Genomic DNA, 57,671 nt, shown 5'->3' with positions numbered 1-57,671 from the left:
CTGGATTTGTCGACCCGTTCGCGACACTTAAACGTTTTTCTGGGCAAATCCTGCCTCTGAAATAAATTTTTGACAATTCAAAAACCAGCCCTATAATCGGTGCGGTTTTGAAAAAGGTCGGGACAGGACAATGCCGTTTTTGATGAAAAAAGCAGCCTTGCAGACGGGTGGAGCGCACCAGAGCGGCCCCGTTGTTTCCGGTTCCCGTCCCACAGATCCCCCGTTTTTTTTGAAAAGAGCCCCTGTTTCAGGGGCTTTTTTTTGTGCCGGAAAAACCTTCATTGATGCCAAAGGGAATGCAGACGATGACCAATCCACTCTATAACAAACACGTCATCTCCATCTCGGATCTGACCCGGTCCGACATGGAACTGGTGGTCGCCACCGCACAGCGGTTGAAGGCCGAACCCGACAGCCGCCTGCTGAAAGACAAGCTGGTCGCCAGTTGCTTCTTCGAAGCCTCCACCCGCACCCGTCTCTCCTTCGAGACCGCGGTCCAGCGCCTGGGCGGCAACATCATCGGCTTCGCCGACGGCGGCAACACCAGCGCCAAGAAGGGCGAGACTCTGGCCGACTCCATCAAGATCATCAGCTCCTACACCGATGCGGTGGTGATGCGCCACCCCAAGGAAGGGGCAGCCCGTCTGGCCTCCGAGTTCTCCCGGGTGCCGGTCATCAACGGCGGTGACGGCTCCAACCAGCATCCCACCCAGACCCTGCTCGACCTCTTCTCCATCCACGAGACCCAAGGCAAGCTGGACGGCCTCAACGTCGCCTTCGTCGGTGACCTGAAGTACGGCCGCACCGTCCACTCCCTGGCCCAGGCCCTGAGCCTGTTCAACTGCCGCTTCTTCTTCATCTCCCCGGAGGCGCTGGCCATGCCGGACTACCTCTGCGAGGAGCTGGAAGAGAAGGGCATCCGCTTCAGCGTGCACGAGACCATGGAAGAGGTGATGCCGGAGCTCGACATCCTCTACATGACCCGCGTCCAGAAGGAGCGCTTCGACGAGACCGAGTACAAGCACATGGCCGCCAAGTTCGTGCTGGAGCTGGCGACCCTGGAAGGGGCCAAGCCCACCATGAAGATCCTCCATCCCCTGCCCCGGGTTGACGAGATCGAGGTCGCCGTCGACAAGACCCCCCACGCCTACTACTTCCAGCAGGCGGAGAACGGGGTCTATGCCCGCCAGGCACTGCTGGCACTGGTACTGAACGAAACCGTCTAAGGGAAAGGGGAACATCATGTCCGAGAAGAACCAACTGCAAGTCGAAGCCATCCGCCACGGCTCCGTCATCGACCACGTCCCCGCCGGCCAGGGCATCAAGATCCTCAAGCTGTTCCAGCTGATCGAGACCCAGGAGCGGATCACCGTCGGCTTCAACCTCAAATCCGGCGCCCTCGGCAAGAAGGATCTCATCAAGATCGAGAACACCCGTCTGACCGAGCAGCAGGCCAACCAGCTCGCCCTGTTCGCCCCCAAGGCGACCGTCAACATCATCGAAGACTTCGTGGTGGTGAAGAAGCACCAACTGGCGCTGCCGGAGTTCATCGAAGGGGTCTTCCACTGCCCCAACTCCAACTGCATCTCCCACAACGAACCGGTGGAGAGCTACTTCCGGGTGCGCGAGGTGAAAGGGGCGGTGCGGATGAAGTGCAAATACTGCGAGAAGTCCTTCACCCAGGACATCGTCAGCGAACGCTACTGATTTCCTGCCGACAAAGGATATCCATGTGGGCCCCATCGGGCCCATTTTTGAACCCTGTCACATCACTTATTCCCCCTTTGGTTATAATTTGCCATCCCGTAATGGATATACCTCGCTCATCCCCTGCTTGAGTGCTCCTCATTAGTGTTTTTCGCTATGAAAAGCCGGAACGACAGACTGGGCGAGACCGCCATCGCTCATCGCCAAAGGAAGTCGCCATGGTCAACACCCTCAGCCGCCCAGCAGAACCAGAGTCCGACCTGGCCCAGCTCGACGCCTGCCGCCAGATCATCGGCCAGCACTGTTACAGCACCCAGGAGGAGATCCGCCGCGAGCTCTCCGCCCGCGGTTTTGCGGACATCAGCCAGTCCACCATCTCCCGCCTGCTGCGCCGTCTCGGGGTCGCCAAGGCCCAGAACGCCAACGGCAAGAAGGTCTACACCCTGGTGGACGAGCAGCTGGAGCCCGCCGGCAGCACCCGCTCCATCCACGACATGGTGCGCGCCGTGGTCCACAACCAGCAGATGGTACTGGTGCATACCACCCCGGGGGCCGCTACCGTGGTGGCTCGCCTGCTGGATCGCAACGCCAATCCCGAGATCCTGGGGGCCGTGGCCGGCAACGACGTGGTACTGATCGCCCCGCGCCACATCAGCCGAACCCGCCAGGCTCACGCCGCCGTGGTGCGCACCCTGGAAAACGCCCGCTGACCCCTGCTGGATGCCAGAAGGCGACCCCGGGGTCGCCTTTTTGTTGCCCGCGCGGCAAGGAGCCAGACCACGGGAGAGCCCGGGCGCCCCGCCTTGCCAGCCATAAAAAACGGGAGCCCCAGGCTCCCGTTGTTGTCCCTATGTCTGTCGGCATTCATGCCAGCACGGCGCCCAGGCTCAGGCAGAGCACGATCAGCACGGTCAGCATGCCGAGCAGCGGGGCCACCCACTTCAGCCAGCGCACATAGGGCACCTTGGCAATGGCCAGCCCCCCATGACCACGGCGGAGGTAGGGGTCACCAGGTTCACCAGACCGGAGGCGGACTGGTAGGCGGTGACCACCAGCTCGCGGCCCACGTTGGCGAAGTCGGCGAGCGGCGCCATGATCGGCATGGTCAGCACCGCCAGACCGGAGGAAGAGGGCACCAGGAAGGAGAGCACCACTTCCAGCACGAACATCACGTTGATGAAGACGATGGTGGAGAGGCCGGTCACTATCCCCTCTGCGCTGTGCAAAATGGTGTGGGTGATCATGCCGTTGTCCATCACCACCACGATACCGCGGGCGATACCGATGATGAGGGCCACGCCGAGCAGATCGCGGGCACCGTCGATGAAGTTGGAGGTCAGCTCTTCTTCGCTCATGCGGGAGATGACGCCGACGATGATGGCGGCAGCCAGGAACACGCCGGAGATCTGCGCCATCCACCAGCCCAGCACGGCCACCCCGTAGATCATCACGGCAAAGGCGGCGACGAAGATACCCAGCACGATCTTGCGGGTGGTGGTGAACTCCAGCATCTGGTCGCTCTTGTTGCCGAGGAAGTGGGCACGGTTCTCTTCCCACTTGTCGGCCACCAGGGACTTGCTGGGATCGCTTCGCACCATCTTGGCGTAACGCATCACATAGGCCACGCAGATCAGCCAGCCGGCCACCAGCATGGCGACCCGCAACCAGATGCCGTCGGTGAAGGAGATGCCGGCCGCGTTGGCGGCGATCACGGTGGCGAACGGGTTGATGGTGGAGCCCAGGGTACCGATACCGGCCCCCAGCAGCACGGTCGCGGCAGCGACCACGGGGTCGAAGCGGGCCGCCATCATCACCGGCACCAGCAGGGTGTAGAACGGCAGAGACTCTTCCGCCATGCCGTAGATGGTGCCCCCTGCGGCGAACAGCGCCATCAGGATGGGGATCATCCACTCTTCACGGCCACGCAGGCGATCGGTGACGCGCTCGATACCCGCATCGATGGCACCTGTCTTGGTCACGATGCCAAGGAAGCCACCGATGATCAGGATGAAGAGGGAGACGTCGATGGCGCCAGCCTCATAGGTGTCGTGGTTGTAGAGACCGTCGATGGGTGCCAGCAGCACGTCGACGATCCCCTGGGGATTGGCATCCACCAGTTTGTAGGTACCGGCCACCGGCACTTCCTTGCCGAGGGCCTCGTTCATGGTCATCTCGTATTTGCCGGCCGGCACTATCCAGCTCAGGGCGGCCACCAGGGCGATCAGCACAAACAGTATCGTGTAGGCTGACGGGAACTTGAATTTGGTCATGGTCCAGCTTCCTTCTGTGGGTGTGGTATCCATGCAGGCTGCGGGTCGTAGGGTTGGAGGTATTATGCCGCTGTCACATGGTTGAAAAGCCGGGGGTCACCCCCCGGCACCACTGACGACGTCAGTCGCCCAGCGTAGCCACCATCACTGCCTTGATGGTGTGCATCCGGTTTTCCGCCTCGTCGAACACGATGCTGTGCTCGGATTCGAACACGTCCTCGGTCACTTCCAGGCCCTTCATGCCATATTTGTCGGCCACTTCCTTGCCCATGGTGGTCTCGTCGTTGTGGAACGCCGGCAGGCAGTGCATGAACTTCACATCCGGGTTCTTGGTCGCGTTGATGACATCCATGTTGACCTGATACGGGGTCATCAGTTTGACCCGTTGATCCCAGGCTTCCTTCGCTTCACCCATGGAGACCCAGACGTCGGTGTAGAGGAAGTCGGCACCCAGCACCCCCTCTTTCACGTCTTCGGTCAGGTGGATGCGCGCACCGGTCTCTTCGGCGATGAGGCGGCAGGTGGCAACCAGCTCCTCTTCCGGCCAGAAGGCTTTCGGCGCCACCAGACGGATGTCCATGCCCATCTTGGCGGCACCCACCATCAGGGAGTTGCCCATGTTGTTGCGGGCGTCACCCAGGTAGGCGAACTTGATCTGATCCAGACGTTTGCCCTTGCCGTGCTCCAGCATGGTCATGAAGTCCGCCAGGATCTGGGTCGGGTGGAATTCGTTGGTCAGGCCGTTCCAGACCGGTACACCGGCGTGGGCCCCCAGCTCTTCCACGATCTCCTGACCGTAGCCACGGTATTCGATACCGTCATACATGCGACCCAGCACCCGGGCGGTGTCCTTCATGGACTCCTTGTGACCGATCTGGGAACCGCTTGGGCCGAGGTAGGATACTTGCGCGCCCTGATCGAAGGCCGCCACTTCAAACGCACAACGGGTGCGGGTGGAGGTCTTCTCGAAAATCAGGGCAATGTTTTTGCCGGTCAGGTGTTTACGCTCATAGCCACCGTATTTGGCTTTCTTCAGGTCGATGGCCAGATCGATCATGTATTGGATTTCGCGCGGGGTGAAGTCAAGCAGTTTCAGGAAGTTACGGTTACGCAGATTAAAAGCCATGATGAGTTCTCTCTATATTTGTTCAGACCAATTTGGCAGTGTTATTGACTACGCAGTTGTTCAGACCAGAGCCTTGGCTCAGGCATTGACGGTATTGGTGGCGACGATGTTGGTGCCGGCTTCCCCCTTGAGGATGGCGAGGCCATCTTCCAGGGAGCCGATGCCGACCATGCCGCCGGTCGCCTTGACGAATTCACAGGAGGCTTCGACCTTGGGTCCCATGGAGCCGGCATCGAACTTGACCCCGGCCAGCTCGTCCGGGCTGGTGACCCGCAGCGGACGCTGGGTCGGTTTACCCCAATCCAGATAGACGGCATCGGCATCGGTCAGGATCAGCAGGGCGTCGGCCTTGATCTGCTTGGCCAGGTAGGCGGCTGACATGTCCTTGTCGATGACGGCTTCGATGCCGGTCAGGCTCTGGCCATCCCAGGTCACCGGGATGCCACCACCGCCGGTACAGATGATGAGGTGACCCTGGGCGATCAAGGTTTCGATGGCGTCGCCTTCGACGATGCGCTGGGGCAGCGGGGACGGCACCACGCGGCGGAAAAACTTGCCGTCTGCCTTGACCACCCAGTGCTTCTCGGCAGCCAGAGTGCGGGCTTCCGCCTCTTCGTAGACGGGGCCGATAAATTTGGTCGGATTGGCAAACGCCGGATCCTGGGGATCAACCTGCACCTGGGTCAGCAGCGCGGTGACGTTGCGGCTCGGCATCAGGTTCTTCAGCTCCTGGATCAGCATGTAGCCGATCATGCCCTGGGACTCGGCACCCAGCACATCCAGGGGATAGGGAGAGACCTTGGTGTAGGCGCTGTTTTGCAGGGCCAGCAGGCCGACTTGCGGGCCGTTGCCGTGCACCAGCACCACGTTGTAATCCTCGGCGATGCGGGCGATGGTCTTGGCGGCGGTGGCGATGTTCTTGCGCTGGATGTCGGCTTCCAGAGGTTCACCGCGGCGGAGCAGGGCATTGCCCCCCAGGGCGACGACGACAGTTGGTTTTTTCATGGGTGTTACTCTCGAATTCTGGTGTGTGTGGCGCCAGCCTCTGCCGGCGCCACGCCGTCTTGTCAGATGCCGTCGCGTTCCATCGGGCAGCTCATGCAGCGGGCACCGCCGCGGCCACGTCCCAGCTCTTCACCCGGGATGGGCAGCACAGTGATGCCGGCCTTGTCGTACTTCTCGTTGGTGTAGGTGTTGCGCTCGTAACCCACCACCACGCCGGGGCGCACGGTCAGCACGTTGTTGGCGTCGTTCCACTGCTCCCGCTCGGCCTCGAAGCTGTCGCCGCCAGTGGTGATGAGCCTGAGCTGATCCACCCCCAGCGCCTTCTCGATGGCGGTCACGAAGTAACCCTCTTCCTTGATGTTCATCCCGGTGGCACCGCCCGGGGTCAGGCTCCAGCAGTTCACATCCTTGCGGATGACTTCCGGATAGACGGAGAAGGTGTCGACATCCATGTGGGTCATGACGGTGTCGAGGTGCATGCAGCTGCGGTGTTTCGGCAGCTCCATGGCGATGACCTGCTTGGCCTGACCGTGCTTGAACAGGCTGCGGGCCAGATGCTCCACCCCTTGCGGCGTGGTGCGCTCGGACATGCCGATGAGCACGGCGCCTCGGCCGATGACCAGGACGTCGCCCCCTTCGATGGTGGAGTTGTCGTAGTCGCGCTCCTCGTCACCGAAGTACTTGATGAACTCCTGACCGGCAAACTGCGGGTGCCAGCGGTAGATGGCCTTCACGTGGTTGGTCTCGCGACGACGGGCGGCCTTGGCCATGGGGTTGATGGAGACGCCGCCATAGACCCAGCAGGAGGTGTCGCGGGTAAAGAGGTGGTTGGGCAGCGGTTCGATGATGAAATCGGTCGGGGCATGCATGCCGACCACCATGTTGACGCCGCTGTAGGGCATCTCGGAGTAGGTGAGGCCGCCGGAGAGGATGCGGGCCAGCTCGCGGTGAGGCATGTCCGCCAGGAAGCAGCGCACGTCGTTGGCCAGGGCAGTGCCGAGGCGATAGTCGGAGACCTGGTGTTGCAGCAGCCAGGCTTTGGCTTCCGGCACGTCCAGGGTTTCCGCCAGCAGATTGGTCAGGAGGAAGACTTCGACATTCTGATCGCGCAGTACCTGAGCGAATTTGTCGTGCTCCTGACCGGCACGTTCCACGGACAGGACGTCGTCAAACAGCAGATCCTGGCAGTTGGAAGGGGTCAGACGCTTCAGACTGAGGTTGGGGCGGTGCAACATGACACGGCGCAACTGGCCAACTTCAGAACCTACATAAAATTTGCTCATGATGATATTCCGTCTAGCTGTGGTCCCTGCGAGTGATTGAATAGATTCCTTCTATTCAGGCTCGTGGCTAAGGCGGGATATTCTTTATGTAGGGTACTCGGCTTATGTTCTATCCTGCCCTTGCCTTTCGACGCAGAGATTAGGTCTGGCAACTCCACCAAACTTGGACATTGATCACATTCACCCGAGACTGCATAAATTCAGAAGTTAATTTATGATGGAGTTTACATATCTGACATTTCCCTCACCCTCCATCCGGCATAAATACGCAATAAGGCCCCAATATATTCCACAAAGAGCGCAATTTCATTCATCCATGATATCCAGAAATGGATAGCCACCAATAAAAAACATCAAATAAATCATTACATTAAAATCAAAATGCTCATTTTTTGAATAAACTTCACCCAACTTTGAATTTATCCTCGCTTATCATCCCGTTTGCTCTCACATAAATAATCACCTGCTCCTTTATCGCTGAATAATCCATCTCTTGTCCCAGATCATGGCGGCCTGCCCGGGCCAGATGGCGAGCCTCATCGCCAAGCCGTGTGCACTATCTCTTTTATATGGATATGCATTTTGCACGCATCCTGATGGCGGCTTTTTCACCGACCGGAGTGCAACCGGGATTCAAAGTTTTTTCATTAGTTGAATTTTTTCAGTCACCTTGCGCCGATTTCGGGTTCGCCTTAACTCAAAAAGTGATGCTTGTCACATTCGTTCCCGTCACCAAGGAGATAACCATGAAGATCCCGTCGCTGTTTCTGTTCGTCGCCCTGGTCCTGCCCATGACACCTACCTTGGTGCATGCCCAGGGAGCCCCCGCCATGCCGCTGGTGGTCTGTCACGTTGACCAGGCACCCCAGATGCTGGTCCCCGCCTACCTATGCCAATGGCACGGTGGCAGCCAGCATCCCTGACCCTCTCGCCCAAGGGGAGGCGATCTCCTCTTGGGTCATCCCCGCTTTCCCTCCTTTATCTCCTGAATGGGATCCGGACCACGCCACCTGCATCATGCCCGTTGCTCTCCTCCACCCTCATCTGCGATCGACACTGACCGACCTCCCCGGATTCTGAACCGCAGTTAAACGCCTTGTGAGATATTCGCCATCAACTGCGTAAGTAAAGTGCCAACAAAATTCTCGCCATAGTCGGAAGATGCGCGTGAAAAAACAGCATGATAGAACATTAAAGTCATGATTTTAAAAAAGATAACTTCATTATCCTTTCGCGGGAAACCAGTTTGGATAAAACGTTTTTCAGCATGTCATTGTCGCCCTGCGCGAAATCCTTATAGTTACTCCTGCACGGACGCAATGAAGTCGGTCAGGAAGACTGGCTGCCAGGGTTGGGCAAATGGACTCACCACAGGATGTGGTAAAGGACACCTCCCAGGACGGAGAAAGTGCGACGGGAACGGATGACTCGTCAGGCCATGATGGCTAAAGGACACCCCAAAGGATTGGGAAGGGGAAACCTAAAGGAAGAGGTATAGTCAGGGATTGCAGGGAGCAACTTCGTTCAAGGATATGAGCGATAAGACTATCGGGGGCGACGCAAGTCGCCCCCATCTTTTTTGGGTATTTTTCACGTCTGCCCGCTGATGGGTCACCCCGGCCACGGTACTGCTGGCCAGGGTACCCGGGACTCGCCCAGCCGGCGCTATTCCAGCCGGAAGTGCCCCACTATCTCCCGCAGCCTGTCATAGGTGCGCTGCATGGCATTCGAGCTGTCCACGGTGCGCTCGCCATTCCCCTTGAGCTGGGTGATCACCTCGGCGATGGCACTCATGTTGCGATTGATCTCCTCGGCGACGGCACTTTGCTCCTCCGCGGCCGTGGCGATATGGCTGATGAGATCGTTGATCTCCACCACTTCTCCCGCCATCAGATCCAGTGACGCATTCACCTTGCTGGTGTTTTCCGCCGCATCCTGGCAGCTCTGTCGGGTGTTGCCCATGGCGGCCACCACGGTCTGGGTACCCCGTTGCAGCCGGGTCAGCATGGTCTGGATCTCGGCAGTGCTCTTCTGGGTGCGTCCCGCCAGAGAGCGCACTTCGTCCGCCACCACCGCAAACCCCCGCCCCTGCTCACCAGCCCGGGCTGCCTCGATGGCAGCGTTGAGGGCCAGCAAGTTGGTCTGCTCTGCGATGCCACCGATGACCCCGAGAATCGAGCCTATCTGCTGCACATCCTGCTGCATGGCTTCGATGGAGTGTGCCGTGGCCTCCACCTCCGTCACCAGCGCAGTGACGCTGGCCATGGCCTGATCCACCACCTGACGCGACTGGTTGGCCAGTTGCTGGCTCTGGCCGGTTAGCTGGGCAGTATTGGCCGCGCTCTCCGATACCGAAACGGCAGTACGGCTCATCTCGTTGATGGCGGTGACTACCTGTTCGGTCTCCCGCACATGCTCGGCCAGCAGGCCCTGGGCCGACCCCGTCTGCCTCGCCAATGCCGATATCCCTTCATTGAGCTGGCCGCTCGCTTGTCTCACCTCCCCCATCATGCCCTGCAACTGCTCGATGAAACGGTTGATGCCCGCCGAGATCTGGCCGAGATCATCCTTGCTGGTCACCGTGAGCCGGCGGGTCAGATCCCCATTGCCCTGGGAGAGCTCCTGCACCAGGTCGCGCAAGGAGAGGATGGGTCTATAGGCCAGGTTGAGGGCCACCATGGAGAGGGCCAGTACCAGCGCCGCCACCCCGAGCAGGGCCAGGGTGATCTTGCCGTTGAGCGCCTGGGTCATGGCCCGGATATAGTCGAGATCCACATAACCGGTCAGGGTCCACTCGCTGCCGCGAATATCCAGCTTGTTGGGGCGGCTCTCGCTCTCTCCCTGGGGCTTGCTGCTGTAGAGCACCTGTCCCTGACTGTCGGTGAGGGAGAAGTAACGCCCTTCCCCGCTTACCTTGGTCAGCAGCGTCTTGAATTCGCTCATGTCGAGGTAGTAGAGGTAGGCGGAGTCTGCACCGCGCGGCACCAGGATGGAGATGACGGGTTTGCCGTCCAGCTGCTCCAGCGGGCTGACGGTGATCTGGTTGTTGGCGGCGGGGATCAGCTTGCGCAGGGCATCAACCCTGGCCTTGTCGTCGATGACCCCGTTCGCGTCGAATGCCATGTCGCCAATGAGCTTGACGATGTTGTGAAAGCCGGTCTCCTGCAGCGCCTTCTTGACGCTGGTCACCCCGAGGTTGAGGTTGGCGGCCAGCAGCACCTTCTGGTTGATGTCACCCGCCAGCTTCTCTCTGACCAGGGTGATCTGCTCGTTGATGTTCTGGGTGGCCTGGGTGCGGATGTAGCCGCTGATGAAATGGTTGACGCTGAACCAGGCGGTACCGATGGTGACCAGAATGGCGAGCAGCAACAGCACGTTGATTTTGACTTTGAATGCCATGGTATGGGTCCCTCCAAAGAGAAAGGGCCGGGATGACCCGGCCCTCCCTGCCAATGCTTACTTCTTCTTGGCGTACTTCATGGAGTCCAGGGCTACCGCCAGGATGATGATGCCGCCCTTGATGATGAACTGCCAGTAAGGGCTGACACCGATGTAGGTCAAACCATAGTTGATCAGCGTGAAGATAAGTACGCCGGTGATCACACCCGCGACAGTTCCCACACCGCCGGCAAACGAAACGCCCCCCACCACGCAGGCCGCGATGGCATCCAGCTCGTACATGAAGCCGAGGTTGTTGGTGGCACTGCCGATCCGCCCCGCTTCCAGCATGCCGCCGAAGGCGTAGAAGACACCGGCCAGGGCATAGATGACCACCAGGTTGACGGCGACGTTGACGCCGGACACCTTGGCCGCTTCCGGGTTGCCACCGATGGCGAAGATGTTCTTGCCAAAGCGGGTCTTGTTCCACAGCACCCAGACGAAGACGCTGGCGATGGCCGCATAGAAGGTCAGGTACGAGAGCTTGAACCCGCCAATCCGGATAAAGCCCTGCGCAAAGTTGGAGAAGCGAGGATCAAACCCGGCTACCGGAGAAGCCCCCACGGAGTCGAAATAGAGGGAGTTGATGCCGTAGACGATGATCATGGTGCCCAGGGTGGTAATGAAGGGCGTCACGTTCAGGTAGGCGACAATCAGGCCGTTGACCAGACCAATCAAGGCCCCCACCACGCACACCAGCAGGATCACCGCCGGAATGGGCACCTCCCCCAGGGTGGGGAAGACCTTGTTGACGTTGGTCAGGGCCTGCAGCATGGTGGCCGCGATCAGCGCCGCCAGGCCTACCTGGCGACCGGCCGACAGGTCAGTACCCTGGGTGATGATGATGCCCGCCACCCCGAGGGCGATGATGACCCGTACCGAGGACTGGGTCAGGATGTTGCTGAGGTTGGTGAGGCTGAGGAAGGAGGGCTCCTTGATCACGATGATCATGAGCAACACCAGCAACACCACATAGATGCCGTTCTCTTTGAGCGCCTGCATCAGATTGAAATTTTTAGCCGACTCCATAATGTCTTCCTGTCTTTATAGGTACAGAGATGCCAGGCGCAGGATCTCGCTCTGGTCAGTTTCTTTGGTGTTGACGATCCCCGCGACCCGGCCATTGCTCATGACCATGATGCGGTCCGTGATGCCGAGCAGTTCCGGCATTTCGGAGGAGATGATGACGATGCCCTTGTCCTTCTTCGCCAGCTCCAGGATGAGCTGGTAGATCTCGAACTTGGCGCCGACGTCGATACCCCGGGTCGGTTCATCCAGCATCAGGATCTCGGGCTGGGTCAGCAGCCAGCGACCGATGATCACCTTCTGCTGGTTGCCACCGGAGAGGGAGCCGATCTGGGTCTGCTGGGTCGGTGTCTTGACCCGCATGGAGTCGATGACCCACTGGGTATCGCTCTTCATCTTGTTGTCGCTGAGCAGCCCCATGGATCCCTTGTAGTTGTCCATGTTGGCGATCAGGGAGTTGAAGGCGATGTCGAGGCGTGAATAGATCCCGGTAGAGCGGCGCTCCTCGGTCACCAGGGCGAAGCCGTTCTGGATCGCCTCGTGGGCGTTGTGGTTCGCCACCTCTTTGCCGTGCAGCTTGATGGTCCCTTCGCTGCGATCGCGGATGCCGAACAGGGTCTCCACGATGTCGGTGCGCTTGGCCCCCACCAGACCGGCGATGCCGAGGATCTCCCCCTTGTGCAGGTTGAAGGTCACGTCCTTGATGGAAGGCTGGTTCTTGGCCGTCAGGTGCTCGACCTCGAGGATCACCTCTTTGGGCTGGTTGGTTTTTTCCGGGAAGCGCTGGGTGAGCTCGCGGCCGACCATCATGCCGATGATCTGATCCATGGTCATGCCCTGGAGGGGCTGGGTCGCCACCCACTGGCCATCCCGCAATATGGTGATCTCGTCACAGAGCTGGAAGATCTCTTCCATCTTGTGGGAGATGTAGACGATGCCGCACCCCTTCTCCTTGAGCTTGTTGATGATCTTGAAGAGGTGGTTGACCTCTTTCTCGGTCAGGGAGGAGGTGGGTTCGTCCATGATGACGATCTTGGCGTCATAGGAGAATGCCTTGGCAATCTCGATCATCTGCATCTGGGAAACCGACAGGGTGCCGACCTTGACCCTGGGGTCGATGTCGATGTCCAGCTCCTCGAAGATATGCTTGGTGTCCTGATACATCTTGCCGTGGTCGACAAACAGTCCCTTGGTGGGATAGCGGCCGAGCCACATGTTGTCCATCACGGTGCGTTGCAGTACCAGGTTCAGCTCCTGGTGCACCATGGAAACGCCATTCTCCAGCGCCTCTTTGGACGAGGTGAAGTTGATCTCCTGTCCCTTGAAGAAGATCTTGCCCTGATCCTTCTCGTAGATGCCGAACAGGCACTTGAGCAGCGTGGACTTCCCTGCGCCATTCTCGCCCATCAACGCATGCACAGAATGAGGACGGACCCGTAAATTGACATTATCGAGTGCCTTGACGCCAGGAAAGCTCTTACTGACGTCAATCATCTCCAACAGCCATTCTGATTGTTGCCGTGTTGTCATATCAGCCATCACATCTGGTTGAAAAGAGGGCAAGGGGATCTCCCTTGCCCTGAGGGGAGGAATTACTCGAATTGGGACAGGTTGTCTTTGTCTACGCCCACGTAGGCAACGCGGACGACCTTGTTGTCGATCTTCCAGTTGGTGCCTTCACCGGCCGGCTTGCCTTCGGCCAGGTTCTTGGTCAGCTCGAAGGTGGCCTTGGCCTGGTTGGCCGCATCGTTCAGCACGGTACCAGCCATGGCACCGCTCTTGACCATGGCCAGGGCTTCCGGCAGGGCGTCAACACCGAACACCGGGATGGCGGTCTTGCCCTGGGCCTTCAGGGATTCCACGGCGCCCATCGCCATGCCGTCGTTGTTGGCGATGACCACTTCGATCTTGTTGGCGTTCGGACCGGAGATCCAGGCGTCCATCTTGTCCTTGGCCATGGCGGTATCCCACATACCGGTATCCATGTGCAGTTGCTCGGTCTTGATGCCGCCATCGTTCAGGGTCTTGACGACGTAGGTGGTGCGTGCTTCCGCATCCGGGTGGCCAGGCTCACCCTTGAGCAGCACGAACTGGATGACGCCATCCTTGTTCAGATCCCACTCGGGGTGCGCTTTCCAGTGCTTGGCGATCAGCTGGCCCTGGATGATGCCGGACTCCTTGGAGTCGGTGCCCACGTAGTAGGCCTTGTCATAGCTGGCCAGGTCGGCCGCGCTCGGTTCCTTGTTGTAGAAGACCACGGGGATCTCGTCCGCACGGGCTTTCTCAATCACGACAGGGGCCGCCGCCGGGTCAACCAGGTTGATGGCCAGGGCCTTCACGCCCTTGGCCAGCAGTACATCGATCTGGTCGTTCTGCTTGGACTGGTCGTTCTGGGAGTCGTTCATCAGCAGTTCCACACCCGGGGTGGCCGCCGCTTCTTTCTCGATGGCCTTGCGCACCACGGCCATGAAGTTGTCGTCGTACTTGTAGACGGTGACCCCGATACGGGTATCGGCCTGGGCTTGGGCTCCCGCCATCAGTCCCATCAGCAAGGTGGCAACTGTCGTGAGTTTTTTCATTGTTATGCTCCGATCTCTATCTGTTTTTTGTAGGGAATGCTGTACACCGTTTGAGCTGGCGCCAGCCTAATGTAATCAGTTTGTTGTGAGGCGGTCTGTGATCCTGGCAACAAAATGAAAACGTTTACACTCTGTTACATAGCCGTAATATTGTTAAAAATTAAATAGTTACGTGAGAAACTGCCTTTGGGTCTCGCCATCTCGCGACGGCGGGTCCGGCTAGCGCAGACGGCAGTGCCACTGATAACGACCCGGCAACAGCCAGAACTCGGGCCGCACGCTCTGGCTCCAGGAGTCGTCGCCTCCCACCCCCATGTGGAAGCCATCGAGGCACAGGTGCGTGCCCCCCAGAGCCACCAGATCGGTCTGGTGACGGGCTTCGGTCAGCTGCTGCTGACTGTAGCGGCTGACACTGAAGTGGAAGCGCCCCTCCACCGCCAGATCCCCCAGTTGCAGTGCGTGGGTATCGCAGCGCAGTCCGTTGTCGGTCGGGAAGACATAAGGGGTGTGCAACGCCTCGATGGGCAATTGCCAGCGACCGAGATCGGCGGCGAGCCGGCGATCCGGGTAATTCTCGTGGGGGCCAAGCCCCAGCCAGCTCACCGGGGCACCTTCGGCCGGTTCATCAGCCAGCCAGAGCCGGGCACCGATGCGCGGCAGGGAGGGCATGTCGGCGGCCACCTCCACCTCGATGGCGAGGTTCATGGCGCCCTCCCCGTCCATCCTGTGATGCCAGCGGGTCAGGATCTTCGGCTCGTCACCCACTAAATAGCCGTGGTGCGCCGTGATAAGACCCAGCTCCGGACTCGCCTCCAGGCCGAGACAGCGGTGCTGCAGATCATTGAGTCCGGCCTCCTGCCAGCGGGCAATCCAGGCGTTGGGATCGGCGTGATCCGCCTCGCTGGTGCCGATATCGTTGTCGAGCGGCGCCCGATAGAAATGATCGGCGATGGCGTCGCGCAGCCGCTCGCGGCCCTGCTTCTGCCAGCTGACGATGCGACCACTGGCCTTGTCGAGCTGCCACAGGGAATCTGCGGCGCCAAGCACCCAGTGATCGCGCTGCTCGGTCAGGCTGACCGCCGGGCAGGCCGACGGCAGCGCCAGGGGCGCGGGCAACAGGCATTGCTGGCGAGCCACCTCGTGACCCGCTCCGGCCCAGGCCGTGGCGGTGGGCTGCACGATGGCGAGATCCAGCCAGGCGAGCGCCCCCGGCGCAAAGGCCGGCAGTTGCTCCAGCAGGGTCAGCGTCACGCTCCCCCGGGGAGCCAGCTCGAGCGGGCATTCACCCTGGCTCACCACCACGCCGTCTTCACACAGACGCCACTGCAGAGTCTCGTTATCCGTCTCGCGGAACAGGTATTCGCTGCGGATCTCCACCGTCAGCGGCTGGCGACCCTGCAGGGTCAGAACAAAGGGCTGCTGGGCACGCCGGGCTTCAAACAGGGAGGGATGGGGGGTGCGATCGGGGAACAGCAGGCCGTTGCAGCAGAACTGGCGATCGTTGGGAGTGTCGCCGAAATCGCCACCATAAGCCCAGAAATGGCGGCCATCGTCGGTCTGCTTGTCCAGCCCCTGATCGACCCAATCCCAGACAAACCCACCCTGCAGCCGCGGATGATCGCGAAATGCCTGCCAGTAATGGGCATAGCCCCCCAGGCTGTTGCCCATGGCGTGGGCGTATTCGCACAGGATCAGCGGCCGGGTCTCTTCCGGCAGGCCGATCCACTTGGCCAGTGCCCACTTGGGCACCGCCGGGAAGGGTTGATCCTGATGGGTACGGGCATACATGGGGCAGATGATGTCGGTGGCCGGGGTGTCGGCCCCGCCCCCTTCGTACTGCACCGGGCGGCTGGGGTCCGCCCCCTTCACCCAGCGATACATGGCGTCGTGGGCCGGGCCATAACCGGATTCGTTCCCCAGAGACCAGATGATGATGCTGGGGTGGTTGAAGTCCCGGGCCACCATGCGGGTAACCCGCTCCAGGAAGGCGTTGCTCCAGGCGGGATCCCGCGCCAGCCGCCCCATGGGGGTCATGCCGTGGGTCTCCAGGTTCGCCTCGTCCACCACATAGAGGCCGAGCCGGTCGCACAGGCGATAAAGCTCGGGGTGATTGGGATAGTGGGAGCAGCGCACCGCGTTGAAGTTGTGCCGCTTCATCAGCAGCAGATCCTGCTCCATGTCGGCCGGGGTCACCACGTGACCCGTGGCGGGATGGTGTTCATGGCGATTGGCACCACGAATCAGCAGGGGTTGGCCGTTGACCCGCAGCAGGCCGCCACGGACCTCCACCGCCCGAAAGCCCACGTCATGGGCCTCGCTCTCGAGAGTGCTTCCCTGCTCGTCCAGCAGGGTCAGGGTCAGGCGATAGAGGTGCGGGGTCTCGGCGCTCCACTTGTGTGGCGCCGTTACCGTCAGCCACAACTCGGCGCGATCGTCATACACCCCTTTCTCGTCGATGGCTTGGGTGCCGATCCGCTGGCGCAGGGTCGCTACCCGCTCGTCGCCATCATAGAGGTTGGCCTCCACCGACAGACCGGCTCCGTTGGCCGCCTGCAATTCAACCTTGAGGCGGGCATCCCGGTAGCAGGCGTCGAGCTCGGGCGTCACCCGGATATCCATCAGATGACGGGCCGGTTTGTGCAGCAGGCTGACGGAGCGGAAGATGCCGCTCATGCGCCACATGTCCTGATCTTCCAGATAGGAGCCGTCAGACCAGCGCAGCACCAGGACGGCGAGGCGGTTGGCCCCGGCCTGAAGGAAGGGGGTCAGATCGAATTCCGCCGGCAGCCGGCTGTCCTGGGAGTAACCGACCCAGCGGCCGTTGCAGAAGAGGTGAAACGCGCTGTCCACCCCGTCGAAGATGATCCGGGTCTGTCCCTCGGCCAGCCAGTCCGCAGCAACGGTGAACTCGCGGGAGTAGCAACCGGTGGGGTTCTCGGCAGGCACCCGGGGCGGGTCGCAGGGAAAGGGGTACTTGATGTTGGTGTAGATGGGCACATCCGTGACGGGCCGCGCCCCCGGGTAGGCCGCAGCCAGTTGCCAGTTGCCCGGCACCTTGATGGGGCAGGCATCCGGCAGATCCTCCACCAGCCACTGCTCCGGCACCCGCTCCGGGGCCTCGAACCAGGAGAACTGCCACTCGCCGTCCAGCAGTAGGCGGGAAGGTGACAACCCCCCCATCCTGGCTTCCCCTTCACTGCGCCAACTGGACAAGGGGGTATGGGCTGGCAACCGGTTCACGGCGGTGATCCCCTGGGTCTGCCAATCCTGACGGGCCACTATCTCCCTGAGCATGCTTCACTTCTCCCTGCATTCACGCTGAAAACCACTGCAGTGTAGGAGAGTTTTGCCCGGTGATCGGCGATCCCGCTCACACAGATGTAAACGATTACACTCATTTTGTTAAGTAAAACGGAGTAAAAATCGGATAAATCCGGGTAAATGACCCCATGGGGGAAAAAGCGGACCTTCGGAAGGGCAGAAGATGCCCGGGAGTGTGAAACCGGGAGGCAATGGCCGAGCCAGCGGAGCAAGCCATGGCAAAGACCCGACATCGCGCCCCCCTCGCCTCATCAGGTGCTGGAGCGCCTCAACCCGGTTCCGGGCACGCACGCAGCCCGGCCTCTCGAAGGAGTGTGCAGAGGCCACGAGAGCCCCTGCCCGGCGCAGAGAAAAGCCATGGCGGGCGTCTTGCAGGATCTGGCCGGAAGTGAGGCTCGGCAGGCCGGGGGAGAGGGGCTCGTGACAGACGAGCGGGAAGAGCTGGCGAGTTCGGCAGGCAGGGAGCGTGAGGGGACGGTTGTCACTCCTCAGGCAACCCGCTGTGGTCTGCGCTAGCCATGCTCTCAGCTATCCATGGTCTGAGCTATCTATCGTCTGAGCTATGGGGGTGCTTTATATGCTGCAGTACGGGTTCGCCAGGTGCAGCGCTTGCGCCGACGGGGGCGCAAGCGCTGCGATCAGGACCTGACGGGAGCGACCGAATGGCGGTTGATCAGGGTGGGGGTATAGATGCGACTCTGCACCGATTCGCTCTCCCCTGCGGCGAGTTGCAGCGCCAGCTTGGCCGCCTGGGCCGCCATCAGCTCGATGGGATAGCGCATGGTGGAGAGCTTGGGTCTCAGGTATCTGGCGTAGATGATGTCATCGAAGCCTACCACCGACACCTCCTCCGGCACCTTGAGGCCGTTGTCCGCCAGCACGGAGATGGCCCCTGCCGCCATGGCGTCGTTGTAGGCCACCACCGCCGTGATGGGCAACCCCTTGGCCAGCAGGTTGAGCATGGCGCGCTCGCCCCCCTCTTCATTGGGCATGCCGCTCTCCACCAGCTCGGGATCGGCGAAGACCTCCGCCTCCGCCAGGGCATCCTGATAGCCCTGGTGGCGCAACAGCGCATCCTCGATGGCGTGATCCGAGCTCAGGAAGGCGATATGGCGGTGGCCGAGATCCAGCAGATGACGGGTGGCGGTCGCCGCACCCTGGCGGTTGTTGAGAGCGATACAGCGCCCCCTCAGACTCGGAATGTCGCGGTTGATCAGCACCATGCCGGGGGCACGCAGGGCGTAGTCGACCAGCTCCTCGTCGCCGAGCGCCTTGCTGTGCACCACCAGTGCCTCGCAGCGTTTGCCGATGAGCAGCTCGATAGCCTCCCGCTCCTGCTGGGCGCGGTGAAAACCATTACCCATCAACAGATGCAAGCCCTGCTCCACCGCCACCGCCGCGACCCCTTTGACCAGGGCGCCGAAGAAAGGATCCGCCACGTCCCCCACCACCACTCCCATGGTGTCACAGGTCTGGCTGACCAGGGCCCGCGCGTTGGCGTTGGGGGTATAGCCCAGCTCGGCCATGGCCTTCAGCACCACCTCGCGGGAGGCGGCACTGGCCTTGGGTGAGTTGTTCATCACCCGTGAAACCGTTGCCACTGACACATTGGCCAAACGGGCGACATCCTTGATGGTGCTCATGCTGTTTTCACTTATTTCACGCTGCAACTGGCCGCATTATACCGTTCAATGTCACTGATAACAGGGGGAAAAATCAGAACTTGCCACATTGGTCGATGAAAACAAGTGTAATCGTTTACACATATTTGTTAAGCAGCTCACAGTTTGCCCGTCAGCCCCTCGGCTAGACTCCTGCTCAGGCTTTCCTGATGCGAGGAGTTGAGGGTGGAACAACGGATGAAAGTACTGGTCACCGGCGGTTGCGGCTACATCGGCAGCCACACCTGTCTGGCCTTGCAGGCCGCAGGCATGGAGCCCGTGGTGGTGGACAACCTCTGCAACAGCAAGGCGGGCGTCCTGACCCGTGTCGCCGCCATCAGCGGGCACGAGCCCCGCTTCTACGAGGGGGACATCCGTGACCCGGCCCTGCTGGATCGCATCTTCAGCGAGCAGCACATCGACGCCGTGATCCACTTCGCCGCCCTCAAGGCGGTCGGCGAGTCGACACGCATCCCGCTGGACTACTACGAGAACAACCTGAGCGGCACCCTGGTATTGCTGCAGGCGATGAAACGGGCCGGGGTACGCAATCTGGTGTTCAGCTCGTCGGCCACCGTCTACGGCGATCCCGCCAGCACCCCGATCCGGGAGGATTTCCCCCGCAGCGCCACCAACCCCTACGGCCGATCCAAGCTGATCATCGAGGAGATCCTCGAGGATCTGCAGCGGGCCGAGCCCCACTGGAGCATGACCCTGCTGCGCTATTTCAATCCCGTCGGCGCCCACGAGTCCGGCACCCTGGGAGAGGATCCCCAGGGCATCCCCAACAATCTGATGCCGTTTTTGACCCAGGTCGCCATCGGCCGGCGCGACTGCCTCTCGGTCTTTGGTAACGATTACCCAACCATCGACGGCACCGGGGTGCGCGACTACATCCATGTGATGGATCTCGCCGAAGGGCACGTCAAGGCTCTGGAACACTGCGCCGGACGGGGCGGTGTCCACGCCTACAACCTGGGCACGGGCCAGGGCCAGAGCGTGTTGCAGATGGTCGCGGCGTTCGAGGCCGCCTGCGGTCGGCCCCTTCCCTACCGGATCGAGCCACGGCGCCCCGGCGACATCGCCGAGTGCTGGGCCGATCCCGCCAAGGCCGAACGCGAGCTGGGCTGGCGTGCCCGGCGGGATCTGGCCGCCATGTGCGCCGACAGCTGGCGCTGGCAATCCGCCAACCCCCAGGGGTATGAGGCGTGATATCCGTTTTGCTCCCTTCTCCCGTCGCGGGAGAGGGGCCACAGATGAGCGGCGCACCCGCCCTCATCACTGCCCGCAATTCCTTTATTGAGCTTGAGGAGTGATGATGTTCAACCCGGTTGATCACCCCCACCGTCGTTTCAACCCGCTGACCGGCCAATACGTGCTGGTCTCCCCTCACAGGGCCAAGCGCCCCTGGCAAGGCCAGGTCGAGAAGGTGAGCCTGGCGCCGAGCCAGGCCCATGATCCCGACTGCTTCCTCTGTGCGGGCAACACCCGGGTGACCGGCGATATCAACCCCGACTATCAGGGCACCTTCGTCTTTACCAACGACTTCGCCGCCCTGATGCAGGACACCCCGGCCGCTGACGCGGCGCCGGATCCCCTGCTGAAGCTGGAAGCCGCCCGGGGCACCAGCCGGGTCATCTGCTTCTCGCCGGATCACGGCAAGACCCTGCCCGAGCTGCCCCTGCCCGCCATCGAAGGGGTGATCACCACCTGGATGGACCAGGTGGCCGAGCTCTCTGACCAGTGGGAATGGGTCCAAGTCTTTGAAAACAAGGGCGCCGTCATGGGCTGCTCCAATCCGCACCCTCACGGCCAGCTCTGGGGCAGCGACTTCCTGCCCAACGAGATTGCCCGGGAAGAGGCGCACCAGCGCACCTGGCTGGCCGAACACGGCCGCCCCCTGCTGCTGGACTATGTGGAGCGGGAGCTGGCGGATCGCTCCCGCATCGTGGTGGAGACGGCCCACTGGCTGGCGGTGGTGCCCTTCTGGGCGGCCTGGCCGTTCGAGACCCTGCTGCTGCCCAAGGCCCATGTTCCCTCCATGCTGGATCTCACCCGGGAACAGCAACAGGATCTGGCCATCGCGCTCAAGGAGCTCACCAGCCGCTACGACAACCTGTTCCAGTGCAGCTTCCCCTACTCCATGGGCTGGCACTTCGCCCCGCCCCGTTCCGACTGCCCCGAGGCGTGGCAACTGCACGCCCACTTCTATCCGCCCCTGCTGCGCTCCGCCACGGTGCGCAAATTCATGGTGGGCTTCGAGATGCTGGCCGAGACCCAGCGCGATCTCACCCCGGAACAGGCGGCGGAACGGCTGCGCGCCCTCAGTCCCATCCACTACAACGACCAGAACCAGGCCAACGAGGAGGCCCTATGACCCCGAGCCAGCGCGTCAGCGCCGTGTTTGCCGAGCAGTTTGAGCAACAACCCGACCTGCTGGTACGGGCTCCAGGCCGCGTCAACCTCATCGGCGAGCACACCGACTACAACGACGGCTTCGTGCTGCCCTGCGCCATCGACTACGAGACCTGCGTCGCCATCGGCCTGCGCGGCGACAACCTGGTCGAAGTGATCGCCGCCGACTACGACAACCAGCGCGACCGGTTCAGTCTCGATCAACCCATCGAGCACCACCCCAGCCAGCGCTGGAGCGACTACATCCGCGGCGTGGTGAAACACCTGCAGGCACGGGGCCACGCCCTGCGCGGCCTCAATCTGGTGGTCTCCGGCAACGTGCCCCAGGGGACGGGTCTCTCCTCCTCCGCTTCCCTGGAGGTGGCCATCGGCCAGGCCTTCAAGGAGGCCCAGGGGCTGGCCATCAGCCAGGCGGAAATCGCCCTCAACGGCCAGCAGGCGGAGAACCAGTTCGTCGGCTGCAACTGCGGCATCATGGATCAGATGATCTCCGCGAGCGGCAGGCAGGATCACGCCCTGCTGCTCGATTGCCGTTCCCTGGAGACCCGGCTCATCCCCATGCCCACCGATCTGGCGGTGCTCATCGTCAACTCCAACGTGCGCCGCGGCCTGGTGGACAGCGAATACAACACCCGTCGCCAGCAGTGCGAAACCGCCGCCCGTCACTACGGGGTCAAGGCCCTGCGGGATCTTGACCTGGCCACCCTGGAAACGGGCAAGGCCGGTCTGGACGAGGCCTGCTATCGCCGTGCCCGCCACGTGGTCGGCGAGAACGCCCGCACTCTGGCGGCGGCCGATGCGCTGGCACAGGGCGATCTGGTGCGCCTCGGCGAGCTGATGGGCCAGTCCCACGCCGCCATGCGCGATGACTTCGAGATCACCGTGCCCCCCATCGACGGCCTGGTGGAGATCATCAAGGCCCGGATCGGCAGCGAAGGCGGTGTGCGCATGACCGGCGGCGGTTTTGGCGGCTGCGTGGTCGCCCTGCTGCGCCCCGAGAAGGTGGCCGAGGTGATCGCCGTGGTGGAGGCGGAATACCCGGCCCGTTTCGGCCTCAAGGCGGACTGCTACGTCTGCCGTGCCAGCGCAGGGGCCGGCAGACTGTAACGCACGCCTGACAACGGGTGACGCCCCCTGCCCGGCACTCGCGACGCCGGCAGGGGGCGACGGGATCACGACGGGGAACCGCAAACCATGATGAGATTCGAGCTGGAAAACGAGGAGGGACTGCGGCTGCGCGGTCTCGCATACGGGGCCACCCTCACCTCCCTCACCCTGCCGGTGGCGGGAGAGCGGCGGGAGGTGCTGCTGGGCTGCGCCGACGAGGCCTACCTCACCCAGCAGGTATGGCTGGGGGCCGTGGCGGGGCGCTTTGCCAACCGCATCGGCGGCGCCCGCCTTGAGCGGGAAGGCCAGTGCTGGACGCTGGACGCCAACCAGGGGGCCAACTGCCTGCACGGCGGGCGCGACGGGTTCCATCGCCGCACCTGGCAGATCAAGGAGCAGGAGGCGGACAGGGTCAAGCTGGCGCTCCTCTCCCGGGCGGGGGATCAGGGCTTTCCCGGCAATCTGAGGGTGAGCCTGGAGTATCGGCTGGAGCAGTGCGATCTGGTGGTCGACTTCTGCGCCAGCACGGACGCCCCCAGTCCGGTCAGCCTCACCAGCCACGCCTACTTCAACCTGGATGGCGGTGGCGACATCCGCCACCACACCATCAGCCTCGACGCCGACCGCTACCTGCCCACGGATGACCAGAGCCTGCCACTGACCATCGCCCCGGTGGAAGGCCCCTTCGATCTGCGCGTCCCCCGCCCCATCGGCCAGGCGTGGCTGGACCACCCCCAGCAGCAGTTGGCCAAGGGGTACGATCACGCATTTCTGCTCAACAACAGCGATTTTGAGCCTGCTGATGAGCCGTTTGGTGGGTCCAACCAGCCATGGGCCGCCCGGGTGATCTCGGGGGATGGCAAGCTGGCCATGGCGGTCTACACCAACCAGCCCTCCCTGCAGTTCTACAGCGGCAACTGGCTGACCGGCACACCGGATCGTCAGGGCCGACCCTACCGGGATTACGACGGTTTCTGCCTGGAGGCCCAGCAATTGCCCGACAGCCCGAACCGGCCCGCCCTCGGCGATCCCTGGTTGCTACCGGGGCAGCGTTATCGCCACCAGACCCGCTATCGCTTTATTCCTGCCCCCTGACAGCCCTGCTCGGGCAGACGAAGGGGCCCGGGCACGCCACCACGTCATGGCGGCCCCGGCCCCGATGGCACCGCCGAATCAGCCGGGGTGAGGCCCGCCGCAGGGCCCGTCGCTCCTCATTGCACACCAGCCCAAGGAACCGCACCGTGATGGATGACAACTACCTCGCCGCCCCCGACCGCTACCAGCGCCAGCGCTATCGACCGGCGGGCCGCCACGGCCTGCGCCTGCCCGGCATCGGTCTGGGCCTTTGGCACAACTTCGGCGCCGGGAGCGATCCCGCCACCGCGAAGGCCATGGTGCATCAAGCGTTCGATCTGGGGATCACCCACTTCGATCTCGCCAACAACTACGGGCCACCGCCGGGATCTGCCGAACTGACCTTCGGCACGCTGCTCAAGAGGAGCCTGGCTCCCTATCGGGACGAGCTCATCATCGCCAGCAAGGCGGGCTACGTGATGTGGGACGGCCCCTACGGCGATGGCGGCAGCGCCAAGTACCTCTTCGCCAGCCTGCACCAGAGCCTGCGCCGTCTGGGCCTCGACTACGTGGACATCTTCTATCACCACAGGCCGGATCCCCGCACCCCGCTCGAGGAGACCTGCCAGGCCCTGGCCCTGATGGTGCGCCAGGGCAAGGCGCTCTACATCGGTCTCTCCAACTACCCGGCCCCGCTCGCGGCCAAGGCTGCCGCCCGGCTGGCGGAGCTCGGCACCCCCTGCCTGGTCAACCAGCTCAAATACTCCCTGTTCCAGCGCGATGTTGAGCCCGACACCCTGCCGGCCTGCCGGGAGCACGGCATGGGGGTGGTCGCCTTCTCGCCCCTGGCGGGGGGGCTGCTGAGCGATCGCTACCTGGCGGGCATTCCCGCGGATTCTCGTGCCGCCAGTGCCAGCCCCTTCCTCACGGCGGACCAGATCACCGAGGAGAAGCTCGCCACCGTCCGCGCCCTGCATGCACTGGCCCTGCAACGGGGTCAGTCCCTGTCGCAACTCGCACTGCAATGGGTGCTGCGCGACCCCGTGGTGAGCTGCGCCCTGATCGGCGCCAGCCATCCCCAACAGATAACGAGCGCCGTCGACGCCCTGGGGCAGCCCCCCCTGGACGATGATCTTCAACAGAAAATCCTGTCCATACTGGCCTGACAGCACAAAGAGATCATAAAACAGAGGTCAACAGGCGTGACTGACCTGTCAGAACGTGACGGGGCAGTCATGGCTTCTGACAGCATGCGGCAAGCCGCGCCCTGCATGGTCCGCCAGCGCCCTTTCCCGGCCGGAACAGGGCGCTGAAATCCCAAATATTCACTGGTTGCCCGCGCGATTTTCCGCCATCATTGGCCGCCCCGACCCGTTCGGGGTTGATTTTATCCAGACCCCATAACCAAGAGATCTGCACCATGACCGAATCCTACGCCCTGTTCGTCGCCTTTGTGCTGGGCATAGTGGAAGGCCTGACCGAGTTCCTCCCCGTCTCCTCCACCGGCCACATGATCATCGTCGGCCACCTCCTCGGGTTTGAAGGACCCAAGGCCGCCACCTTCGAGGTGGTAATCCAGCTCGGCTCCATCCTGGCAGTGGTCGTCATGTTCTGGCGCCGCCTGTTCGGACTCATCGGCATTCACTTCGGTCAGAAACCGACCCCGGGCCACGCGACCCTCTCCCTGGTGCACGTCATCCTCGGCATGCTGCCTGCCGTGGCCGTCGGGCTGGCTATCCACAGCTGGATCAAGGCCAATCTGTTCGGGCCGGAAACCGTGATGTATGCCCTGGTGGCCGGTGGCATCCTGCTCATCATCGCCGAAAAGTTCCGCCCCGCCGTGACCGCGGAGACCCTGGACGACATCAGCTACAAGCAGGCCTTCGGCATCGGCCTGTTCCAGTGCCTAGCACTCTGGCCCGGTTTCTCCCGCTCCGGCGCCACCATCAGCGGCGGCATGCTGATGGGCATCAGCCGCCACGCGGCAGCGGAATTCTCCTTCATCATGGCGGTACCCATGATGATCGCGGCCAGCGGCCTGGATCTCTACAAGAGCCGCGACTTCCTCTCCATGGCGGACTTCCCCATGTTTGCGGTGGGCTTCGTCACCGCCTTCGTGGTGGCCATGGTCGCCATCAAGACCTTCCTGGCGCTGATCCGTCGTCTCGACTTCATCCCGTTCGCCATCTACCGCTTCCTGCTGGCCTTCGTCGTCTACCTGGTCTTCGTGGCCTGATGGGCTTTGCCCCCAAGCAACACAAAAGGGACCCGAGGGTCCCTTTTTTCATGCCATGATACCGCCTCAGTCGCGCGGCAGCCCGCTATCGCCGAGCAGCCGTGATCCCAACTCAATAGAGGTGCTGGCTGATGCCGTTGAGCAGCCGTGACAGCCCCTTGGTGAACTGCACGGGGGCATCTTGCACCGTGTAGCAGAGGCAGCCGTCCGGGGTTCGGGGGCTGTGGGCGTGGCTGGCGTCGCGCCAGATGAAATCCCCCGCCTGATAGCGGGTGTCGCCATCCTCGATGGTGCCCGCCAGCAGCAGGGTCAGCTCATATCCCTTGTGGGTGTGCTCGGGGATCCGACCCCCCGCCTCGATGTGGAGCAGGTTGGCCCGCGCCCCCATCTCGTCCAGGGGCAGGCTGACCTGGCGGATGGCCCCGAGATGACGCCACCTGGGGGCATGATGCCGTGCCAATGCCCGCGGCAGCCGGTAACTGTGACCCGCCACCCTGAGCTCTGGCCTCGGGCTCTCGGGAAGGGCGAGCGCCGCCTCCGTCGCCACCGGCTGTTGCAGTATGCCCGCCAGCATGGCATCGAATCCGGCGGGCAGCGCCTCGTCCGGCGCGTCAGGGGCGAGATGCTGGCACGCCAGCGCCTCTTCAAATTGCTTCACCCGGGCGGCGCACTCGGGGCAGAACTCGCAATGGGCGGAGACACCGACGGCCAGCGGCAGAGGCAGCTCGTCGGCAGCGAAGGCGCGCAGCATGGGTTCAGTCGGATGGGTCTTAATCATGGCCTTGCTCCACTTGTTCCTTCAGTTTCTGTAGTGCCAGCCGCAGCCGGGACTTGATGGTGCCAAGGGGCACGCCGAGCCGGTCGGCCAGCTCCTGCTGGGAGAGCTCCTGCAGGTAGATGCCGCGCACCACCTGCTGCTGCGGCTCCGGCAGCGTGGCGACATAGTGGGCCATCTGGCGGGTCAGCACCGCGTCTTCACCGCCGCTCAGGTGCTCCTCTTCGGCCCGGAATTCCAGCAGCGGCCAGATCTCCTCGGCGCAGAGCTCCTCCTTGCTGACGCGGCGGCGGCGCAGCATGTCAAAGCTCTGGTTGCGCATCACTGTGTAGATCCAGGTGGTGGCGGCGCCCTTGTCGGGGTGATAGAGCCGTGCCTTCTGCCAGACCAGCAGCATGGTCTCCTGCACCAGTTCCATGGCGTTGGCCTCGCTGCCGAGGTGGCGCAGCCCGTAGCTGCGGATGCGCGGCGCGAAGTGGTGGAAAAGAGTGGCGAAGGCAGCCTTGTCGGCACGCTCGGCCACCCGGACCAGCAAAGATGTGAGGTCGCCGTCTGGGTTGTCCATGGGGGGCGATGTCCTGCGTGGAGCCGATTGTGGTTGGCCAGTATATGCCATTGCGCCATCCCTCGCGTGTGGTGTTCACCCCCAATACGGTGGGCGAGGAAAAAGGATCACCGGGAAGGGGAATTCAATGGCTCGCGACCAGCAGACCGCTCAGCAGGGAGAGAGTGGGCTGGTTGTCCTTGGCCGCCACCAGCCACTGTTTTTGCTCCACCGGGATGGGCAGCACCTCCAGCCAGCGCTGGGCGACCCAGCTCGCATCCTCCCAGTCCGGCTCCGGATAGAGGGCCGCATACTCCGGATAGTCGTTGAACACGTCCTGCAACGCCTTGGCCAGGGAGTGCTGATCCGCCTGGAGCCTGCCGCTCTGCCAGGGGGGCAGGGGCTCCACCTCGCCGACCCGCAGACCGTCCTCTTCCTGCCAGAGATCCGTGATACGCACCCGCTCCACCCCGAGCACCGTGATGCCGAGCAAACCATCGGGCAGCAGATCGAAATCGATGATGCGCACCCGGGTGGCGATGGGGTACATGTTGCGCAGCGCGTCGGGCTGGCGGGGGTCCAGCATGCAGAGCGCGAACTCCCGCTCCCGGGACTCGGCGATCATGCGCTGGTATCTGGGCTCGAAGATGCGCAGCGGCATGATGCCGCCCGGCAGCAGGTGAGCGGAGAGTGGAAACAGTACCAGTGTCATGGGAATCATCCTCCAACGGCGTCCTCAAAGGATACGACCGCCACGGGAAGCGGGATCATTCAGATCGAATCGGTATAAATAACCCTGTCATAATCAGGGGAAAATAGCCTGGACAAGCCGTTTCGTTATGCAGTAGAAATGGATAACCACCACTTATCCAAATCAATATCCTGCAATGTGGTGGAAAACGCAGTGAAATATCCGCCACACCTACGGGTGCGGGCCGTTCCTATAGTTTTCTCGGCCCGATGCGGGTAAAATTCACGCCCTTATCCAGTCAGTCACTTTTCGACGCGCAACCTCGGTGGTCAGTTATGAAAGAGCATATTCATCATCTACTTGAACAAACGGTAGCCAATCTCAAGTCCGCAGGCGTCCTGCCCGCCGACCTGGAAGCCCGGGTGCAAGTAGACCGATGCAAGGAGAAGGCTCACGGCGACCTGGCCACCAACCTGGCCATGCTGCTGGCCAAACCGGCCCGCAAGAATCCCCGCGAGCTGGCCGCTGCCATCATCGAGCACCTGCCCGCCTCCGATCTGATCGCCAAGGTCGAGATCGCCGGCCCCGGCTTCATCAACTTCTTCTTCGACCCGAGCTGGCTGGCCGGTCAGGTGGAAGCCATGGTGACCTCCGACAACGCCAACGTGAAGCTGCCGGCGCCGCAGACCGTGGTGGTGGACTACTCCGCCCCCAACGTGGCCAAGGAGATGGCGGTGCACCACATCCGCTCCACCGTGCTCGGTGACGTGGCCGCCCGCGCCCTCGAATTCCTGGGCCACAAGGTGGTGCGTGCCAACCACATCGGCGACTGGGGCACCCAGTTCGGCATGCTGATCGCCTATCTGGAGAAGATGGCCAACGAGCACGCCTCCGACATGGAGCTCAAGGACCTGGAAGCCTTCTACACCCAGGCCAAGCGTCACTATGACGAAGACGAAGCCTTCGCCGAGCGCGCCCGCAACTACGTGGTGAAACTGCAAGGTGGCGATGAGTACTGCCGCACCATGTGGAAGAAGCTGGTCGACATGACCATGGAGCAGAACCAGCGCAACTACGACCGTCTGAACATCTCCCTGTCCAACAAGGACATCATGGGCGAGTCCATGTACAACGACATGCTGCCGCAGATCGTTGCCGACCTGAAAGCCAAGGGGCTGGCAGTCGAGAGCGAAGGGGCCACCGTGGTCTTCCTGGACGAGTTCAAGAACAAGGATGGCGAGCCCATGGGCGTCATCATCCAGAAGAGCGACGGCGGTTTCCTCTACACCACCACCGACATCGCCTGCGCCAAATACCGTTACGAGAACCTGGGCGCCGACCGGGTCATGTACTTCATCGACTCCCGTCAGCACCAGCACCTGATGCAGGCCTGGACCATCACCCGCAAGGCGGGCTATGTGCCGGAGTCCGTGCCCCTCGAGCACCACGCCTTCGGCATGATGCTGGGCAAGGACGGCCGTCCCTACAAGACCCGCTCCGGCGGCACCGTCAAGCTGGTTGACCTGCTGAACGAAGCGGAAGAGCGCGCCAGCGCCCTGCTGGAGAGCCGCAACAGCGACCTCTCTGCCGAAGAGAAGGCCCAGGTGGTGCACGCCATCGCCATGGGCGCGGTCAAGTATGCGGATCTCTCCAAGAACCGCACCACCGACTACATCTTCGACTGGGATCTGATGCTGTCGTTTGAAGGCAACACCGCCCCCTACCTGCAATACGCCTACACCCGTATCCAGTCCATCTTCCGCAAGGCCGGCGTCGATGCCGATACCCTGAGCGGCAAGGTGGTCCTGAGCGAAGACGCCGAAGAGACCCTGGCCCAGAAGCTGATCCAGTTCTCCGACGCGGTCAACGGCGTGGCGGACAAGGGGATGCCGCACCTGCTCTGTACCTATCTGTACGAGCTCTCCGGCAACTTCATGACCTTCTACGAAGCCTGCCCGATCAACAAGGATGGCGTCGACGAAGCCACCCGCAACAGCCGTCTGCTGCTGTGCGCCGCCACCGCCAAGGTGCTCAAGCTGGGCCTGGGCGTGCTGGGCATCCACACCCTGGAGCGCATGTAATAGATGGCGACCCGGGATTACGTCGGCAACAGCCCGAGACGACGGGCGGGTGGCCGTAACATCAAGAAAGCGGCCCCTCGCCGCTTTCCTGTTATCCCGGCACTGCTGGCCGGGGCCCTGGTCGTCGGTTTTGGCGCCTTCCTCTACCTCATCAACGGCAAGGGCGCCGATGCCCCCACCATCGAAGAGCAGGTGAAGGCCAACAAACCCAAGGCACAGGGCAATACCCTGCCCCAGGAGAAGTGGAGCTACATCGAGCGGCTGGAGAACAAGCAGGTGGACATCATAGAGCCGCCGCCCCAGCCTGGCGTGCTGCCGCCCCCGCCCGCCGAGACCATGACCCTGCAACCGGATAAGCTGCCCAAGCCGGTCGCGACCGACATTCCCCAGCCGGGGACCCCCATCGGTCAGGTGAAGCCCTATCAGCCGCAACCGGTGCAGCCGACCAAGCCGGCCACCGGCGCCCCGGTCGCCAGCGCCCGGGAGCAGGTGATCGACCAGAAGGCCGAGCGTGAGCGGATGGAACGGGAGATCCGCGCCGAACTGGAGCGGGAGCGTGCCGAGGCCGCCAGGGCCAAGGCGGCGACCCAGACTGCACAGACCGCAGCCGTCGACGGCGGTCGCTACATGATGCAGTGTGCCGCCCTGCGCTCCCAGGATTCCGCGGAATCCCTCAAGGCGCGCATCGCCTTCACCGCCGGGCTCTCCTCCAGCCTGCAGGTGGTCAACGGGGCCGGTGGCGCCGTCTACAAGGTGATGGTGGGCCCCTTCAACGGCAAGGCCGCGGCCGACGCGGCCAACCGCAAGCTGCAGGGCTCGGGCATCAGCGGCTGCATCCCCAAGAAGGGGTGATCGCCGCGTCCATGCACAGGGCCGGGTGGCAACACCCGGCCCTGTTTCTTTTGGCACCATCCCGCGCCCACCCGATCCCTCCCCCGCGATCCGTGCTCGGCACAGGCTTGAAAAGCCGTTTTGCCATCCCCATCTTTTCCTCCATGCACAGTCAGGCCGTCATTCGGCTCAAGCGAGGTAAGTAAAGTGACTACCATAGTTTCAGTTCGCCGCAACGGTCAGGTCGTCATCGGTGGCGATGGCCAGGTTTCTCTTGGCAACACCGTCATGAAGGGCAACGCCCGCAAGGTTCATCGCCTCTACAACGGCAAGGTACTGGCTGGTTTCGCCGGCGGCACCGCCGACGCCTTCACCCTGCTCGAGCGCTTCGAAGCCAAACTGCAGGCCCATCAGGGCAACCTGGAGCGCGCCGCCGTGGCGCTGGCCAAGGACTGGCGCACCGATCGCGCCCTGCGCCGCCTCGAAGCCCTGCTGGCCGTCGCCGACGAGCACAAATCCTTCATCATCACCGGCAACGGTGACGTGGTGCAGCCGGAGCACGATCTCATCGCCATCGGCAGCGGCGGCAACTTTGCCCAGTCCGCCGCCATCGCCCTGCTGGAGAACACCGAGCTCGACGCCAAGAGCATTGTCGAGAAGTCCCTCAAGATTGCGGGCGACATCTGCGTCTTCACCAACGGCAACCACACCATCGAAGTGCTGGATTATTCAGCTAAATAAGTCGGCGAAATAGGGCCGCCAAATAAGGCCGCCTTGCCAGACGCCCCATTTTCCAAGGGGTGGGCCCTGCCCGCCCCGGATACAGGAACGCCATCATGTCCGAGATGACCCCGAGAGAAATCGTCCACGAGCTGGACAGACACATCATTGGTCAGGCCGACGCCAAGCGCGCGGTCGCCGTCGCCCTGCGCAACCGCTGGCGCCGGATGCAGCTCTCCGAGGAGATGCGCCACGAGGTGACCCCGAAGAACATCCTGATGATCGGCCCGACCGGCGTCGGCAAGACCGAGATCGCCCGTCGCCTGGCCAAGCTGGCCAACGCCCCCTTCATCAAGGTGGAAGCGACCAAGTTCACCGAAGTGGGCTATGTGGGCAAGGAAGTGGACAGCATCATCCGCGATCTGACCGATGTCGCCATCAAGCTGGTGCGCGAGACCGAGATGGAGAAGATGAAATACCGCGCCGAGGAAGCCGCCGAAGAGCGCATCCTCGACGCCCTGCTGCCCAACCCGCGCAACAGCTGGGGTGAGGAAGAGAAAGCCGACAACTCCAACACCCGCCAGATCTTCCGCAAGAAACTGCGGGAAGGTCAGCTGGATGACAAGGAGATCGAGCTGGATCTGGCCGCCTCCCCCATGGGTGTCGAAATCATGACCCCGCCGGGCATGGAAGAGATGGCCAACCAGCTGCAGGGGCTGTTCCAGAACCTGGGCCAGAACCAGAAGAAGAAGCGCAAGATCAAGGTCAAGGAGGCCATGAAGGCGCTGATCGAAGAGGAAGCGGCCCGCCTGGTCAACCCGGAAGAGCTGAAGCAGAAGGCCATCGCCTCCGTCGAGAATAACGGCATCGTCTTCCTCGACGAGATCGACAAGATCTGCAAGCGCGGCGAGAGCTCGGGCCCGGACGTTTCCCGTGAAGGGGTTCAGCGCGACCTGCTGCCGCTGGTCGAGGGCTGCACCGTCAACACCAAGCACGGCATGGTCAAGACCGATCACATCCTGTTTGTCGCCTCCGGTGCCTTCCAGATCGCCAAGCCGTCCGACCTCATCCCCGAGCTGCAGGGCCGTCTGCCGATCCGGGTCGAGCTGACCGCCCTGACCACCGAAGACTTCGAGCGCATCCTGACCGAGCCGAACGCCTCCCTGACCGATCAGTACAAGGCGCTGATGGCCACCGAAGGGGTCAACATCGAGTTCACCCAGGATGGCATCCGCCGTCTGGCCGAAGCGGCCTGGCAGGTCAACGAGCGCACCGAGAACATCGGCGCCCGCCGTCTGCACACCGTGATGGAGCGCCTGATGGAAGACATCTCCTACGACGCCTCCGAGAAATCCGGCGAGACCTTCGTCATCAACACCGACTACGTCAACGCCCACCTCGGCAAGCTGATTGAAGACGAGGATCTGAGCCGCTTCATTCTGTAACAGGTTGATCGATAACGAGGAGCTGAGCGGTTTACTATCCTGCTCAATCCCATAGCAAGACGCCTCCCCTGTGGAGGCGTCTTCGTTTTCAGCGTTCTCCCGACTCGCAGCCGTCCCGGGCCGCGTCATCCTGCACGGCACGCTCCCCCCTTCCCGCCAGCCAGAGCGCACTCATCAGCAGCAAGGCCGTCAGGGCGAAAGTGGCCCGGGTGGCAAACGCCAGCTCGTCCGCCGTCGCGAGGGCGAGATCGGGCCGCCCTACCAGGGCGGCGAACAGGCCCCCCAGCCCCGCCGCCCCCGTCAGCTGGCCCAGGTTGCGCGACAGGGTCAGCAGCCCGGCCACGGCGCCACGGCTCGCCCCCTCCGCCTCCCCCACCACGGCGCTGTTGTTGGCGGTCTGGAACAGGGCATAACCGGCGGTGAGCAGCAGGATGGGCAGCAGGTAGCCGAGGGGCCCGAGCGCCCTGTCCAGCAAGGCCAGCAAGACGGCGGCCACCACCATGAGCCCCAGGCCGAGGCGCACCACAGGGGTCGCCCCCACCCTGTCCACCAGCCAGCCAGCGGGCATGCCGGACAGCGCCGCCAGCAGGGGGCCCATGGAGATCATCAGCCCCACCGTCCCCATGTCGAGGGCAAAGGCGCCGTGAAGGTAGAAAGGACCGATCAGCAGCGTCGCCACCATGACGCTGGCCACCAGCGCACTGGCGATGATCCCGCCTCTTCGCCTGGACGCCCCCAGCAGCGCCAGGGGCAGCAAGGGGCGACGGGCGCCCGAGTCGGCACGCACGAAGAGCACCATGGCGACGAGCGCCCCAATCCCCGGCCAGACCCCGAGCGGGCTGCCCCGGGTCAGTGCCAGCCCGTAGCAGAGCAGCGCCGTCACCAGCAGCAACAGACTGGTGAGCGGGAGGCCTCCCTCGGCAGAGCCCGCCTCATCCCGGGGCAGATCGCGCCAGGCACACCCCAGCGCCAGCAACGTCAGGGGGAGCAGCAGCAGGAAGGGAGCCTGCCAGCCAAATCCGCCGATCAACAGGCCGCCAAAGGAGGGGCCGAGCGCCGTCCCGCAGGCCGACAGGGTGCCGAGCAATCCCATGCTCCAGCCCCGTCGGGCTGGCGGCACCAGCTCTCCTGCCATGGCCAGCGAGAGCACCAGCATGCAGGCCGCACCCGCCCCTTGCAGGGTGCGAGCGGCAATGAGCCAGCCAATGGAAGGGGCCAGGGCGCACAGCAGGGAAGCCAGCGCAAAGACCCCGGTCCCCCAGAGCAGCAGGCGACGCCGCCCCAGACGATCCCCGAGCCTGCCCGCCACCACCGTCAGACTGGTGATCCCAAGCAGGTAGGCCACCAGCACCCATTGCAGGCTGGCGAAGGGCACGCCGAAGTCCCGCCCCAGGGCAGGCAGCACCAGGTTGGCCATGCTGCCCGCCAGCATGGGCAGCAGGGTGGCGAGCCCGAGCCCCGCGAGACCAAGACGGCGCGTCACGGGAGGGGAAACAAGAAGTGGTGTGGACATGGCAGTCTCTCCGGCAAGTGATGATGCACTCAGGCTAGCGGGGGAGATGACAAGGCGGAAGACGCACGGATTGCAGCTTATAGTTGCATCAGACGCCATATGAAGAGACGGCAACTCGGGTATCATGAAGGGGTCGGCCCGTCAGGCGCCGCCTGCGAGGAGACGACCATGACCCCGGATTTCAACCTGCTGATCACCCTGGATGCCCTGCTGGAAGAGGGCAGTGTGGCGGGCGCCGCCAGACGGCTAGGCCTGAGTGCTTCCGCCATGAGCCGGGCCCTGGCAAGGCTGCGGGAGACCACGGGGGATCCGCTGCTGGTGCGGGCGGGACGCGGCCTGATCCCCACCCCCCGGGCGCAGATCCTGCGGGATGAGGTCGCCCGCCTTGTTCAGGAGACCCGGGCCGTGCTGCGCCCCCAGCAGGAAGTAGACCCGGCGAGCCTGGAGCGCACCTTCCGCCTGCGATCCAGCGACGGCTTCGTGGAGGCGGTAGGCCCCGCCCTGCTGGCGCGCCTCGCCGTCGAGGCCCCCGGGGTGCGGCTGCACTTTCTGGCCAAACCCGACAAGGAGAGCGGCCCCCTGCGCCGTGGCGAGCTGGACTTCGAGACCGGGGTCATCGGCACCACCACGGCCCCCGAGCTGCGCACCCAGGCCCTGTTCCAGGACCACTTCGTCGCCGTGGTGCACCCGGACCACCCCCTCTGCGACGGCACCCTGACCGTGGCGCGCTATGCCGCCGCGCGCCACGTGCTGGTCTCCCGCCGGGGCCAGCCTCACAGCCCCATCGACGAAATTCTCGCAGGCCAGGGGAGGCGGCGCACCATCACCACCCTGGTTCCCGGGTTTGCAACGGCACTGGCCCTGGTCAGGGAGAGCAATCTGGTGGCGACGGTGCCGCACCTGCACTGCGCCAGCCTGCTCGGCGATCTGGTCACCCTGCCCCTGCCCTTCGCTCTGCCAGGGATCCGGGTCGCCCTGCTCTGGCACCCCAGTCAGGATGCCGATCCGGGCCACCGCTGGCTGCGCGCCCTGATACGGGACACCTGCGCCCGGCCCCCCTATCACACCGGGGCCACCGACACCCCCTGATCCGGGTCAGGCAGCGCCCGGCTCCATCACAGGCCCCTTGTGGCCCGGGCGCCCGCACCCGGGACCAGAAGCGCCTGTCACCACCCCGTCACACCGACATGCCTGTGGCTTGGGCACAAGCGGTGGATCCTTCCCCCTGCCGGACGGGGATCACGGCCCCTCAGAGCGGGGCGGATCACATTGCGGGCAAAAAGATCCTGCTGCCCGCTTCCGCATTTTTTATACGGTCGTATAATTGCGTACAAAATGCATACACCAGGAGCGCCAGCCAGATGCACCCCACCCGTCAGAAACTGCTCGATACCGGCCTCGCCATCGCCACCGAGAAAGGGCTGCGCGGCCTGACGGTGCGCGAGCTGGCGGCGGCGGCCGAGGTGAACCTCGGCTCCTTCGTCTACCACTTCGGCAACCGCGACGCCTTTATCGACGAGTTGGTGGAGCTCTGGTACGCCCCCCTCTATGACGAGCTCAAATCGGTGGCAGCCAAAGGCTCCTACTCCTCTGCCATCGCCATGTTCGAGGCGACCATGGAGGCGCTGATCGGGCTGGTGGCGCGCCAGCGCGGCTTTATCAACCACCTGTTTGGCGATGCGCTGGCAGGTGAAGGGGCGGCCCAGCGCTTTCTGCTCAGCCTGCCGCGCCGTCATCCCCTGCTGCTGATCGAGCAGGTACGGATGGCACAGGCGGAAGGGTCGCTGGTCGCGGGTCACCCGCTCCAGCTGATGATCTTCATCATGGGGTCGGTCGGCCTGCCGCTGGTCATCGCCGGCAGCGGTCGTCAGCTCGGCTGGCTGCCCGAAGAGGCCGCCCCCTTTCTCAGCCAGATAGACAACCCCGAGGCCGCCAGACAACGGCTGGTATGGGCCCTGCGCGGCCTGCGCCCCACCGACATGAAAGAAGGAGAAGCGGTATGAAGCAACGCATTGCAATCGTGGCCCTGCTGCTAACCGTTATCGGTGGCTACCTCTGGTGGCAGGGGCGCCCCGCCGACGGATCCATCCTCTACGGCAACGTCGATATTCGCGACGTCAATCTGGCCTTTCGGGTCGGCGGCCGCGTCGATCAGGTGCAGGTCGATGAGGGAGATAGCGTAAAAGCCGGTCAACTGCTGGCCCGCCTCGATCCGGCTCCCCTCACCCACAGCCGCGACAGCGCCTTGGCCAATCTGGCTGCGCTCACTGCCGCCAACGCCTTGATCCACAAAGGCTATCGCAGCGAAGAGACCGACCGGGCCCGGGCCGCACTGGCCGCCGCCGAAGCCGCCGCGCTGGAGGCCGACCAGCAGTGGCGCCGCCAGAGCGCATTGGCCGCCACCGGCGCCATCTCCCGCGGTCAGCTCGATACCGCCCGCTCCCAGCGGGATCAGACCCAGGCGCAGGTACGCTCGGCACGCGAGCAGCTCGCCCAGCTCGAAACCGGCTATCGCCCGGAAGAGATTGCCCAGTCCGATGCCCAGCTGGAAGGGGCCAAAGCGGCGCTCGCCAGTGCCGAGCTGGCGCTGGCGGATGCCAGCCTGACCGCCCCCAGCGACGGCATCATCATCAGCCGCGCCATCGAGAACGGCAGCATGGTGCAGAGCGGAGCGACCGCCTTCAACCTCTCCCTGACCGCGCCGGTCTGGGTGCGCGCCTATGTGGAGGAGCCCTGGCTCGGCCACTTCCCGAGCGGCGCCAAGGTGACCCTCACCACCGACTCGCGGCCGGACAAGCCCTATCACGGAGTAGTGGGATTTGTCTCGCCCACCGCCGAGTTCACTCCGAAATCGGTGGAAACGCCGGATCTTCGCACCCACCTCGTCTACCGGCTGCGCATCGTGGTGCAGGATCCCGACCCGGCCCTGCGACAGGGGATGCCGGTCACCGTCAGGCTGGCCCCATGAGCTGCGCCATCTCCCTTGAGGGGCTCACCAAACGCTTTGGCGAGCGGGTCGCCCTCAACGCCATCTCGGCCGCCATTCCGGCTGGCGGCATCACCGGACTGGTCGGCCCCGACGGCGCGGGCAAGAGCACTTTGCTGCGCCTGCTGGCCGGTCTGCTGATCCCCGAAGCGGGCACCATCCGGGTGCTGGGGCTGGATCCGGTGAGCGAGGGAGACCTGCTGCGCCAGCACCTCGGCTACATGCCCCAGCAGTTCGGCCTCTACGAGGATCTCAGCGTGCTGGAGAACCTCACCCTCTACGCTGACTTGCGCGGCGTACTGGAGCCCGAACGCACGCCCACCTTCGCGCGGCTGCTCGCCTTCACCGATCTCGCCCGCTTCACCGCAAGGCCGGCAGGCAAGCTCTCTGGCGGGATGAAACAGAAGCTCGGGCTGGCCTGCGCCCTGCTCGGCACCCCGGATGTGCTGCTGCTCGACGAGCCGGGGGTCGGGGTCGATCCCATCTCTCGCCGCGCCCTCTGGCAGATGGTGCGCGAGCTGGCAAAAGGGGGGATGACGGTGCTCTGGAGTACCGCCTATCTCGATGAGGCGGAGCTGTGCGACCACGTGCTGCTGATGGCAGATGGCGAGGTGCGCACCAGCGGCACGCCAGCCGATCTGATGGGGGCCATGGCCAGCCGCTGCTGGCTGCTGGAGGCGGGGCAGCTGGATGGCCGCGAGCGACGCGCCCTGCTGCGCCGGGCACTGGCTCACCCGTCGGTGATGGATGGTGCGGTGGCGGGGGAGCGGGTTCGCCTGCTGCTGCACCCGGGCATGATGCCCCCACCGCTGGCGGAGCTGCAACTGACCAACGGCGCCTTTCAACCGGCCCAGCCCCGGCTGGAGGATGCCTTTATCGACCTGCTGGGGGGCAGCCCCGGCGGGGAGTCGAGTCTGGCAGCCGGGATGCGGGAAGCCGAACTGCCGCAGGGGGTCTCCCCCGAGGCGGTGATCGAGGCGCGCCACCTCACCAAGCGCTTCGGCGATTTTGCCGCCACCGATGATGTCAGCTTTGCGGTGCGCCGCGGCGAGATCTTCGGCCTGCTCGGCCCCAACGGGGCGGGCAAGTCCACCACCTTCAAGATGGAGTGCGGCCTGCTGCGCCCGAGCGAGGGACAGGCGCTGGTAACCGGTATCGATCTGGCTCACAGCCCCTCGGCAGCGCGCCAGCGCCTCGGCTACATGGCGCAGAAGTTCTCCCTCTACAAGCAGCTTACCGTGGCCCAGAACCTCTCCTTCTTCGCCGGTATCTACGGCCTGTTCGGCCGCCACCAGCAGACGCGGATCGACGCCATGGTGACTGCCTTTGCCCTCGCCCCCTGGCTCGATCAGAAGGCGGAATCCCTGCCCCTCGGCCTGCGCCAGCGCTTGTCGCTGGCCTGCGCCCTGCTGCACGAGCCGCCGCTGCTGTTCCTCGACGAGCCCACCTCCGGGGTCGATCCGGTGACCCGGCGCGAGTTCTGGTCGCACATCAACGCGCTGGCCGACCACGGCGTCACCGTGCTGGTCACCACCCACTTTATGGATGAGGCGGAGTATTGCGACCGCATTGCCCTCATCTATCGCGGCAAGCTGCTGGCGCTCGGCACCCCGGACGATCTCAAGGGGCTGGCCGCCAAAGAGGCGGCGACCTCTTTGCCAACCGGCTCCTTGCCGACCTGTTCTTTGCCAACAATGGAAGAGGCCTTTATCACCCTGGTCGAGCGGGCCAGCGAGGAGGACGCATGAGCATCAACCGTCGGCGACTGCTGGCCCTCTGCCGCAAGGAGACGCTGCAAATCGTCCGTGACCCGAGCAGCATCCTCATCGCCTTCATCATGCCGGTGGTACTGCTGGTGGTGATGGGTTACGCCATCAATCTGGATGTGGACCACCTGCGCCTCGGCATCTGGCGGGCCGACAGCGGTGCCCCGGCGGTGCGGCTGGAACAGGCCCTGCGCGGCTCTACCGCGCTGGAGATCCACAGCGGGCCGAGCAAGGAGTCCCTGCTCGCCAGTCTGGCCCGTGGCGAGATCCGCGGCCTGCTGGTGATCGATGACGGCTTCTCCCGCGCCATGGCCGGTCAGGGCAATGGTACGCCGCAGGCACTGCTGCTGACCGATGGCTCCGAGCCCAACACCGCCAACTTCGTCACCAACTATGTGCAGGGGATCTGGCAGGGGTGGCTCGCTGGCGAGGGGGTCGCCATGCCGGTGTCGATAGAGAGCCGCGCCTGGTTCAACCCGGCACTGGTGAGCCGCAACTTTCTGGTGCCGGGCTCCATTGCGGTGGTAATGACCATCATAGGGGCCCTGCTCACCTCGCTGGTGGTGGCGCGGGAGTGGGAGCGCGGCACCATGGAGGCGCTGCTCGCCACCCCGGTCACCAAGGGGGAGCTGCTGCTCTCCAAGCTGTTGCCCTACTATGGCCTCGGCATCATCGCCATGCTGCTCTGCCTGCTCTTCTCGGTGGCGGTGATGGGCGTGCCGTGGCGCGGCTCCCTGCTGCTGCTCTTTCTGGTCACCAGCGTCTTTCTCGGCAGCGCCCTCGGGCTCGGGCTGTTCCTCTCCACCGTGATGCGCAGCCAGTTCAACGCCGCGCAGGCAGCGCTGATCGCCGCGTTTCTGCCCGCGGTGATGCTGTCGGGCTTCGTGTTCGAAATCGCCAGCATGCCGCCGCTGCTGCGGGCCATCACTCACCTCATTCCGGCCCGCTACTTCGCCAGCTCCCTGCAGACCCTCTATCAGGCGGGTAGCGTCTTCTCGATCCTGCTGGTCAACGGTTTCTGTCTGCTGCTGCTGGCCGGTTTCTGGCTGGCCCTGACCGCCCGCAAGACGCGGCGCACTCTGGAGTAACCCATGCTGATCCGACTCTGGTGGCTGATCCGAAAAGAGCTGCAGGCCCTGATGGGCAATACCCAGGGGCGCTTTCTGCTCATCATGCCGGTGCTGCTGCAAACCGCCCTCTTCCCGTTCGCCGCCACTCTGGAGGTGACCGGCAACACGCTGGCCATCTACAACCAGGATGGCGGGGCCCAGAGCCGCGAGCTGCTGGAGCGCCTCACCCATATGCCCGCCTTTACCACCATCATCCCGGTGCAGGGCGAGGCGGGCATGACCGAGGCCATCACCGGGCAGCAGGCACTGCTCGGGCTGATTATTCCGGGGGATTTCTCGCGTCGGCTGGCGCGGGGCGAACCGGCCAGGGTGCAGCTGATTATCGATGGCCGCCGCTCCAACGGCGGTCAGGTGGCGGCTGGCTACATCAGTCAGGTGATCGCCCGCTGGCAAAGTGAGGGCAAGGGGCAACCCGAGCTGGCAGTCCGCAACCTCTACAACCCCAACGTCGAATTCCACTGGCATATCCTGCCGGCGCTGGTGGCCATCATCACCACCACCGGCTGCCTGATTGTCACCGCCCTCTCGGTCGCGCGGGAGCGGGAAGAAGGCACCTTCGATCAGCTGCTGGTCTCTCCCCTCACCGCAGGCTGGATCATGGCGGGCAAGGCGGTGCCCGGCATCATGGTGGCGGTGGGGCAAGGGTGCATAGTCGCGCTGGCCGCCCGTTTTGTCTTTCACCTCCCCTTTGCCGGCAGCCTCAGCCTGCTGATGGCGGGCATGGTCTGCTACGGGCTGGCACTGGCCGGGATCGGGCTCTTCATCTCGTCGTTCTGCTCGACCCAGCAGCAGGCCTTTCTCGGGGTCTTCTCCTTCACCGTCCCGGCGGTGATCCTCTCGGGCTACATCTCGCCGGTGGAGAACATGCCCCAGGTGTTCCAGTGGCTGGCGGCCATCGACCCCCTCACCCACTTCATCGTGCTGCTCAAGGGGGTCTTCCTCAAGGGGTTCGACTGGTCGGCCGCCTGGCCCCTGCTCTGGCCGCTGCTCGCCATCGCCGGCGTCACCCTGTCGCTGGCGCTCGCCATGTTCCGCCGCCATATCGCCTGACGCGCCACCTTGTTCAGCTGATGCCGGTCTCGCCCAGTGCGAGACCGGCCTTTTTCCGACATAAGTTTTCACTCCCCGGCAGTTGGTAAACCGAGCTTTCCCTCCACCATCCCTCACCCCGAGCCAGCCCAGAAATCATTAACTGGTATACCTATTTTTGTATAGTGTTGAATTTTCTCGAATTACCCCTGAGGAGATATATAAATAGACACTTGATTTGCATCAATCGCCCACCCCTGCCGACTGGGTAGCCTAGCCCCAGAATGATGTTTTATTACTCCAAACTTGAGGCAACTATGAGCAAAGTCAGACTGGTCGTTGTGGGCAACGGCATGGTGGGGCACCGCTTCATTGAAGAGCTGATCGAGCGGGCCGATCCGGGCCGCTACGAGATCACCGTCTTCGGTGCAGAACCCCGTCCCGCCTACGATCGCGTCCATCTCTCCTCCTACTTCTCCCATCACACCAGCGAAGATCTCTCCCTCGTCAAACCCGGCTTCTACGACAAGCACGGCATCCGCCTGCTGCTCGGCGAAGCGGTGAAAAAAATCGACAGGGCCAACCGCGAAGTGCACTCCAACAAGGGCACTGTGGTCGGGTACGACAAGCTGGTGCTGGCCACCGGCTCCTACCCCTGGGTGCCGCCCATTGCGGGCAGCCAGCACCACGAGTGCTTCGTCTATCGCACCATCGAGGATCTGAAAGCCATCCGCAGCGCCGCCAAGAGCGGCAAGAGCGGGGTGGTGATCGGGGGCGGCCTGCTTGGCCTCGAAGCCGCCGGCGCCCTCAAGGCGCTGGGTCTCGAAACCCACGTGGTGGAATTTGCCCCTGTGCTGATGGCCGAGCAGCTCGACGGTCAGGGCGGCCAGCTGCTGCGCCGCAAGATTGAATCCATGGGCGTGCAGGTACACACCAGCAAGAGCACCAGCGAGATCCTGATGCATGGCGGTGAGCAGGCGAAACACCGCCTCGCCTTTGCCGATGGCAGCCAGCTGGAAGTGGACGTGGTGGTCTTCTCCACCGGCATTCGCCCGCAAGATACCCTCGGCCGTTACGGTGATCTCGCCATCGCCGAGCGCGGCGGCATCGTCATCGACGATCACTGCCTCACCTCAGACCCCGACATCTATGCCATCGGCGAGTGCGCCGCCTGGCAGGGCCGCTTCTTCGGGCTGGTGGCACCGGGCTACAAGATGGCCCAGATCACCGTCGACCACCTGCTCGGCGGCGACAGCCGTTTTGAGGGGGCAGACATGAGCGCCAAGCTCAAGCTGCTCGGCGTCTCCGTCGGCTCCATCGGCGATGCTCACGGCCGCACCCCGGGCAGCCACAGCTATGTGTTCCAGGACGATCAGGCCGGCGTCTACAAGAAGATCGTGGTGAGCGAGGACAACAGCCGATTGCTCGGCGCCGTGCTGGTGGGTGACGTGGAAGATTACGGCAACCTGCTGCAGATGATGCTCAATGCCCTGCCGCTGCCGAGCCACCCGGACACCCTGATCCTGCCTGCCTACGCAGGTGCCAAGCCGACGCTGGGGGTGGATGCCCTGCCGGAGAGCGCCCAGATCTGCTCCTGCTTCGACGTCTCCAAGGGCGACATCGCCAAGGCGGTGGCCGAAGGTCACACCACGCTGGCCGCCATCAAGCAGCACACCAAGGCCGGTACCGGCTGCGGCGGCTGCGTGCCGCTCATCAGTCAGGTGCTCAACGCCGAACTGGTGAAGCAGGGCATCGAGGTCAACAACCACCTCTGCGCCCACTTCCCCCACTCCCGTCAAGAGCTGTTCCATCTGGTCAAGGTGGAGGGGATCAAGAGCTTCGACGAGCTGCTGGCCAAGCACGGTCAGGGCTATGGCTGCGAGGTGTGCAAACCGACCGTCGGCTCCATCCTCGCCTCCTGCTGGAACGAGCATGTGCTGAGCCCGCGCAACATCCCGTTGCAGGACACCAACGACATCTTCCTCGGCAACATGCAAAAAGACGGCAGCTACTCCGTCATCCCGCGCATGGCCGGCGGCGAAGTGACCCCGGAAGGGCTGCTGGCAGTGGCCGAAGTGGCCCGCGACTACAAGCTCTACACCAAGATCACCGGCGCCCAGCGCATCGGTCTGTTCGGAGCCCAGAAGGATGATCTGCCCGCCATCTGGCGCAAGCTGCTGGCGGCCGGATTCGAGACCGGTCAGGCCTACGCCAAGGCGCTGCGCATGGCCAAGACCTGCGTCGGCAGCACCTGGTGCCGCTTCGGCGTACAGGACAGCGTCGGCCTCGGGGTCTTCCTCGAGAACCGCTACAAGGGCATTCGCACCCCCCACAAGATGAAGTTCGGCGTCTCCGGCTGCACCCGCGAGTGTGCGGAGGCCCAGGGCAAGGATGTCGGCATCATCGCCACCGACGCGGGCTGGAACCTCTATGTGGGTGGCAACGGCGGCATGAAGCCGCGCCACGCCGACCTGCTGGCGTCTGACCTCGACCGAGAGACCCTCATCAAGCTGATCGACCGTTTCATGATGTTCTACGTCACCAGCGCCGACAAACTGCAGCGCACCTCGGTCTGGCTCGGCAACCTGGAAGGGGGCGTCGACTACCTGCGCGAGGTGATCGTCGATGACAAGCTGGGACTGGCCGAGACGCTGGAACGCGATATCCAGACCCTCATCGACAGCTACGAGTGCGAATGGTCGCGCACCCTCAACGAAGAGGAAGCGCTCAAGCGTTTCAGCCACTTCATCAACAGCGACAAGCGCGATCCGGACGTTCAGTTCGTCAGCGAACGCGACCAGCATCGACCGGCGACCCCGGCCGAGCGCATCCCCGTCTACCAGATCGAGGTGGAAACCAAATGATGAAATTTGCCTGCCAACTCAACAACATCCTGTCGGGCTGCATGGACGTTTGCGCCCAGCTCGATAGCCAGTCCATCCAACTTGAGGTGGAGATTAAGCGATGAAACTTGCCTGCCAACTCAACGACATCCTGCCGGGCACCGGCGTCTGCGCTCTGATCGAGGGTCGTCAGATCGCTCTGTTCCGCCCGAGCGCGGCGGCCGAGGTGTTCGCCATCGACAACCGGGATCCCTTCTTCGCCGCCAACGTGCTGTCGCGGGGCCTGATTTGCGAACACGACGGCGAGCTCTGGGTGGCCAGCCCGCTCAAGAAGCAGCGCTTTCGCCTGAGCGACGGCCACTGTTTCGACAACCCTGAGATGTCGGTGCAGAGCTACCCCGTTGAAGTGCGCGACCAGCAGGTCTGGGTCGCCGTCTAACACCAGACCCCACCCCGGCCCTCCCCTTCACAGGGGAGGGAGCAAAAAGCCCCTCCCCCTTGACAAGGGGGAGGCAGGGAGGGGGTTAAAAAACAGTCAGGGCTGCCCGCGGGCGGCCCTCTTGAAGGAAACAAAGATGTATACCGAAACCATCAACAAGTGCGCCGCCAACGCGGCCCGCATCAACCGCTTCGAGCGCAGCGACAAGCTCGGCTTCTGGCTCAGCTCCGCCATGGCGGGGGCCTATGTGGGCCTTGGCATCATCCTCATCTTCACCCTCGGCAATCTGGTGGATCCCGCCATCCGGCCGCTGGTGATGGGGGCCACCTTCGGCATCGCCCTGACCTTAGTTGTCATCGCCGGCTCCGAGCTGTTTACCGGCCACACCATGTTCCTCACCTTCGGGGTGAAGACCGGCAAAATCACCATGGCCGACCTGCTGCGTATCCTGCCGCAGACCTGGGCGGGCAACCTGATTGGCTCCATCCTGGTGGCGCTGATCTACTCCTACGGCGGCAGCCTGCTGCCGGACGCGGGCAGTCTGGCCCACAAGGTGGCGCTGGCCAAGACCCAGGCACCGGCGCTGACCCTGTTTATGAAGGGGATCCTCTGCAACTGGCTGGTCTGCCTCGCCATCTGGATGGCGCTGCGCACCGAGGGTGCCGCCAAGTTCATCGCCATCTGGTGGTGCCTGCTCGCCTTCATCGCCTCCGGCTACGAGCACTCGGTCGCCAACATGACCCTGTTCGCCCTCTCCTGGTTTGGCGCCCACTCGGAGGCCTACACCCTGAGCGGCATCGGCCACAACCTGCTGTGGGTGACCCTGGGCAACACCGTCTCCGGTGCCCTCTTCATGGGCCTCGGCTACTGGTATGCCACCCCCAAGGCTGAGCGCCCGGTCGCGGTGAGCGACGCCACCACCACTGCCAGCCAGACCCAAACCGCCTGATCAGGAGGCCCCATGGACTACTTGCCCATCTTTTGCCGACTCGACAACAAACCCGTGCTGCTGGTCGGCGGCGGCGAGGTAGCACAGCGCAAGGCGCGCCTGCTGCTGGATGCCGGTGCCCACCTCACCGTGGTCGCGCCCGAGCTCGACCCCGAGCTGACGGAGCTGGCTGCCAACGGCAGCATCGAGTGGCTCGCCGGTGAATTTGCATCGGAACAACTGGCGGGCAAGTGGCTGGTGGTAGCCGCCACCGATCGGCGCGAGGTGAATGCCCTGGTCTACCAGAGCGCCAATATGGCGCGGATCTTTGCCAACGTGGTGGATGACCCGAAACGCTCCAGCTTCATCATGCCGTCGATCATCGATCGCTCGCCCCTGATGGTGGCCATCTCCTCCGGTGGCAAGGCGCCGGTGCTGGCCCGCTTGCTGCGGGAAAAACTCGAGGCCCTGCTGCCGCAACATCTGGGGGCCGTGGCGACCTTCGCCGGCAGCTTGCGGGATCGGGTCAAGGCCCGCTTCGCCTCCATGGGCGAGCGGCGTCGCTTCTGGGAGCGGCTGCTCGGAGCCGACCGGCTCGGTCAGGCGCTGGCCCGCGGTGATAGTGCCTCTGCCAATCAGCTGGCCGACAGCCTGTTTGCCGACGAGAGCCAGAGCGCTGGCGAAGTGGTGCTGGTGGGAGCCGGCCCCGGCGATCCGGGCCTGCTCACCCTGCACGCCCTGCGCCAGATGCAGCAGGCGGACGTGGTGGTCTATGACCGACTGGTCTCCGACGAGGTGATGGCGCTGGTGCGCCGCGATGCCAAGCGCATCTTCGTCGGCAAGCAGGCGGGAAACCACTGCGTGCCGCAGGAGGGGATCAACCAGCTCTTGCTGGAGGAGGCAAAGAAGGGGCAACGGATAGTGCGGCTGAAGGGGGGCGACCCCTTCATCTTCGGCCGTGGCGGCGAGGAGCTGGAGACGCTGGTCGGCACTGGCATCGGTTTTCAGGTGGTACCCGGCATCACCGCGGCCAGCGGCTGCGCGGCCTACGCCGGTATTCCGCTGACCCACCGCGATCACGCCCAGAGCGTCCGTTTCGTCACCGCCCACGGCAAGGGGGGCGCCCGGGATCTCGACTGGCCGCTGCTGGCCAAGGACAAACAGACGCTGGTGTTCTATATGGGACTCTCCTCCTGCGCCACCATCCGCGAACAGTTGCTGACCCACGGCAAGGGGGGCGACACCCCGGTGGCGCTGATTGAGCGTGGCACCCAGCCAAGCCAGCGGGTCATTCGCGGTACCCTCGATCAGTTGCCCGCGCTGGCGGTGGGCGTCGAGAGCCCGGCCCTCATCATGGTGGGATCTGTTGTGACCCTGGCGGACCAGCTTGCCTGGTTCGGGCAAGGAGGCGCCGCCGACGCGGCCCTGGCCTCGGCCTGATCGCTGCATCTATTCCAACGCCACCCTCGGGTGGCGTTTCTTTTTCTGCATTTACTGTCATAACCTCTTGTTTTGAGTCTGGTATCCTATGGGGACTGTCCGCCGGATCACCGAATTCAGGAATTCTGCTTCATGTCCCTCCCCCCAAGAACAGCGCCAAACAGCGTGAACACGACAGAGCCCGCATCCTCACGCTGCTGCTGGCCGATGACGCCCTCACCGAGAGCCTGCTCGACCCGCAAGGGGAGCAGGACGCAGAGCTGCGGGACCAGACCAGCGAGCTGACCCGGCTGGTCAACAGCCTGCCCGCCGCCGATATCGCCGATGCGCTGGAGTCCCTGCCGCCGGACGAGCGCCACGTGCTGTGGCAGCAAGTGGATGCAGACAAGCACGGCCAGATCCTGGTGGAAGCGTCGGAGACGGTGTGGGACAGCCTCATCAGCGGCATGAGCGACAAAGAACTCCTGCACGCCCTGAGCACCCTCGACATCGACGACCAGATCTACCTGGGCCAGCACCTGCCCCGCAACCTGATGGGGCGGCTGCTCACCTCCATGGCGCCGGTGGACAGGGACAAGGTGCGGGAGGTGATCCGCTACGGCAAGCACACGGTCGGCGCCATGATGGACTTCGAGCTCATCACGGTGCGGCCCGACGTGACCCTGGCCACCGTCCAGCGCTATCTGCGCCTGCGCGGCCAGATCCCCGAGAACACCGACAAGCTGTTTGTCACCGATCGGCGCAACCGGCTGCAGGGGGAGCTACCCCTCACCGCCGTGCTGCTGCACAAGCCCGAGACCCTGGTGAGCGACGCGATGGAGAAGGATCCGGTCACCTTCGATCCGGAAGACAACGACGAGGCCGCCGCCCGCACCTTCGAGCGGGACGACCTGGTCTCCGCCGCCGTGGTGGATGCCAGGGGCAAGCTGATGGGCCGGCTCACCGTCGCCGAGGTGGTGGATCTGGTCTATGAAGAGAGCGACACCGATCTGCGCCGGATGGGGGGATCAGCGAGGAAGAAGACGTGTTCGCCCCCGTCTCCAAGGCGGTCAAGACCCGCTGGGCCTGGCTCGCCATCAACCTCTGCACCGCCTTCGTGGCATCGCGGGTGATCGGCCTGTTCGAGCACACCATCTCCCAGCTGGTGGCACTGGCGGCCCTGATGCCCATCGTCGCCGGGATCGGCGGCAACACCGGCAACCAGACCATCACCATGATAGTGCGGGCGCTGGCGCTGCAGCACATCCAGACAGGCAACGTCTCCTTCCTGCTGTGGCGCGAGCTGGGGGTGGCCCTGATCAACGGCCTGGTGTGGGGCGGCATCATGGGCATCGCCACCTTCCTGCTCTATCAGGATGCGGCGCTGGGGGGCGTGATGACGCTCGCCATGATCCTCAACCTGCTGGTGGCGGCCCTGATGGGGGTCATCATCCCCATGACCATGAGCCGGCTGGGGCGCGACCCGGCGGTGGGGGCCAGCGTGATGATCACCGCCATCACCGACACCGGCGGCTTCTTCATCTTCCTGGGGCTGGCGACCCTGTTCCTGCTCTAGGGCCCGAGGCTGACCGTCTGCGGCTCCTGCCATGACGCGGGGCCGCTTTCGCGCAAAAACGGCATTTCCCGCCACTGGGCAAGGAATAGTCGTTGAAATGCCAACCCCACTCCTTATACTGGATCCACCTGTTTCCAGCGGTGGATCTGACACAATGGAATACAACACTTCAGAACTGTGCGACATCTATCAGGACATGGTGGATGTACTCGAACCCATGCTCTGCTCCTTCGGCGGCCGCGCCTCTTTCGGCGGCGTCATCACCACAGTCAAATGCTTCGAATCGAACGGTCTTATCCGTGAACTGGTCAAGGAGAACGGCGTTGGTCGCGTGCTGTTGATCGACGGTGGCGGCTCCATGCGTCGTGCCCTGATCGACAGCGAGATCGCCACCACGGCAGCGGAAAATGAGTGGGAAGGGATCGTCTGCTACGGTTGCGTCCGTGAGGTCGATATCCTGGAAGATCTCGACATCGGCATTCAGGCCCTGGCGGCCATTCCGGTGGGCGCCGACAGCAAGGATATCGGGGAAACCGATCTGCCGGTCAACTTCGGCGGCGTCACCTTCCTGCCGGATGACCACCTCTATGCCGATACCACAGGGGTGATCCTCTCCCCCGATGCCCTCGACATCGAGTAAATAACGCTGAGTGAAAATGGGAGCCCTGGCTCCCATTTTTTATGCCCGCTGATGGCGGAAAAGACGCAAAAAAAAGAGGGCCAGTAAACTACTGGCCCCTTAACTGGAAGCAATGTGAGCAATGTCGTGCCTTCACAAGAAGTCCATCACGTTGGAACAAATGAAGTCTTTCCCGGAAAACAAGGTAACAATAATCATTCTCATTTAACTGTGCAAGCCTTATTTGCGAAGATCGCAAAAAAATTGACCACCCATGGGGGTGGTCAATCTCATCAGGCTTGTCGCGTAGCAGCTTGCAGGTCAGCCAATCCGGCCTCCCCCACCAGCTTGCGGCTGAGATAGCGCAGCAGCACACCGTAAAGCGGCACAAACAACCCCAGACTTATCAGCAACTTGAATACGTAATCCACGGTCGCGATCTCGACCCAGTGCTCGGCCATGAAGGGATCCGTGCTGCGCCAGAAGGCGATGCTGAAGAAGGCGATGGTATCCACCAGATTGCCGAACAGGGTGGAGGCCGCCGGTGCCACCCACCAGGCTTTCAGCAGGCGCAGGCGGTTGAACACCACCACATCCATGAACTGGCCCACCAGATAGGCCATAAAGCTGGCTAACGCGATCCGGGCAACAAAGAGATTGAACTCTGCCAGATTGCCCACCCCCTGGAAGCTCCCTTCGAAGAAGAGCACCGAGAGCACGTAGGACACGGTCAATGCCGGCAGCATCACGGTCTGGATGATCTTGCGCGCCAGGCCGGCGCCGAAGATCCGCACCGTCAGATCGGTGGCCAGGAAAATGAACGGGAAGCTGAAGGCACCCCAGGTGGTGTGGAAGCCAAAGATGGTGATCGGCAGCTGCACCAGGTAGTTGCTGCTGGCAATGATCAGGATGTGGAACAACGAGAGACGCATCAGTGCCGTCTGGTACTGAGCCGGAGTCAGGTTCATATTGTGACCTTTTTGGTTAATGGGGTTAGGGAACCCATATCGCCACCATGGCGATAATCAAGGGGCGAGATTATACGCCCCAAAATTGATAGTTCAATCTTTATGCGGTTATCTCAAGGGATTGACTCGCATCGCACGCCAAGCTCACTCCCGGGACTGCCGAGCCAGCCAGAGCAGCGCCTCCGCGTCGTCCGGCTGCACCGCCGCCAGCCAGCAGCCGCTGTAATGCTCGTACTCGAGCCGAAAGCGGCTGCCTTCAAACTCCAGCAGCCAGCTGTGGCGATCCGCCCCCCACTCCCGCTCGAGGGCCGCCAGCTCCCACTCCTGCAACAGGGCCTCGGCCAAGGTCGGGAAGCTGTCCCAGTCAAGGCCCGGGCAGGTCAGCATCACCACCCCGGCTTCCCTGTCTGTCTGCGTGATACGCCAGTTCATCTGTGGTTCCTCAACTGCTGCACGAGAGCTCGCCCCCGCAATACCAGCCCGGATGCGGAGTGGCGAGATCCTCGTATGCCGGTTGCTCATCATAGGGATGCTGCAGGGCCGCAAACAGCCGCTCGAACGGCGCCATGTCGCCCTGCTCTGCCGCCTCGATCACCTGCTGGGCCAGGGCGTTGCGCAGCACATACTTGGGATTGACTGCATCCATCTGCCCCTTGCGCACGCCATCCTCGCTCCCTTCCCGGGCGAGGCGTGCCCGATAGACCTCAAGCCACCCCTGCCAGACGGCAGGATCCGGCAACAGGGCCAGCAGGCTGGCGGGCCACGCTCCCTCTCGCGTCACCTCACCGAGACGTCGCAGGAAGAGGTGGTAATCCACCTTGTGCGCCGCCAGCAGCCGGAACAACTCGCGGAACAGCGCCGGATCCTCCTCTTCCCACACCGCCAGCCCCAGCTTGGCGCGCATCAGCTCGGAGTAGTGCAACATCAGCTGGTGCTCGTACTGGGCCAGGGCCGACGCGAGCGCGTCGCCATCCACATGGCCGGCCAGCGCCTGTGCCAGCTTCTGCAGGTTCCAGTATCCGACCGCAGGCTGCTGATCCAGCGCATAGCGACCATCCGGATCCGAGTGGTTGCAGACGAAGTCCGGCACATAGGCCTCGATGAAACCGTAGGGGCCGTAATCCAGGGTCAGCCCGAGCAGGGACATGTTGTCGGTGTTCATCACCCCGTGACAGAACCCCGCCGCCTGCCACTTGGCGATGAGCCGCGCGGTGCGGCGCACTACTTCGGCAAACAGCTCGGCGCCATCGGCCAGCTCGGGGAAGTGGTAACGCCGCACATAGTCGATGAGGGCGGGGATCTTCTCCCCCTGCCCGCTCCAGGCGAAATACTCGAAATGACCGAAGCGCAGATGGCTCGGCGCGGTGCGCAGCACGGTCGCCCCGCTCTCCACCTGCTCCCGGTAGACAGGCTCGTCACTGCCCAGCAGCACCAGAGCCCGGGTGGTGGGAATGCCGAGGGCATGCAGCGCCTCGGAAGCCAGGTACTCGCGAATGCTGGATCGCAGCACGGCACGGCCGTCGCCGAAGCGGGAGAATGGCGTCTTGCCCGCCCCTTTGAGGTGCAGGTCCCAGCGGCTGGCATCAGGCGCCAGCTGCTCCCCCAGCAGCAGAGCGCGGCCATCCCCGAGGCGCGGGCTGTAACCACCGAACTGGTGGCCCGCATAGACCTGGGCCACCGGCTGCATGCCCGGCAGGGGCTGCCCCTGGCCGCAACAAGCGAGCCACTGCGCCTCGCTCACCTCCCCGAGCCCCAGCTCACCAAGCAGCGCACGGTTCAGATGCAGCAATCTGGGGCCATGCAGCGGCTGCGGGGCAACGGGCTCGCAAGCCCAAGGGAGTTCGGTGGCAAAAGTGTTGATCAACTTCATGGTGATGGAGGTTGTCCCTGCGTATGCTCGTGTCACTCTTTATACCGCCGTCGGCTCGTCGAGGCTAACAGGCGATCACGATTATTCATTTCAAGGAGAAGACGATGCCAAAGTGGGTCTATACCCTGCCCCTGCTGGCGCTTGCCTGGGGCCATCAGGCCAAGGCGGCCGACATAGACGCAGGCAAGGCCAAATCCGTGGTCTGTGCCGCCTGTCATGGCGCGGATGGCAAGGCGAGCGTCCCGACCTACCCCCACCTCGCGGGCCAGAACCAGGCCTATTTGCTCAAGCAGATGAAAGCGTTCAAGGAGGGTTCCCGTACCGAGCCGCTGATGGTTCCCTTCATGGCGATGCTGACCGAGGCGGACATGGAGAATCTGGCAGCCTATTACGCCAGCCTGAAATAATGCATGGCGCCGACCAACGGGCGCCTTTCCACTGTTTGTTGTGCCAGCCTACTTGTTGTGCCAGCCTACCGGCCTGGGCCTGCAGCGGTCGATGACAAGGTCTACCTGGGCCGACCCTACCGGCGGCAGTAGTCGATGATCAGGTCCATAAAGGCCTCACCGAAGCGCTCCAGCTTGCGGTGACCGACACCGTTGACCGCCAGCATTTCCTCCTCGGTCATCGGCATGAGCTGTGCCATCTCAACCAGGGTGGCGTCGTTGAACACCACATAGGGCGGCACCTCTTCATCCTCGGCGATCTGCTTGCGCAGGGCGCGCAGCTCCTTGAACAGCCGCTTGTCATAGTTGGCGTTGTCGAGCAGGCCGTTGCGCTTCTCCTTGCGACTGGAGATGGGCTGCAGGCGGGGGACTGCCAGTTCAAGCTTCATCTCGCCACGCAGCACGGGTCGAGCCGCTTCGGTCAGCTGCAACACCAGATTGCGGGTGATGTTCTGGGTCAGCAACCCCTTGTGGATCAGCTGGCGGATGACGCTCATCCAGTATTCGTGGCTCTGATCCTTGCCGATGCCGTAGGTCGACAGCTTGTCGTGACCGTGATCCTTGATGCGCTGGTTCAGCGATCCGCGCAGCACCTCCACCACATAACCCACCCCGAAATTCTGTCCCACCCGCCAGACGCAGGAGAGCGCTTTCTGGGCATCTTCGGTGCCGTCATAACTCTGGGGCGGATCGAGGCAGATGTCGCAGTTGCCGCACGGCTTGTCGTTGTACTCGCCGAAGTAGTTGAGCAGCACCTGACGGCGGCAGGTCTGCGCCTCGGCGAAGGCCGCCATCACGTTGAGCTTGTACTGCTCCACCTGCAACTGCTGGGGGTTTTCGATGTTGTCGAGCAGCCGGCGCACCCGGCCGATATCGGCAGGATCGTAGAGCAGCAGCGCCTCGGCCGGGGTGCCGTCACGCCCGGCGCGGCCGGTTTCCTGATAGTAGGATTCGATGTTCTTCGGGATGTCGTAGTGCACCACGAAGCGCACGTTGGGCTTGTCGATGCCCATGCCGAACGCCACCGTCGCCACCACGATCTCGATGTCATCCTTGAGGAAGGCCTCCTGGGTCTGCTGACGCAGCTCCAGCGGCAGACCGGCATGATAGGGTGCCGCCTTGCAGCCGTGACGGGATAGCCGCTCGGCCACCTCCTCCACCCGATTGCGGCTGGAGCAGTAGACGATGCCGCAGTTGCCCTTCTGGCTCTGCACGTAGCGCAGCAGCTGCTCCGCTGCCTTGAACTTCTCCACCAGGCTGTAGCGGATATTGGGCCGATCGAAGCTGGCGGTGTGGATGAAGGGATCGTTCAGTTCCAGCCGGTGCAGCATGTCGCTGCGGGTCGCCTCGTCGGCGGTGGCGGTGAGCGCCACCACGGGCACCTGGGGGAACCACTGCTTGAGCCGTCCCAGCGCCGCGTATTCCGGCCGAAAATCGTGCCCCCACTGGGAGACGCAGTGGGCCTCGTCGATGGCGAACAGGCCGAGGGGCAGCTCCGCCAACCGGTCCATGAACTCGTGCTGCAGCAAACGCTCGGGGGAAACATAAACCAGCTTGATCTCGCCCCGGCGCATGGCGGCAAAGTTCTGGATCATCTCCTCCCGGCTCAGGGCCGAGTTGATGTAGACCGCCGCCACGCCGTTGGCGCGCAGGGTGTCGACCTGATCCTTCATCAGCGAGATGAGGGGGGAGACCACTACCCCGAGCCCGGGGCGCAGCAACGCCGGGATCTGGTAGCAGAGCGACTTGCCGCCACCGGTGGGCTTGAGCACCAGCGCATCGCGCCCCGCCACGATCTGCTCGATGATTTCGAGCTGGCCCGGCCGAAATTGCTGATAGCCGAACACCGCCTGCAGCAGGGCAAGGGGATTCTCTGGCTGGGGGTCAGGCAGGGTTTCGGCAATGGCGGTCATGGGCTCTCCTTTGGGGTCGCCATTCTAAAGCAGCCGCCGCCCACAATAAACCTGCCATTGCGACTGTTAAGGAAGTGTTGCAGACTGGCTGGAGTTTTTACTCGGCTTTGATGACAGGGCGGACTCAAGGAATGAAACAGATGCTCAAGAAGATGGCGCTCAGTGGCATAGCCAACCTGTTCGCCGAAAAAATGCCCTTCAACAAGCTGATCGGCATGCAAGTCACCCACTACGACTTCGACAAGGTGGAGCTGCGCATCAAGATGGAACAGAAGCTCATCGGCAACCCTTTCCACAACATACTGCACGGCGGCGTCACCGCCAGCCTGCTCGATGTGGCGGGCGGCATGATAGTCGCCGCCTCCTGCATCGACGAGTTGGAGGACTTCTCCCCCAGCTATCTCAAGGAGCGCTTCTCGCGACTTGGCACCATCGATCTGCGGGTGGACTATCTTCGTCCCGGTCGCGGCAACGAGTTCATCGCCACCGCCCACATCATCCGGGCAGGCAGCAAGGTCGCAGTCGCCCGCATGGAGCTGCACAACGAAGAGGGCACTCACATCGCCTTCGGCACGGGGACCTACCTCGTCGGCTAATGGTTTTTATTGCATAAAAAGTGCGCTTCTAAGCTGATTTTAATCATTAGAATTCTTACCCCCTCCTCCGCTCAGGGTCCATACTGAAAGTCGGGATTCTGTGCAGAGGGAGGATTGCAGACGATGAGCGCGATACTGGCTACCCAACCATCCAGAGCCTTGCTGACACGACTTGAGGCCATGCGCGAAGAAGTGCAGACCCCAGAGTGCCGTCACTGGTTGGAACAGGAGCTGGAGGGGTATTCTCTCTGTTCACCCCTGCCCTGGTATCGCATCATTGCCTGTCGGCAACGCGGTCACTTCCTGAATCTGAAGACGGGAAAATATCTGACTTGCCATATCGGCAGCCAAACGCTAAGCCAACGCGACCTGGCCCAAGTTCAGTTCATCTATGCCCGTGAACCCGCCGCCCACTATTTACTGCGTCACGATTCCCATATCGAGCCCTGGCCGGAATCGCTGCTGGAAGCGTATCGAGAGCAGCTGATCCCTGGTCATCTCTGCCTGCAAGCCTGGCATGAGCCCGTGTCTTCGCTGCGTTCACAACTGATGGAGGGAATAGCACATTTCATTAGTGAGTACCCCAAGCATGCGGCCCTGCAAACCCAACACGGTTTCAAGGCATTGCGGCATCAACACTGGCATATCTGAATGAGCGCCTGGGGCGCAAGGAGGGCACCATCGACAAGACCCACAACGAGATTGTCACAATCTAGAGTGCCGGAGTCAGGATCAGACTCCACCAGTGGGGCCACCGAGCGGTGGCCCTTTTAGTTGGGCAAATGAGGAAGATCGGAGCAGCAGCTGCAGCAATCGACAATGGAAATGTCAGCTTTGCTTCAACAGACCAAATGCGAAAAGGCCGCTCATTGAGCGGCCTTTTCAAATGTGGTCGGTGTGAGAGGATTCGAACCTCCGACCCCTTCGTCCCGAACGAAGTGCGCTACCAAGCTGCGCTACACACCGATGTCTGCGGGGCGAGAATTTACCGAAAGCCCCGACCCGACACAAGCCTTTTTTTGCATTCACTCTAAAAAAATGGCTTTACGCTCAATAATTCAGCGAGTAGCAGGAAAAATCGCCCACAAGGTATCTTTCCGCCTGCCTTCAGTCCTGTCGAGGCAACCTGAACTCGGTCGGCCCCAGCAAACGCCGGCTCCAATCCGCCACCACTCCATGTTCCAGCCAATGAGCCGCATGCTGGCGCCAGTTGGGAGAGAGCGCCGGGTTCTCCAGCAGCAGTTGCAGCTCTTCCTCGTTGCGGGCCTGGTTGAACAGGATGTCGGCGGTGCGCTTCACCGTCAGCTCAGGGTAGGGTCTGTCCACCAGTGTCAGCTCCCCCTGCGGATCCACCCTTCCCTCTTCCAGCACCCGCAGCAGCCAGCCACAGCGACCACTCAGCTGCATCACCTGGGAGAGCTGGCCATAGCCAAAGCGCTGGTTGAGCTTGAAACAGGGGGATCTGGGCTGGCTTATCTGGATCAGCGCCTCTCCAAGTCGATAGACATCGCCGATGCAAGCCTGCACCTCCGTCAGCCCCGAACCAGAGAGATTCTCGCCAAAGGCGGCAGGCTGCCAGGGTGTGCGCGGTACAGGCAGTCCCAGCGCGGTTTGCCAGGTTTTCCACCAGGCGTAGTGCTCCGCAGGGTAATGGTGCAGGGCCCGATCCGGGCCGCCATGATGGCGTCCGTCGCTCTGCTCATCCCCGCGAAGGCCGAGGAAATCGCACCACAGAGGGGCGTCGGCAGGCTGCTTGTGGATGGCACTGATGAGGCCGGGGGCCTGCTCTGGGTTCAGTTCGGCACTCTGGCCGATGAAGAGGGAGATCCGCATTCCATTCTCCTGACGGATGGGGGAATGCGGATCTTATCACGGGGCAGGTCAGGCAACTGCCTGCATCTGGGTGGTCATGGCGATTTCGGCACGGCGGCGTTTCTCCGCCCGGGCCATCAGATACCAGCTACCGAAGGTGAACAGGGATACCGACAGCAGGATCAGGCTCGCGATGGCGTTGATCTCGGGCTTCACGCCGAGGCGCACCGCCGAGAACACTTCCATCGGCAAGGTGGTCGAACCCGGGCCGGAGACGAAGCTCGCCAGCACCAGATCATCCAGCGACAGGGCGAACGACATCATGCCACCCGCCGCCAGCGACGGGGCGATCATCGGGATGGTGATCAGGAAGAACACCTTCCAGGGCTTGGCACCCAGGTCCATGGCCGCCTCCTCGATGGAGAGATCCAGCTCCCGCAGCCGCGCCGACACCACGATCGCCACATAGGCGGTACAGAAGGT

49 protein-coding genes, 1 tRNA gene and 2 pseudogenes (2 of these 52 cut by a window edge) are annotated in these 57,671 nt (G+C 63.3%); 31 read left to right on the top strand and 21 right to left on the bottom strand.

What is annotated here, in order from left to right; all coding sequences use genetic code 11:
• From C2U47_RS11530 to C2U47_RS11515, 4 genes are all read left to right on the top strand, one after another.
• Positions 1-31 carry the 3' portion of a hypothetical protein gene (locus C2U47_RS11530; RefSeq protein WP_042015644.1) on the top strand. The gene continues 512 nt to the left of window position 1, outside the view, so 31 of the gene's 543 nt are visible here — the last part of the coding sequence; the start codon falls outside the window, past its left edge; the stop codon is at positions 29-31.
• Between the two features lie 274 nt (positions 32-305).
• Positions 306-1,226: an aspartate carbamoyltransferase gene (gene pyrB / locus C2U47_RS11525; RefSeq protein ID WP_010676005.1), complete on the top strand. Its 921-nt coding sequence runs from the start codon at positions 306-308 to the stop codon at positions 1,224-1,226.
• A 16-nt stretch (positions 1,227-1,242) separates the two neighbouring features.
• Positions 1,243-1,707, top strand: coding sequence for an aspartate carbamoyltransferase regulatory subunit (gene pyrI / locus C2U47_RS11520; protein ID WP_010676006.1), 465 nt, complete (start codon positions 1,243-1,245; stop codon positions 1,705-1,707).
• Between the two features lie 218 nt (positions 1,708-1,925).
• Positions 1,926-2,417 (top strand): arginine repressor, encoded by a 492-nt coding sequence (locus C2U47_RS11515; protein ID WP_039039633.1) that lies wholly within the window; start codon positions 1,926-1,928, stop codon positions 2,415-2,417.
• Between the two features lie 154 nt (positions 2,418-2,571).
• Here C2U47_RS11515 and C2U47_RS11510 read toward each other — a convergent pair.
• The 4 genes and pseudogenes from C2U47_RS11510 to arcA form a co-directional block, all read right to left on the bottom strand.
• A pseudogene (locus C2U47_RS11510) lies at positions 2,572-3,977 on the bottom strand (YfcC family protein).
• 121 nt (positions 3,978-4,098) lie between these two features.
• Positions 4,099-5,103 carry an ornithine carbamoyltransferase gene (gene argF, locus C2U47_RS11505; RefSeq protein WP_041211943.1) on the bottom strand — a complete coding sequence of 335 codons (1,005 nt, stop codon included), beginning with the start codon at positions 5,101-5,103 and terminating at the stop codon, positions 4,099-4,101.
• A 78-nt stretch (positions 5,104-5,181) separates the two neighbouring features.
• Entirely contained in the window at positions 5,182-6,108 is a 927-nt protein-coding gene (arcC, locus tag C2U47_RS11500; protein WP_039039634.1) for a carbamate kinase, read from the bottom strand.
• Between the two features lie 62 nt (positions 6,109-6,170).
• A complete protein-coding gene (gene arcA / locus C2U47_RS11495; protein ID WP_010676011.1) occupies positions 6,171-7,391 on the bottom strand; it encodes an arginine deiminase in 1,221 nt (406 codons plus the stop codon).
• A gap of 746 nt (positions 7,392-8,137) precedes the next feature.
• On the opposite strand from arcA, the gene C2U47_RS23075 reads away from it, so the two are divergent.
• A complete protein-coding gene (locus C2U47_RS23075; protein WP_167292772.1) occupies positions 8,138-8,314 on the top strand; it encodes a hypothetical protein in 177 nt (58 codons plus the stop codon).
• 742 nt (positions 8,315-9,056) lie between these two features.
• Here the strand turns inward: C2U47_RS23075 and C2U47_RS11485 are convergent.
• The 5 genes from C2U47_RS11485 to C2U47_RS11465 all read right to left on the bottom strand — a co-directional run bounded on the left by C2U47_RS11485 (position 9,057) and on the right by C2U47_RS11465 (position 17,728).
• Positions 9,057-10,790, bottom strand: coding sequence for a methyl-accepting chemotaxis protein (locus C2U47_RS11485; protein WP_039039635.1), 1,734 nt, complete (start codon positions 10,788-10,790; stop codon positions 9,057-9,059).
• A 57-nt stretch (positions 10,791-10,847) separates the two neighbouring features.
• On the bottom strand, positions 10,848-11,858 hold the full coding sequence (gene mglC / locus C2U47_RS11480; RefSeq protein WP_010676014.1) for a galactose/methyl galactoside ABC transporter permease MglC: 1,011 nt from the start codon (positions 11,856-11,858) through the stop codon (positions 10,848-10,850).
• A 15-nt stretch (positions 11,859-11,873) separates the two neighbouring features.
• Entirely contained in the window at positions 11,874-13,394 is a 1,521-nt protein-coding gene (mglA, locus tag C2U47_RS11475; protein ID WP_043153953.1) for a galactose/methyl galactoside ABC transporter ATP-binding protein MglA, read from the bottom strand.
• A gap of 53 nt (positions 13,395-13,447) precedes the next feature.
• Positions 13,448-14,434: a galactose/glucose ABC transporter substrate-binding protein MglB gene (gene mglB / locus C2U47_RS11470; protein ID WP_010676016.1), complete on the bottom strand. Its 987-nt coding sequence runs from the start codon at positions 14,432-14,434 to the stop codon at positions 13,448-13,450.
• Positions 14,435-14,653: 219 nt separating this feature from the next.
• Positions 14,654-17,728: a beta-galactosidase gene (locus C2U47_RS11465; RefSeq protein WP_102948938.1), complete on the bottom strand. Its 3,075-nt coding sequence runs from the start codon at positions 17,726-17,728 to the stop codon at positions 14,654-14,656.
• Positions 17,729-18,112: 384 nt separating this feature from the next.
• Here C2U47_RS11465 and C2U47_RS22910 point away from each other — a divergent pair, with 384 nt between their 5' ends.
• Positions 18,113-18,271, top strand: a complete 159-nt coding sequence (locus C2U47_RS22910) for a hypothetical protein (protein ID WP_158657412.1) — start codon at positions 18,113-18,115, stop codon at positions 18,269-18,271.
• Between the two features lie 122 nt (positions 18,272-18,393).
• Here C2U47_RS22910 and C2U47_RS11460 read toward each other — a convergent pair whose 3' ends face one another.
• A complete protein-coding gene (locus tag C2U47_RS11460) occupies positions 18,394-19,398 on the bottom strand; it encodes a substrate-binding domain-containing protein (RefSeq protein ID WP_010676018.1) in 1,005 nt (334 codons plus the stop codon).
• Between the two features lie 216 nt (positions 19,399-19,614).
• On the opposite strand from C2U47_RS11460, the gene galE reads away from it, so the two are divergent.
• The 6 genes from galE (at position 19,615) to bacA (ending at position 26,248) form a co-directional block, all read left to right on the top strand.
• The gene (gene galE, locus C2U47_RS11455) at positions 19,615-20,628 is read left to right on the top strand and encodes a UDP-glucose 4-epimerase GalE (RefSeq protein ID WP_102948939.1); all 1,014 of its coding nucleotides are present in this window, start codon (positions 19,615-19,617) and stop codon (positions 20,626-20,628) included.
• Between the two features lie 106 nt (positions 20,629-20,734).
• On the top strand, positions 20,735-21,793 hold the full coding sequence (locus C2U47_RS11450) for a UDP-glucose--hexose-1-phosphate uridylyltransferase (RefSeq protein WP_102948940.1): 1,059 nt from the start codon (positions 20,735-20,737) through the stop codon (positions 21,791-21,793).
• Positions 21,790-22,938: a galactokinase gene (gene galK / locus C2U47_RS11445; RefSeq protein ID WP_045522840.1), complete on the top strand. Its 1,149-nt coding sequence runs from the start codon at positions 21,790-21,792 to the stop codon at positions 22,936-22,938. Before C2U47_RS11450 ends, galK begins: the two co-directional genes overlap by 4 nt.
• Positions 22,939-22,965: 27 nt before the next feature.
• Complete coding sequence (locus tag C2U47_RS11440) at positions 22,966-24,033, top strand: galactose-1-epimerase (protein ID WP_223918059.1); 1,068 nt, start codon at positions 22,966-22,968, stop codon at positions 24,031-24,033.
• 149 nt (positions 24,034-24,182) lie between these two features.
• Positions 24,183-25,178 carry an aldo/keto reductase gene (locus tag C2U47_RS11435; RefSeq protein ID WP_102948942.1) on the top strand — a complete coding sequence of 332 codons (996 nt, stop codon included), beginning with the start codon at positions 24,183-24,185 and terminating at the stop codon, positions 25,176-25,178.
• 254 nt (positions 25,179-25,432) lie between these two features.
• Positions 25,433-26,248 carry an undecaprenyl-diphosphate phosphatase gene (gene bacA, locus C2U47_RS11430; RefSeq protein ID WP_102948943.1) on the top strand — a complete coding sequence of 272 codons (816 nt, stop codon included), beginning with the start codon at positions 25,433-25,435 and terminating at the stop codon, positions 26,246-26,248.
• A 112-nt stretch (positions 26,249-26,360) separates the two neighbouring features.
• Here the strand turns inward: bacA and C2U47_RS11425 are convergent, their stop codons facing one another.
• The 3 genes from C2U47_RS11425 to C2U47_RS11415 all read right to left on the bottom strand — a co-directional run bounded on the left by C2U47_RS11425 (position 26,361) and on the right by C2U47_RS11415 (position 28,279).
• The gene (locus tag C2U47_RS11425; protein ID WP_043153968.1) at positions 26,361-27,026 is read right to left on the bottom strand and encodes a ChrR family anti-sigma-E factor; all 666 of its coding nucleotides are present in this window, start codon (positions 27,024-27,026) and stop codon (positions 26,361-26,363) included.
• A complete protein-coding gene (locus tag C2U47_RS11420; RefSeq protein WP_162624086.1) occupies positions 27,019-27,588 on the bottom strand; it encodes a sigma-70 family RNA polymerase sigma factor in 570 nt (189 codons plus the stop codon). The genes C2U47_RS11425 and C2U47_RS11420 overlap by 8 nt, the downstream gene beginning before the upstream one ends.
• A gap of 124 nt (positions 27,589-27,712) precedes the next feature.
• Complete coding sequence (locus tag C2U47_RS11415) at positions 27,713-28,279, bottom strand: LON peptidase substrate-binding domain-containing protein (protein WP_010676027.1); 567 nt, start codon at positions 28,277-28,279, stop codon at positions 27,713-27,715.
• 314 nt (positions 28,280-28,593) lie between these two features.
• On the opposite strand from C2U47_RS11415, the gene argS reads away from it, so the two are divergent.
• From argS to hslU, 4 genes are all read left to right on the top strand, one after another.
• Complete coding sequence (gene argS, locus C2U47_RS11410; RefSeq protein WP_102948945.1) at positions 28,594-30,339, top strand: arginine--tRNA ligase; 1,746 nt, start codon at positions 28,594-28,596, stop codon at positions 30,337-30,339.
• A 3-nt stretch (positions 30,340-30,342) separates the two neighbouring features.
• Complete coding sequence (locus tag C2U47_RS11405) at positions 30,343-31,191, top strand: SPOR domain-containing protein (RefSeq protein ID WP_102948946.1); 849 nt, start codon at positions 30,343-30,345, stop codon at positions 31,189-31,191.
• A gap of 186 nt (positions 31,192-31,377) precedes the next feature.
• Positions 31,378-31,911, top strand: a complete 534-nt coding sequence (gene hslV, locus C2U47_RS11400; protein ID WP_005306539.1) for an ATP-dependent protease subunit HslV — start codon at positions 31,378-31,380, stop codon at positions 31,909-31,911.
• A 95-nt stretch (positions 31,912-32,006) separates the two neighbouring features.
• On the top strand, positions 32,007-33,335 hold the full coding sequence (gene hslU / locus C2U47_RS11395; protein ID WP_010676031.1) for an HslU--HslV peptidase ATPase subunit: 1,329 nt from the start codon (positions 32,007-32,009) through the stop codon (positions 33,333-33,335).
• 88 nt (positions 33,336-33,423) lie between these two features.
• On the opposite strand, the gene C2U47_RS11390 is transcribed toward hslU, so the two are convergent.
• Positions 33,424-34,848: an MFS transporter gene (locus tag C2U47_RS11390; protein WP_103261661.1), complete on the bottom strand. Its 1,425-nt coding sequence runs from the start codon at positions 34,846-34,848 to the stop codon at positions 33,424-33,426.
• A gap of 168 nt (positions 34,849-35,016) precedes the next feature.
• Here C2U47_RS11390 and C2U47_RS11385 point away from each other — a divergent pair, with 168 nt between their 5' ends.
• The 12 genes and pseudogenes from C2U47_RS11385 to rraA all read left to right on the top strand — a co-directional run bounded on the left by C2U47_RS11385 (position 35,017) and on the right by rraA (position 49,604).
• Positions 35,017-35,937, top strand: a complete 921-nt coding sequence (locus tag C2U47_RS11385) for a LysR family transcriptional regulator (protein ID WP_042016461.1) — start codon at positions 35,017-35,019, stop codon at positions 35,935-35,937.
• 272 nt (positions 35,938-36,209) lie between these two features.
• The gene (locus tag C2U47_RS11380) at positions 36,210-36,851 is read left to right on the top strand and encodes a TetR/AcrR family transcriptional regulator (RefSeq protein WP_102948948.1); all 642 of its coding nucleotides are present in this window, start codon (positions 36,210-36,212) and stop codon (positions 36,849-36,851) included.
• Entirely contained in the window at positions 36,848-37,816 is a 969-nt protein-coding gene (hlyD, locus tag C2U47_RS11375) for a secretion protein HlyD (protein WP_102948949.1), read from the top strand. The genes C2U47_RS11380 and hlyD overlap by 4 nt, the downstream gene beginning before the upstream one ends.
• A complete protein-coding gene (locus tag C2U47_RS11370; RefSeq protein ID WP_102948950.1) occupies positions 37,813-39,582 on the top strand; it encodes an ATP-binding cassette domain-containing protein in 1,770 nt (589 codons plus the stop codon). The genes hlyD and C2U47_RS11370 overlap by 4 nt, the downstream gene beginning before the upstream one ends.
• Complete coding sequence (locus tag C2U47_RS11365) at positions 39,579-40,688, top strand: ABC transporter permease (RefSeq protein ID WP_102948951.1); 1,110 nt, start codon at positions 39,579-39,581, stop codon at positions 40,686-40,688. Before C2U47_RS11370 ends, C2U47_RS11365 begins: the two co-directional genes overlap by 4 nt.
• Before the next feature lie 3 nt (positions 40,689-40,691).
• On the top strand, positions 40,692-41,780 hold the full coding sequence (locus tag C2U47_RS11360; protein WP_102948952.1) for an ABC transporter permease: 1,089 nt from the start codon (positions 40,692-40,694) through the stop codon (positions 41,778-41,780).
• 296 nt (positions 41,781-42,076) lie between these two features.
• A complete protein-coding gene (gene nirB, locus C2U47_RS11355; RefSeq protein ID WP_042864761.1) occupies positions 42,077-44,623 on the top strand; it encodes a nitrite reductase large subunit NirB in 2,547 nt (848 codons plus the stop codon).
• Between the two features lie 100 nt (positions 44,624-44,723).
• The gene (nirD, locus tag C2U47_RS11350) at positions 44,724-45,041 is read left to right on the top strand and encodes a nitrite reductase small subunit NirD (protein ID WP_029314869.1); all 318 of its coding nucleotides are present in this window, start codon (positions 44,724-44,726) and stop codon (positions 45,039-45,041) included.
• A gap of 136 nt (positions 45,042-45,177) precedes the next feature.
• A complete protein-coding gene (nirC, locus tag C2U47_RS11345) occupies positions 45,178-45,990 on the top strand; it encodes a nitrite transporter NirC (protein ID WP_049636064.1) in 813 nt (270 codons plus the stop codon).
• A gap of 12 nt (positions 45,991-46,002) precedes the next feature.
• Positions 46,003-47,409 (top strand): siroheme synthase CysG, encoded by a 1,407-nt coding sequence (cysG, locus tag C2U47_RS11340; RefSeq protein ID WP_049636065.1) that lies wholly within the window; start codon positions 46,003-46,005, stop codon positions 47,407-47,409.
• A 132-nt stretch (positions 47,410-47,541) separates the two neighbouring features.
• Positions 47,542-48,964, top strand: a pseudogene (gene mgtE / locus C2U47_RS11335) (magnesium transporter).
• A 154-nt stretch (positions 48,965-49,118) separates the two neighbouring features.
• Complete coding sequence (gene rraA / locus C2U47_RS11330; protein WP_010676045.1) at positions 49,119-49,604, top strand: ribonuclease E activity regulator RraA; 486 nt, start codon at positions 49,119-49,121, stop codon at positions 49,602-49,604.
• Positions 49,605-49,876: 272 nt separating this feature from the next.
• On the opposite strand, the gene C2U47_RS11325 is transcribed toward rraA, so the two are convergent.
• From C2U47_RS11325 to C2U47_RS11315, 3 genes are all read right to left on the bottom strand, one after another.
• A complete protein-coding gene (locus C2U47_RS11325; protein WP_103261660.1) occupies positions 49,877-50,551 on the bottom strand; it encodes a 7-cyano-7-deazaguanine/7-aminomethyl-7-deazaguanine transporter in 675 nt (224 codons plus the stop codon).
• Between the two features lie 144 nt (positions 50,552-50,695).
• Entirely contained in the window at positions 50,696-50,983 is a 288-nt protein-coding gene (locus C2U47_RS11320; protein ID WP_041211964.1) for a DUF3630 family protein, read from the bottom strand.
• Positions 50,984-50,993: 10 nt separating this feature from the next.
• Positions 50,994-52,421, bottom strand: a complete 1,428-nt coding sequence (locus tag C2U47_RS11315) for a protein adenylyltransferase SelO (protein ID WP_049636067.1) — start codon at positions 52,419-52,421, stop codon at positions 50,994-50,996.
• A 104-nt stretch (positions 52,422-52,525) separates the two neighbouring features.
• On the opposite strand from C2U47_RS11315, the gene C2U47_RS11310 reads away from it, so the two are divergent.
• Complete coding sequence (locus tag C2U47_RS11310; protein ID WP_043153448.1) at positions 52,526-52,828, top strand: c-type cytochrome; 303 nt, start codon at positions 52,526-52,528, stop codon at positions 52,826-52,828.
• Positions 52,829-52,944: 116 nt separating this feature from the next.
• Here the strand turns inward: C2U47_RS11310 and recQ are convergent, their stop codons facing one another.
• Positions 52,945-54,780 (bottom strand): ATP-dependent DNA helicase RecQ, encoded by a 1,836-nt coding sequence (recQ, locus tag C2U47_RS11305; protein ID WP_049636068.1) that lies wholly within the window; start codon positions 54,778-54,780, stop codon positions 52,945-52,947.
• Positions 54,781-54,911: 131 nt separating this feature from the next.
• Between recQ and C2U47_RS11300 the strand changes: the two genes are divergently transcribed.
• Complete coding sequence (locus C2U47_RS11300) at positions 54,912-55,376, top strand: thioesterase family protein (protein WP_039039661.1); 465 nt, start codon at positions 54,912-54,914, stop codon at positions 55,374-55,376.
• Positions 55,377-55,499: 123 nt separating this feature from the next.
• Entirely contained in the window at positions 55,500-56,027 is a 528-nt protein-coding gene (locus tag C2U47_RS11295) for an AbiTii domain-containing protein (protein ID WP_010676052.1), read from the top strand.
• Positions 56,028-56,265: 238 nt separating this feature from the next.
• Here C2U47_RS11295 and C2U47_RS11290 read toward each other — a convergent pair.
• The 3 genes from C2U47_RS11290 to C2U47_RS11280 form a co-directional block, all read right to left on the bottom strand.
• Positions 56,266-56,342: transfer RNA gene (locus tag C2U47_RS11290), tRNA-Pro, on the bottom strand.
• Between the two features lie 141 nt (positions 56,343-56,483).
• A complete protein-coding gene (locus C2U47_RS11285; RefSeq protein ID WP_049636069.1) occupies positions 56,484-57,209 on the bottom strand; it encodes an MOSC domain-containing protein in 726 nt (241 codons plus the stop codon).
• A 48-nt stretch (positions 57,210-57,257) separates the two neighbouring features.
• A protein-coding gene (locus C2U47_RS11280) for an ABC transporter permease subunit (RefSeq protein ID WP_010676054.1) crosses the window boundary here: on the bottom strand, positions 57,258-57,671 show its end. Its footprint extends 429 nt past the window's final position; only the last 414 of its 843 coding nucleotides appear in the window; its start codon lies beyond the right edge, outside the window; the stop codon is at positions 57,258-57,260.

The sequence above is a fragment of the Aeromonas sp. ASNIH7 genome (assembly GCF_002903485.1).
Taxonomy (GTDB): Bacteria; Pseudomonadota; Gammaproteobacteria; order Enterobacterales; family Aeromonadaceae; genus Aeromonas; species Aeromonas caviae.
The sequence above is the reverse complement of the archived record's forward strand: the minus strand, read 5'-3'. Positions and strand labels throughout refer to the sequence as shown.

Bases quoted from the DNA above. Each gene is read 5' to 3' on its own strand.
- C2U47_RS11465 (WP_102948938.1), bottom strand. From the start codon at position 17,728: ATGCTCAGGGAGATAGTGGCCCGTCAGGATTGGCAGACCCAGGGGATC.
- galK (WP_045522840.1), top strand. From the start codon at position 21,790: ATGACCCCGAGCCAGCGCGTCAGCGCCGTGTTTGCCGAGCAGTTTGAG.
- arcA (WP_010676011.1), bottom strand. From the start codon at position 7,391: ATGAGCAAATTTTATGTAGGTTCTGAAGTTGGCCAGTTGCGCCGTGTC.
- nirC (WP_049636064.1), top strand. From the start codon at position 45,178: ATGTATACCGAAACCATCAACAAGTGCGCCGCCAACGCGGCCCGCATC.
- C2U47_RS11515 (WP_039039633.1), top strand. From the start codon at position 1,926: ATGGTCAACACCCTCAGCCGCCCAGCAGAACCAGAGTCCGACCTGGCC.
- arcC (WP_039039634.1), bottom strand. From the start codon at position 6,108: ATGAAAAAACCAACTGTCGTCGTCGCCCTGGGGGGCAATGCCCTGCTC.
- C2U47_RS11320 (WP_041211964.1), bottom strand. From the start codon at position 50,983: ATGAACTGGCGTATCACGCAGACAGACAGGGAAGCCGGGGTGGTGATG.
- hslU (WP_010676031.1), top strand. From the start codon at position 32,007: ATGTCCGAGATGACCCCGAGAGAAATCGTCCACGAGCTGGACAGACAC.
- C2U47_RS11415 (WP_010676027.1), bottom strand. From the start codon at position 28,279: ATGACACTGGTACTGTTTCCACTCTCCGCTCACCTGCTGCCGGGCGGC.
- C2U47_RS11295 (WP_010676052.1), top strand. From the start codon at position 55,500: ATGAGCGCGATACTGGCTACCCAACCATCCAGAGCCTTGCTGACACGA.
- C2U47_RS11370 (WP_102948950.1), top strand. From the start codon at position 37,813: ATGAGCTGCGCCATCTCCCTTGAGGGGCTCACCAAACGCTTTGGCGAG.
- bacA (WP_102948943.1), top strand. From the start codon at position 25,433: ATGACCGAATCCTACGCCCTGTTCGTCGCCTTTGTGCTGGGCATAGTG.
- C2U47_RS11450 (WP_102948940.1), top strand. From the start codon at position 20,735: ATGTTCAACCCGGTTGATCACCCCCACCGTCGTTTCAACCCGCTGACC.
- mglA (WP_043153953.1), bottom strand. From the start codon at position 13,394: ATGGCTGATATGACAACACGGCAACAATCAGAATGGCTGTTGGAGATG.
- pyrB (WP_010676005.1), top strand. From the start codon at position 306: ATGACCAATCCACTCTATAACAAACACGTCATCTCCATCTCGGATCTG.
- C2U47_RS11365 (WP_102948951.1), top strand. From the start codon at position 39,579: ATGAGCATCAACCGTCGGCGACTGCTGGCCCTCTGCCGCAAGGAGACG.
- nirD (WP_029314869.1), top strand. From the start codon at position 44,724: ATGAAACTTGCCTGCCAACTCAACGACATCCTGCCGGGCACCGGCGTC.
- mglC (WP_010676014.1), bottom strand. From the start codon at position 11,858: ATGGAGTCGGCTAAAAATTTCAATCTGATGCAGGCGCTCAAAGAGAAC.
- C2U47_RS11420 (WP_162624086.1), bottom strand. From the start codon at position 27,588: ATGGACAACCCAGACGGCGACCTCACATCTTTGCTGGTCCGGGTGGCC.
- C2U47_RS11380 (WP_102948948.1), top strand. From the start codon at position 36,210: ATGCACCCCACCCGTCAGAAACTGCTCGATACCGGCCTCGCCATCGCC.
- C2U47_RS11485 (WP_039039635.1), bottom strand. From the start codon at position 10,790: ATGGCATTCAAAGTCAAAATCAACGTGCTGTTGCTGCTCGCCATTCTG.
- recQ (WP_049636068.1), bottom strand. From the start codon at position 54,780: ATGACCGCCATTGCCGAAACCCTGCCTGACCCCCAGCCAGAGAATCCC.
- C2U47_RS23075 (WP_167292772.1), top strand. From the start codon at position 8,138: ATGAAGATCCCGTCGCTGTTTCTGTTCGTCGCCCTGGTCCTGCCCATG.
- C2U47_RS11435 (WP_102948942.1), top strand. From the start codon at position 24,183: ATGGATGACAACTACCTCGCCGCCCCCGACCGCTACCAGCGCCAGCGC.
- galE (WP_102948939.1), top strand. From the start codon at position 19,615: ATGAAAGTACTGGTCACCGGCGGTTGCGGCTACATCGGCAGCCACACC.
- cysG (WP_049636065.1), top strand. From the start codon at position 46,003: ATGGACTACTTGCCCATCTTTTGCCGACTCGACAACAAACCCGTGCTG.
- C2U47_RS11285 (WP_049636069.1), bottom strand. From the start codon at position 57,209: ATGCGGATCTCCCTCTTCATCGGCCAGAGTGCCGAACTGAACCCAGAG.
- argS (WP_102948945.1), top strand. From the start codon at position 28,594: ATGAAAGAGCATATTCATCATCTACTTGAACAAACGGTAGCCAATCTC.
- C2U47_RS11390 (WP_103261661.1), bottom strand. From the start codon at position 34,848: ATGTCCACACCACTTCTTGTTTCCCCTCCCGTGACGCGCCGTCTTGGT.
- pyrI (WP_010676006.1), top strand. From the start codon at position 1,243: ATGTCCGAGAAGAACCAACTGCAAGTCGAAGCCATCCGCCACGGCTCC.
- C2U47_RS11315 (WP_049636067.1), bottom strand. From the start codon at position 52,421: ATGAAGTTGATCAACACTTTTGCCACCGAACTCCCTTGGGCTTGCGAG.
- C2U47_RS11325 (WP_103261660.1), bottom strand. From the start codon at position 50,551: ATGAACCTGACTCCGGCTCAGTACCAGACGGCACTGATGCGTCTCTCG.
- C2U47_RS11310 (WP_043153448.1), top strand. From the start codon at position 52,526: ATGCCAAAGTGGGTCTATACCCTGCCCCTGCTGGCGCTTGCCTGGGGC.
- rraA (WP_010676045.1), top strand. From the start codon at position 49,119: ATGGAATACAACACTTCAGAACTGTGCGACATCTATCAGGACATGGTG.
- C2U47_RS11385 (WP_042016461.1), top strand. From the start codon at position 35,017: ATGACCCCGGATTTCAACCTGCTGATCACCCTGGATGCCCTGCTGGAA.
- C2U47_RS11360 (WP_102948952.1), top strand. From the start codon at position 40,692: ATGCTGATCCGACTCTGGTGGCTGATCCGAAAAGAGCTGCAGGCCCTG.
- hlyD (WP_102948949.1), top strand. From the start codon at position 36,848: ATGAAGCAACGCATTGCAATCGTGGCCCTGCTGCTAACCGTTATCGGT.
- C2U47_RS11425 (WP_043153968.1), bottom strand. From the start codon at position 27,026: ATGATTAAGACCCATCCGACTGAACCCATGCTGCGCGCCTTCGCTGCC.
- argF (WP_041211943.1), bottom strand. From the start codon at position 5,103: ATGGCTTTTAATCTGCGTAACCGTAACTTCCTGAAACTGCTTGACTTC.
- C2U47_RS11460 (WP_010676018.1), bottom strand. From the start codon at position 19,398: ATGAGCACCATCAAGGATGTCGCCCGTTTGGCCAATGTGTCAGTGGCA.
- C2U47_RS11300 (WP_039039661.1), top strand. From the start codon at position 54,912: ATGAAACAGATGCTCAAGAAGATGGCGCTCAGTGGCATAGCCAACCTG.
- nirB (WP_042864761.1), top strand. From the start codon at position 42,077: ATGAGCAAAGTCAGACTGGTCGTTGTGGGCAACGGCATGGTGGGGCAC.
- C2U47_RS22910 (WP_158657412.1), top strand. From the start codon at position 18,113: ATGGCGGGCGTCTTGCAGGATCTGGCCGGAAGTGAGGCTCGGCAGGCC.
- C2U47_RS11405 (WP_102948946.1), top strand. From the start codon at position 30,343: ATGGCGACCCGGGATTACGTCGGCAACAGCCCGAGACGACGGGCGGGT.
- mglB (WP_010676016.1), bottom strand. From the start codon at position 14,434: ATGAAAAAACTCACGACAGTTGCCACCTTGCTGATGGGACTGATGGCG.